Source organism: Pseudomonas sp. Tof1, assembly GCF_055390395.1.
The window spans coordinates 6,037,501-6,094,365 of sequence record NZ_AP024344.1 but is presented as its reverse complement, the minus strand read 5'-3'; the positions used below and the strand labels follow the sequence as shown (position 1 = coordinate 6,094,365).

47 protein-coding genes, 2 tRNA genes and 4 pseudogenes (1 of these 53 only partly in view) are annotated in these 56,865 nt (G+C 62.6%); 32 read left to right on the top strand and 21 right to left on the bottom strand.

Features of this window, described 5'->3' with window-relative positions; translation table 11 throughout:
- Positions 1–7, top strand: partial view of a hypothetical protein gene (locus ACZ5KU_RS27475; RefSeq protein ID WP_054058257.1) — the 3' end only. Its footprint begins 398 nt before the window's first position; 7 of the gene's 405 nt are visible here — the last part of the coding sequence; its start codon lies beyond the left edge, outside the window; it ends in the stop codon at positions 5–7.
- Between the two features lie 12 nt (positions 8–19).
- On the opposite strand, the gene ACZ5KU_RS27470 is transcribed toward ACZ5KU_RS27475, so the two are convergent.
- A complete protein-coding gene (locus tag ACZ5KU_RS27470; protein ID WP_464736510.1) occupies positions 20–328 on the bottom strand; it encodes a YhbY family RNA-binding protein in 309 nt (102 codons plus the stop codon).
- Positions 329–424: 96 nt separating this feature from the next.
- Here ACZ5KU_RS27470 and rlmE point away from each other — a divergent pair, with 96 nt between their 5' ends.
- From rlmE to ACZ5KU_RS27390, 16 genes and pseudogenes are all read left to right on the top strand, one after another.
- The gene (gene rlmE, locus ACZ5KU_RS27465) at positions 425–1,057 is read left to right on the top strand and encodes a 23S rRNA (uridine(2552)-2'-O)-methyltransferase RlmE (protein ID WP_017904126.1); all 633 of its coding nucleotides are present in this window, start codon (positions 425–427) and stop codon (positions 1,055–1,057) included.
- A gap of 199 nt (positions 1,058–1,256) precedes the next feature.
- Positions 1,257–3,167, top strand: coding sequence for an ATP-dependent zinc metalloprotease FtsH (gene ftsH / locus ACZ5KU_RS27460; RefSeq protein ID WP_054058255.1), 1,911 nt, complete (start codon positions 1,257–1,259; stop codon positions 3,165–3,167).
- An 8-nt stretch (positions 3,168–3,175) separates the two neighbouring features.
- Positions 3,176–4,026, top strand: a pseudogene (folP, locus tag ACZ5KU_RS27455) (dihydropteroate synthase).
- Between the two features lie 16 nt (positions 4,027–4,042).
- Positions 4,043–5,380 carry a phosphoglucosamine mutase gene (gene glmM, locus ACZ5KU_RS27450; protein ID WP_054058253.1) on the top strand — a complete coding sequence of 446 codons (1,338 nt, stop codon included), beginning with the start codon at positions 4,043–4,045 and terminating at the stop codon, positions 5,378–5,380.
- A 66-nt stretch (positions 5,381–5,446) separates the two neighbouring features.
- Positions 5,447–6,202, top strand: coding sequence for a triose-phosphate isomerase (gene tpiA / locus ACZ5KU_RS27445; protein ID WP_054058252.1), 756 nt, complete (start codon positions 5,447–5,449; stop codon positions 6,200–6,202).
- A gap of 3 nt (positions 6,203–6,205) precedes the next feature.
- Positions 6,206–6,589, top strand: coding sequence for a preprotein translocase subunit SecG (gene secG, locus ACZ5KU_RS27440; protein ID WP_081005950.1), 384 nt, complete (start codon positions 6,206–6,208; stop codon positions 6,587–6,589).
- Positions 6,590–6,618: 29 nt separating this feature from the next.
- A tRNA-Leu gene (locus ACZ5KU_RS27435) sits at positions 6,619–6,704 on the top strand.
- A gap of 96 nt (positions 6,705–6,800) precedes the next feature.
- Positions 6,801–6,877 (top strand) — tRNA-Met (locus ACZ5KU_RS27430).
- A gap of 141 nt (positions 6,878–7,018) precedes the next feature.
- The gene (gene rimP / locus ACZ5KU_RS27425; RefSeq protein WP_054058270.1) at positions 7,019–7,477 is read left to right on the top strand and encodes a ribosome maturation factor RimP; all 459 of its coding nucleotides are present in this window, start codon (positions 7,019–7,021) and stop codon (positions 7,475–7,477) included.
- A 47-nt stretch (positions 7,478–7,524) separates the two neighbouring features.
- Entirely contained in the window at positions 7,525–9,006 is a 1,482-nt protein-coding gene (nusA, locus tag ACZ5KU_RS27420; RefSeq protein WP_017904133.1) for a transcription termination factor NusA, read from the top strand.
- A gap of 27 nt (positions 9,007–9,033) precedes the next feature.
- Positions 9,034–11,550, top strand: coding sequence for a translation initiation factor IF-2 (gene infB, locus ACZ5KU_RS27415; protein WP_054058251.1), 2,517 nt, complete (start codon positions 9,034–9,036; stop codon positions 11,548–11,550).
- Between the two features lie 159 nt (positions 11,551–11,709).
- On the top strand, positions 11,710–12,126 hold the full coding sequence (rbfA, locus tag ACZ5KU_RS27410) for a 30S ribosome-binding factor RbfA (RefSeq protein ID WP_054058250.1): 417 nt from the start codon (positions 11,710–11,712) through the stop codon (positions 12,124–12,126).
- A gap of 3 nt (positions 12,127–12,129) precedes the next feature.
- A complete protein-coding gene (gene truB, locus ACZ5KU_RS27405) occupies positions 12,130–13,047 on the top strand; it encodes a tRNA pseudouridine(55) synthase TruB (protein WP_054058249.1) in 918 nt (305 codons plus the stop codon).
- Between the two features lie 114 nt (positions 13,048–13,161).
- Positions 13,162–13,431 (top strand): 30S ribosomal protein S15, encoded by a 270-nt coding sequence (gene rpsO, locus ACZ5KU_RS27400; RefSeq protein WP_017904137.1) that lies wholly within the window; start codon positions 13,162–13,164, stop codon positions 13,429–13,431.
- A 225-nt stretch (positions 13,432–13,656) separates the two neighbouring features.
- A complete protein-coding gene (gene pnp / locus ACZ5KU_RS27395) occupies positions 13,657–15,762 on the top strand; it encodes a polyribonucleotide nucleotidyltransferase (protein WP_054058248.1) in 2,106 nt (701 codons plus the stop codon).
- 290 nt (positions 15,763–16,052) lie between these two features.
- Entirely contained in the window at positions 16,053–16,409 is a 357-nt protein-coding gene (locus ACZ5KU_RS27390) for a BON domain-containing protein (protein WP_054058247.1), read from the top strand.
- A gap of 260 nt (positions 16,410–16,669) precedes the next feature.
- On the opposite strand, the gene ACZ5KU_RS27385 is transcribed toward ACZ5KU_RS27390, so the two are convergent.
- The 14 genes and pseudogenes from ACZ5KU_RS27385 to dksA all read right to left on the bottom strand — a co-directional run bounded on the left by ACZ5KU_RS27385 (position 16,670) and on the right by dksA (position 36,011).
- The gene (locus ACZ5KU_RS27385; protein ID WP_054058269.1) at positions 16,670–16,972 is read right to left on the bottom strand and encodes a DUF2845 domain-containing protein; all 303 of its coding nucleotides are present in this window, start codon (positions 16,970–16,972) and stop codon (positions 16,670–16,672) included.
- Positions 16,973–16,974: 2 nt separating this feature from the next.
- Positions 16,975–19,898, bottom strand: a pseudogene (locus tag ACZ5KU_RS27380) (DUF748 domain-containing protein).
- A gap of 109 nt (positions 19,899–20,007) precedes the next feature.
- The gene (locus tag ACZ5KU_RS27375; RefSeq protein ID WP_054058245.1) at positions 20,008–21,024 is read right to left on the bottom strand and encodes a class I SAM-dependent rRNA methyltransferase; all 1,017 of its coding nucleotides are present in this window, start codon (positions 21,022–21,024) and stop codon (positions 20,008–20,010) included.
- A 110-nt stretch (positions 21,025–21,134) separates the two neighbouring features.
- Positions 21,135–23,063: an acetate--CoA ligase gene (acs, locus tag ACZ5KU_RS27370; RefSeq protein ID WP_464736509.1), complete on the bottom strand. Its 1,929-nt coding sequence runs from the start codon at positions 23,061–23,063 to the stop codon at positions 21,135–21,137.
- A 193-nt stretch (positions 23,064–23,256) separates the two neighbouring features.
- Positions 23,257–24,921, bottom strand: a complete 1,665-nt coding sequence (gene pgi, locus ACZ5KU_RS27365; RefSeq protein ID WP_054058243.1) for a glucose-6-phosphate isomerase — start codon at positions 24,919–24,921, stop codon at positions 23,257–23,259.
- Between the two features lie 306 nt (positions 24,922–25,227).
- Positions 25,228–26,088 (bottom strand): pantoate--beta-alanine ligase, encoded by an 861-nt coding sequence (gene panC, locus ACZ5KU_RS27360; RefSeq protein ID WP_054058242.1) that lies wholly within the window; start codon positions 26,086–26,088, stop codon positions 25,228–25,230.
- On the bottom strand, positions 26,085–26,885 hold the full coding sequence (gene panB, locus ACZ5KU_RS27355; RefSeq protein ID WP_054058241.1) for a 3-methyl-2-oxobutanoate hydroxymethyltransferase: 801 nt from the start codon (positions 26,883–26,885) through the stop codon (positions 26,085–26,087). Before panB ends, panC begins: the two co-directional genes overlap by 4 nt.
- Before the next feature lie 427 nt (positions 26,886–27,312).
- The gene (gene folK, locus ACZ5KU_RS27350) at positions 27,313–27,795 is read right to left on the bottom strand and encodes a 2-amino-4-hydroxy-6-hydroxymethyldihydropteridine diphosphokinase (RefSeq protein WP_054062486.1); all 483 of its coding nucleotides are present in this window, start codon (positions 27,793–27,795) and stop codon (positions 27,313–27,315) included.
- Positions 27,796–27,799: 4 nt separating this feature from the next.
- A complete protein-coding gene (locus ACZ5KU_RS27345) occupies positions 27,800–29,188 on the bottom strand; it encodes a polynucleotide adenylyltransferase PcnB (RefSeq protein WP_054062485.1) in 1,389 nt (462 codons plus the stop codon).
- 733 nt (positions 29,189–29,921) lie between these two features.
- Complete coding sequence (locus ACZ5KU_RS27340) at positions 29,922–31,358, bottom strand: sigma-54-dependent transcriptional regulator (protein ID WP_054058239.1); 1,437 nt, start codon at positions 31,356–31,358, stop codon at positions 29,922–29,924.
- Between the two features lie 22 nt (positions 31,359–31,380).
- Positions 31,381–34,335, bottom strand: coding sequence for a sensor histidine kinase (locus ACZ5KU_RS27335; protein ID WP_162491334.1), 2,955 nt, complete (start codon positions 34,333–34,335; stop codon positions 31,381–31,383).
- Positions 34,319–34,495, bottom strand: coding sequence for a hypothetical protein (locus ACZ5KU_RS27330; RefSeq protein ID WP_003176118.1), 177 nt, complete (start codon positions 34,493–34,495; stop codon positions 34,319–34,321). The genes ACZ5KU_RS27335 and ACZ5KU_RS27330 overlap by 17 nt, the downstream gene beginning before the upstream one ends.
- Before the next feature lie 76 nt (positions 34,496–34,571).
- Positions 34,572–35,471 carry a tRNA glutamyl-Q(34) synthetase GluQRS gene (gluQRS, locus tag ACZ5KU_RS27325; protein WP_054058237.1) on the bottom strand — a complete coding sequence of 300 codons (900 nt, stop codon included), beginning with the start codon at positions 35,469–35,471 and terminating at the stop codon, positions 34,572–34,574.
- Between the two features lie 96 nt (positions 35,472–35,567).
- Positions 35,568–36,011 (bottom strand): RNA polymerase-binding protein DksA, encoded by a 444-nt coding sequence (gene dksA, locus ACZ5KU_RS27320; RefSeq protein ID WP_017904154.1) that lies wholly within the window; start codon positions 36,009–36,011, stop codon positions 35,568–35,570.
- Positions 36,012–36,320: 309 nt separating this feature from the next.
- On the opposite strand from dksA, the gene ACZ5KU_RS27315 reads away from it, so the two are divergent.
- Positions 36,321–37,493: a pyridoxal phosphate-dependent aminotransferase gene (locus ACZ5KU_RS27315; RefSeq protein ID WP_054058236.1), complete on the top strand. Its 1,173-nt coding sequence runs from the start codon at positions 36,321–36,323 to the stop codon at positions 37,491–37,493.
- Positions 37,493–38,200, top strand: a complete 708-nt coding sequence (gene sfsA / locus ACZ5KU_RS27310) for a DNA/RNA nuclease SfsA (RefSeq protein WP_054058235.1) — start codon at positions 37,493–37,495, stop codon at positions 38,198–38,200. The genes ACZ5KU_RS27315 and sfsA overlap by 1 nt, the downstream gene beginning before the upstream one ends.
- Here sfsA and ACZ5KU_RS27305 read toward each other — a convergent pair.
- Positions 38,197–38,514: a Rieske (2Fe-2S) protein gene (locus tag ACZ5KU_RS27305; protein ID WP_054058234.1), complete on the bottom strand. Its 318-nt coding sequence runs from the start codon at positions 38,512–38,514 to the stop codon at positions 38,197–38,199. The two genes, sfsA and ACZ5KU_RS27305, sit on opposite strands and share 4 nt — an antisense overlap.
- Before the next feature lie 213 nt (positions 38,515–38,727).
- On the opposite strand from ACZ5KU_RS27305, the gene ACZ5KU_RS27300 reads away from it, so the two are divergent.
- The 4 genes from ACZ5KU_RS27300 (at position 38,728) to deoC (ending at position 42,391) form a co-directional block, all read left to right on the top strand.
- Entirely contained in the window at positions 38,728–39,603 is an 876-nt protein-coding gene (locus tag ACZ5KU_RS27300) for a heme/hemin ABC transporter substrate-binding protein (RefSeq protein WP_054058233.1), read from the top strand.
- A 50-nt stretch (positions 39,604–39,653) separates the two neighbouring features.
- Positions 39,654–40,637: a FecCD family ABC transporter permease gene (locus ACZ5KU_RS27295; protein ID WP_416773566.1), complete on the top strand. Its 984-nt coding sequence runs from the start codon at positions 39,654–39,656 to the stop codon at positions 40,635–40,637.
- On the top strand, positions 40,637–41,404 hold the full coding sequence (locus tag ACZ5KU_RS27290; protein WP_464736508.1) for a heme ABC transporter ATP-binding protein: 768 nt from the start codon (positions 40,637–40,639) through the stop codon (positions 41,402–41,404). The genes ACZ5KU_RS27295 and ACZ5KU_RS27290 overlap by 1 nt, the downstream gene beginning before the upstream one ends.
- Before the next feature lie 207 nt (positions 41,405–41,611).
- Positions 41,612–42,391, top strand: coding sequence for a deoxyribose-phosphate aldolase (deoC, locus tag ACZ5KU_RS27285; protein ID WP_054062478.1), 780 nt, complete (start codon positions 41,612–41,614; stop codon positions 42,389–42,391).
- Between the two features lie 210 nt (positions 42,392–42,601).
- Here the strand turns inward: deoC and ACZ5KU_RS27280 are convergent, their stop codons facing one another.
- The 4 genes from ACZ5KU_RS27280 to ACZ5KU_RS27265 all read right to left on the bottom strand — a co-directional run bounded on the left by ACZ5KU_RS27280 (position 42,602) and on the right by ACZ5KU_RS27265 (position 45,916).
- A complete protein-coding gene (locus ACZ5KU_RS27280) occupies positions 42,602–43,402 on the bottom strand; it encodes a Crp/Fnr family transcriptional regulator (RefSeq protein ID WP_054058230.1) in 801 nt (266 codons plus the stop codon).
- A gap of 15 nt (positions 43,403–43,417) precedes the next feature.
- Positions 43,418–43,690, bottom strand: coding sequence for a TfoX/Sxy family protein (locus tag ACZ5KU_RS27275; protein ID WP_010444127.1), 273 nt, complete (start codon positions 43,688–43,690; stop codon positions 43,418–43,420).
- A 234-nt stretch (positions 43,691–43,924) separates the two neighbouring features.
- Positions 43,925–44,269, bottom strand: a complete 345-nt coding sequence (locus tag ACZ5KU_RS27270; RefSeq protein WP_017904163.1) for a pentapeptide repeat-containing protein — start codon at positions 44,267–44,269, stop codon at positions 43,925–43,927.
- A 90-nt stretch (positions 44,270–44,359) separates the two neighbouring features.
- Positions 44,360–45,916, bottom strand: a complete 1,557-nt coding sequence (locus ACZ5KU_RS27265; protein ID WP_464736507.1) for a bifunctional aminoglycoside phosphotransferase/ATP-binding protein — start codon at positions 45,914–45,916, stop codon at positions 44,360–44,362.
- A 115-nt stretch (positions 45,917–46,031) separates the two neighbouring features.
- Between ACZ5KU_RS27265 and mrcB the strand changes: the two are divergent.
- From mrcB to ACZ5KU_RS27250, 3 genes and pseudogenes are all read left to right on the top strand, one after another.
- A pseudogene (gene mrcB / locus ACZ5KU_RS27260) lies at positions 46,032–48,355 on the top strand (penicillin-binding protein 1B).
- Positions 48,356–48,371: 16 nt separating this feature from the next.
- Positions 48,372–49,120: pseudogene (locus ACZ5KU_RS27255) on the top strand (tetratricopeptide repeat protein).
- Positions 49,120–49,449, top strand: coding sequence for a YqcC family protein (locus ACZ5KU_RS27250; RefSeq protein WP_054058226.1), 330 nt, complete (start codon positions 49,120–49,122; stop codon positions 49,447–49,449). Before ACZ5KU_RS27255 ends, ACZ5KU_RS27250 begins: the two are co-directional and overlap by 1 nt.
- A 126-nt stretch (positions 49,450–49,575) precedes the next feature.
- On the opposite strand, the gene ACZ5KU_RS27245 is transcribed toward ACZ5KU_RS27250, so the two are convergent.
- On the bottom strand, positions 49,576–50,007 hold the full coding sequence (locus ACZ5KU_RS27245; RefSeq protein ID WP_416770592.1) for a DUF4124 domain-containing protein: 432 nt from the start codon (positions 50,005–50,007) through the stop codon (positions 49,576–49,578).
- 402 nt (positions 50,008–50,409) lie between these two features.
- Here ACZ5KU_RS27245 and ACZ5KU_RS27240 point away from each other — a divergent pair, with 402 nt between their 5' ends.
- The 6 genes from ACZ5KU_RS27240 (at position 50,410) to msrQ (ending at position 56,387) form a co-directional block, all read left to right on the top strand.
- A complete protein-coding gene (locus tag ACZ5KU_RS27240) occupies positions 50,410–52,134 on the top strand; it encodes an acetolactate synthase 3 large subunit (RefSeq protein WP_464736506.1) in 1,725 nt (574 codons plus the stop codon).
- A gap of 1 nt (position 52,135) precedes the next feature.
- On the top strand, positions 52,136–52,627 hold the full coding sequence (ilvN, locus tag ACZ5KU_RS27235; RefSeq protein ID WP_010444113.1) for an acetolactate synthase small subunit: 492 nt from the start codon (positions 52,136–52,138) through the stop codon (positions 52,625–52,627).
- A 52-nt stretch (positions 52,628–52,679) separates the two neighbouring features.
- Positions 52,680–53,696, top strand: coding sequence for a ketol-acid reductoisomerase (ilvC, locus tag ACZ5KU_RS27230; RefSeq protein WP_017903922.1), 1,017 nt, complete (start codon positions 52,680–52,682; stop codon positions 53,694–53,696).
- 145 nt (positions 53,697–53,841) lie between these two features.
- Entirely contained in the window at positions 53,842–54,699 is an 858-nt protein-coding gene (pssA, locus tag ACZ5KU_RS27225; protein WP_054058223.1) for a CDP-diacylglycerol--serine O-phosphatidyltransferase, read from the top strand.
- 63 nt (positions 54,700–54,762) lie between these two features.
- Positions 54,763–55,776, top strand: coding sequence for a protein-methionine-sulfoxide reductase catalytic subunit MsrP (gene msrP, locus ACZ5KU_RS27220; RefSeq protein ID WP_054058222.1), 1,014 nt, complete (start codon positions 54,763–54,765; stop codon positions 55,774–55,776).
- On the top strand, positions 55,776–56,387 hold the full coding sequence (gene msrQ, locus ACZ5KU_RS27215; protein WP_464736505.1) for a protein-methionine-sulfoxide reductase heme-binding subunit MsrQ: 612 nt from the start codon (positions 55,776–55,778) through the stop codon (positions 56,385–56,387). Before msrP ends, msrQ begins: the two co-directional genes overlap by 1 nt.
- Positions 56,388–56,865 lie beyond the last annotated feature (478 nt).

Below are 56,865 nucleotides of genomic sequence, written 5' to 3'. Positions count from 1 at the left end.
CCCTTGACCCTGCCGGGTATCACTTGTAGTGGTGAACGTTCGACAGTTGCTTGTTGACGTCGAAGTTGCGGCGATAAATCAGTGCCATCTTGCCGATGACCTGAACCAGGTCCGCCTTGCCGACCTTGCACAGTTCCGCGATGTGCGCCTGGCGTTGCTCGCGATCGAGGATGTTGAGCTTGACCTTGATCAGCTCGTGGTCGTTCAGGGCGCGCTCGAGTTCGGCTAGCACACCTTCAGTCAAACCGTTGTCAGCCACAGTCAATACTGGTTTCAGATGGTGGCCAATGGATTTGTACTGTTTCTTCTGCTCTTGAGTGAGCGGCATAATCTGACCCCTGCGTCTGATCTGGTAAAAAAATGGCGGCTAGTTTACCCGAGCGAGTCCGGGACCGCCCAGTTAATCTATTTTTCGAGGTGGCCCGTGGCCCGTTCCAAGACCAGCCATAACTGGCTGAAAGAGCATTTCAACGACCCATTCGTCAAAATGGCGCAAAAGGACGGCTATCGTTCCCGTGCCAGCTACAAGCTGCTGGAGATCCAGGAGAAGGACCGGCTGATCCGTCCGGGCATGAGCGTGATCGACCTCGGCGCGGCGCCGGGTGGCTGGTCGCAGGTGACCAGTCGTCTGATTGGTGGCCAGGGTCGCCTGATCGCCTCCGATATCCTGGATATGGACGCCATTCCCGACGTGACCTTCATCAAGGGCGACTTCACCGAGGACGCCGTGCTGGCGCAAATCCTCGAGGCGGTCGGAAATTCCGAGGTGGACCTTGTGATTTCCGATATGGCCCCCAATATGAGTGGTACGCCCGCTGTGGATATGCCGCGCTCGATGTTCCTTTGCGAGCTGGCGCTGGACCTGGCGGGGCGTGTGTTGCGCCCTGGTGGTGATTTTCTGATCAAGATCTTCCAGGGCGAAGGCTTCGACGAGTACCACAAGAACGTGCGCAAGATGTTCGAGAAGGTGCAGATGCGCAAGCCGAGTTCGTCCCGCGATCGTTCCCGCGAGCAGTACCTGCTGGGGCGTGGTTTCCGCGGACGCGATACCGAGTAATAGGTTTTTTGGGCTGGGCAATAGGAAATTCGCATTTCGCCTCGTGAACATAAGCGAATATTGTGTAGTCAATGTTTCACAAAGGGTTACAGACGGCTCCTGCGCAGCTGTAGGTAATGTAGTAAGTTACGCCGGTGAATTTCATGCGAAGCGCGCGCCACAAGCGGAGCTGGCTTCAGAGGGCACTTAATTGAACGATATGGCAAAGAATCTGATCCTGTGGTTGATCATCGCAGCCGTCCTGGTGACGGTGATGAACAACTTCTCCAGCCCTAACGAGCCACAGACCCTCAACTATTCCGACTTCATCCAGCAGGTCAAGGACGGCAAGGTCGAGCGTGTCGCCGTGGATGGCTATGTGATCACCGGCAAGCGCAACGATGGCGACAGCTTCAAGACCATTCGTCCGGCGATCCAGGACAACGGCCTGATCGGCGACCTGGTCGACAACCACGTCGTGATCGAAGGCAAGCAGCCTGAGCAGCAGAGCATCTGGACCCAGTTGCTGGTGGCCAGTTTCCCGATCCTGGTGATCATCGCGGTGTTCATGTTCTTCATGCGCCAGATGCAGGGCGGTGCGGGCGGCAAGGGCGGGCCGATGAGTTTCGGCAAGAGCAAGGCGCGCCTGCTGTCCGAAGACCAGGTGAAAACCACCCTGGCCGACGTCGCCGGTTGCGACGAGGCCAAGGAAGAGGTTGGCGAGCTGGTCGAGTTCCTGCGTGATCCGGGCAAGTTCCAGCGTCTGGGCGGTCGTATTCCCCGCGGCGTGCTGATGGTCGGCCCTCCGGGTACCGGTAAGACCCTGCTGGCCAAGGCCATCGCCGGTGAGGCGAAAGTACCGTTCTTCACCATTTCCGGTTCTGACTTCGTCGAAATGTTCGTCGGTGTGGGTGCCAGCCGCGTGCGCGACATGTTCGAGCAGGCAAAGAAACACGCACCGTGCATCATTTTCATCGACGAGATCGACGCCGTGGGTCGCCATCGTGGCGCCGGCATGGGTGGCGGTCACGACGAGCGCGAGCAGACCCTCAACCAGTTGCTGGTGGAGATGGATGGTTTCGAAATGAATGACGGCATCATCGTCATCGCCGCGACCAACCGTCCCGACGTGCTCGACCCGGCGCTGCTGCGTCCCGGCCGTTTCGACCGCCAGGTGGTGGTCGGCCTGCCGGATATCCGCGGTCGCGAGCAGATTCTCAAGGTGCATATCCGCAAGGTGCCGGTCGGTGACGACGTCGCGCCTGCCGTGATTGCCCGTGGTACCCCGGGTTTCTCCGGTGCCGACCTGGCCAACCTGGTCAACGAGGCCTCCCTGTTCGCCGCCCGCGCCAGCAAGCGCATCGTCGAAATGAAGGAGTTCGAGCTGGCCAAGGACAAGATCATGATGGGCGCCGAGCGCAAGACCATGGTCATGTCCGAGAAGGAAAAGCAGAACACCGCGTATCACGAAGCCGGTCACGCCATCGTCGGCCGTCTGGTTCCCGAGCATGACCCGGTGTACAAGGTCTCGATCATTCCGCGCGGTCGCGCGCTGGGTGTGACCATGTTCCTGCCGGAAGAGGATCGCTACAGCCTGTCCAAGCGCGCGCTGATCAGCCAGATCTGCTCGCTGTACGGCGGTCGTATCGCCGAGGAGATGACCCTGGGCTTCGACGGTGTGACCACCGGTGCCTCCAACGACATCATGCGCGCCAGCCAGATTGCCCGGAACATGGTCACCAAGTGGGGCCTGTCCGAGAAGCTTGGCCCGCTGATGTATGCCGAGGAAGATCAGGAAGTGTTCCTGGGTCGTGGCGGTGGTGGTCAGAACGCCAGCTTCTCCGGCGAGACGGCCAAGCTGATCGACTCCGAGGTGCGCAGCATCATTGACCAGTGCTATGGCACGGCCAAGCAGATCCTCACCGACAACCGCGACAAGCTCGACGCCATGGCCGATGCGCTGATGAAGTACGAGACCATCGATGCCGACCAGATCGACGACATCATGGCCGGTCGTACTCCACGCGAGCCGCGTGACTGGGGTGGTTCGGGCTCTTCGGGCACCACGCCTCCGGTGGTGAAGAACGAGCGTCCTGAAGCTCCGATTGGCGGCCCTGCGGCTGATCACTAAGGTTTGAAATGACTTCTGTTCAGTCCTCGACCCGGTTGCCTTGCGGCAACCGGGTTCTTGATTTGGCCCGGACGCATGTCATGGGCATTCTCAACGTTACCCCGATTCCTTTTCCGATGGCGGGCGCTTCAGTCAGCTGGACGCGGCGTTACGGCATGCCGAAGGCATGGTCCAGGCCGGAGCTACGCTGATCGATGTCGGTGGTGAATCGACCCGGCCGGGTGCGCGGGTCGTTTCGCCGCTGGAAGAACTGGAGCGGGTGGCGCCGATCGTCGAGCGCATCCACCGTGAGCTGGATGTGATCATCTCGGTCGACACCTCGACGCCGGCGGTGATGCGTGAAACCGCGCGTCTCGGTGCCGGCCTGATCAACGACGTACGCTCGCTGCAGCGCGACGGTGCCCTGGACGCGGCGGCGGCTACCGGTTTGCCGGTGTGCCTAATGCACATGCTCGGCGAACCTGGCGACATGCAGGACAACCCGCACTACGACAACGTCACGCAGCAAGTGCAGGCGTTTCTCGTCGAGCGTATGCGTGATTGTGAAGCCGCGGGAATTCCTGCCGAGCGGATTGTCCTGGACCCGGGATTCGGCTTTGCGAAAACCCTGGAGCACAACCTGAGCCTGTTCAAGCATATGGAGCAGTTGCACGTGCTGGGTCGGCCGCTGTTGGTGGGTGTTTCGCGAAAGAGCATGATAGGCCTGACACTGGGGCGACCGGTGGGTGAGCGCCTGTATGGCAGCCTGGCCCTGGCGGCGTTGGCGATGAGCAAGGGCGCGCGGATCCTGCGCGTCCACGATGTGGCCGAAACGGCCGACGTGGTCAAGATGCTCGCTGCGGTCGAAGCTGCCGAATAAGAACGATGGAGCACGTATGAAGAAGAAATATTTCGGCACCGACGGTATTCGGGGCCGCGTCGGACAGTATCCGATCACCCCTGATTTCATGCTCAAGCTGGGCTGGGCCGCCGGTATGGCGTTCCGCAAGCAGGGCACCTGTCGCGTCCTGGTTGGCAAGGACACCCGGATCTCCGGCTACATGTTCGAATCCGCCCTGGAGGCCGGTCTCTCTGCGGCAGGCGCCGACGTGATGCTGCTGGGGCCGATGCCGACCCCGGCCATCGCCTACCTGACCCGTACGTTCCACGCCGAGGCGGGGATCGTCATCAGTGCTTCGCACAACCCCCATGACGACAACGGCATCAAGTTCTTCTCCGGCGAAGGCACCAAGCTGCCGGATGAAGTCGAGCTGATGATCGAGGAGCTGCTCGATGCGCCGATGACCGTGGTCGAATCGGAAAAGCTCGGCAAGGTTTCGCGGATCAACGACGCGGCCGGTCGCTACATCGAATTCTGCAAGGGCAGCGTGCCGACCGGCACCAAGCTGTCCAATCTGAAGATTGTGCTCGATTGCGCCCACGGTGCGACCTACAAGGTGGCGCCCAGCGTTTTCCGCGAGCTGGGCGCGCAGGTCACCGCGCTGTCGGTGCAGCCCAACGGGCTGAACATCAACGACAACTGCGGCTCGACCCACATCAAGCCGTTGCAGGCCGCGGTGCTGGCCGAGCAGGCTGACCTCGGCATCGCCTTCGACGGTGATGGCGACCGGGTGCTGATGGTCGATCACACCGGTACGGTGGTCGATGGCGATGAACTGGTGTTCATCATTGCCCGTGACCTGGCCGAGCGCGGCAAGCTCAACGGTGGCGTGGTTGGCACTCTGATGAGCAACCTCGGAATGGAACTGGCGCTGAAGGAGCTGGATATTCCGTTCGTGCGCGCCAATGTCGGCGACCGTTATGTGATCGCCGAACTGCTCGAGCGCGACTGGCTGGTCGGTGGCGAGAACTCGGGGCATATCCTGTGCCTGAATCACAACACCACGGGTGACGCGATCATTGCGGCGCTGCAGGTGCTGCTGGCGTTGCGTCGTCGTGGCGAGACCCTGGCCGAGGCGCGCCAGGTCGTGCGCAAATGCCCACAGGTGCTGGTCAACGTGCGTTTCGGCGGCGGTGTCGATCCGGTCAAGCACCCGCAGGTGGTTGCCGAATGCGAGCGTGTCACCGAGGCCATGAACGGTCGTGGTCGGGTACTGCTGCGCAAGTCGGGGACCGAGCCGCTGGTGCGTGTGATGGTCGAAGGCGAGGACGAAGCGTCCGTTCGTGGGCATGCCGAAGGGCTGGCAAAACTGGTTGCTGAAGTTTGTGCCTGAATTTGGCTTGCCAGTGATGATCTGGTTGGGTAATATCTGCGCCCACTTTAACCCGCGAGGTAGAGCATGCGTCGCCCCCTGGTAGCTGGTAACTGGAAAATGCACGGTACCCGCGCCAGCGTCGCTGAGCTGATCAAGGGGCTGCGGAATCTGGCCCTGCCGAGTGGTGTTGATGTTGCGGTATTCCCGCCTTGCTTGCATATCACCCAAGTGGTCGATGGTTTGAAGGGCAAGTCGATTTCGGTCGGCGCGCAGAACTCTGCAGTGGAATCCATGCAAGGCGCCTTGACAGGTGAGATCGCACCGAGCCAGTTGGTCGATGCAGGTTGTTCCCTGGTGCTGGTTGGGCACTCTGAGCGTCGCCAGATAATGGGCGAGACCGATCGGATGCTCAATCGCAAGTTTGCGGCAGCGCAGGCTTGCGGGCTGATTCCGGTGCTGTGTGTAGGGGAAACCCAGGCGCAGCGTGAAGCCGGCAAGACGCTGGAAGTGGTTTCGCGTCAGTTGGGCAGCATCATCGAAGAGTTGGGTGTCGGTGCTTTTGCCAAGGCTGTCATCGCTTACGAGCCGGTCTGGGCCATTGGTACCGGGCTGACAGCTTCGCCGCAACAGGCGCAGGATGTGCATGCAGCCATTCGCGCGCAGTTGGCGGCAGAGAATTCCGAAGTCGCTCAAGGTGTGCGGCTTCTGTACGGCGGCAGCGTGAAGGCGGCCAATGCGGTCGAACTGTTCGGCATGCCGGATATCGATGGGGGGCTCATTGGTGGGGCTTCCCTGAATGCAGATGAATTCGGTGCGATTTGTCGCGCTGCGGGAAACTGAGAAATGCTGGAAACGATCGTAGTCGTTCTTCATCTGTTGGCTGCACTGGGGGTTGTTGCTCTCGTACTGCTGCAACAGGGTAAAGGTGCGGAAGCTGGTGCATCTTTCGGCGCAGGTGCTTCAAATACTGTGTTCGGAAGCCAAGGTTCCTCTACCTTTCTTAGTAAGTTTACTGCTATACTTGCCGCAGGTTTCTTCATAACCAGCTTAGGGTTAGGATACTTTGCTAAAGAGAAAGCTCACCAGCTGACTCAAGCAGGTCTGCCAAGCCCGGCAGTGTTGGAAGCACCAAAGCAAAAGCCGGCATCTGATGATGTACCGGTGCTCCAGGAGCAGAAGTCGGCCACTCCGGCAGGCGATGTACCTCAGGCTCCAGAGCAGAAGTAAAACGGGTTTCATGCTGTAAACGTTGTATTGCCGAGGTGGTGGAATTGGTAGACACGCAACCTTGAGGTGGTTGTGCCCATAGGGTGTAGGGGTTCGAGTCCCCTTCTCGGTACCAATTATCAGGAGAGCCCGCTGTTGCGGGCTTTCTTGTAGGTGGAAGGTTACATTGACCCAAAAAGGGATCAGTCGTATACTTTTGCCCCAGCTTTGTCGCGGGGTGGAGCAGCCTGGTAGCTCGTCGGGCTCATAACCCGAAGGTCGTCGGTTCAAATCCGGCCCCCGCAACCAGTTTTAGCGGAGCCCCTTTTCAGGGGCTTTTTGTTAGCTGGACACAATTGATGCCGCATTTCGACGGCATTTCAGGGATGGGCGATTCGCCCATTTTTTGTTTTCTTAAATCGCATGCACATCATGCACGAGGGGGTTCAGGTGTCGAGCAAGCTAGAACAGTTGCAGGCCTTGTTGGCCCCGGTGGTCGTGGCCCTGGGCTATGAATGCTGGGGTATCGAGTTTTCCGCTCAAGGCCGCCATTCCGTGTTGCGCGTTTATATCGATAAAGAGGGTGGTGTTCTGGTGGATGACTGCGCCATCGTCAGTCGCCAGATCAGTGGCGTGCTGGATGTCGAAGATCCGATTTCCACTGAATACACCCTTGAAGTTTCCTCTCCTGGCATGGAACGCCCGCTGTTCACCCTTGAACAGTTTGCCTCGCATGCCGGCGAACAAGTGAAAATAAGGCTGCGCTCGCCTTTCGAGGGACGACGCAACTTTCAGGGCCTTCTGCGTGGAGTGGAAGAGCAGGACGTCGTGGTGCAGGTAGATGACCACGAGTTCCTGTTGCCGATCGATTTGATCGACAAGGCCAACATTATTCCCAGTTTTGACTGAGACGCGGATCCCGCGGATCCAATGGCTTGCGAAAGGCGAGGCGTACGATGAGCAAAGAAGTATTGCTGGTTGTTGAGTCGGTATCCAATGAAAAGGGTGTACCGGCAGGCGTGATTTTTGAGGCGCTGGAGATTGCTCTGGCGACTGCTACCAAGAAACGCTTTGAAGACGAAGTTGACCTGCGTGTGGAAATCAACCGCCACACCGGTTCCTATGAGACTTTCCGTCGTTGGACTGTGGTCGAGGAAGCCGATCTTGACGATCCGGCGATCGAGACCTGGCCAAGCAAGGTGGCCCTGACCCATCCGGGTGCCAAGGTTGGCGATGTCGTCGAGGAGAAAATCGAGTCCATCGAGTTCGGTCGCATCGCTGCCCAGACCGCCAAGCAAGTCATTGTGCAGAAGGTTCGCGAAGCCGAGCGTGCGCAGGTGGTCGATGCCTACCGCGAGCGCCTGGGCGAAATCATCTCCGGTACCGTGAAGAAGGTCACCCGCGACAACGTCATCGTTGACCTGGGCAACAACGCCGAGGCGCTGCTGGCGCGTGAAGACATCATTTCCCGCGAGACTTTCCGCGTCGGTGTACGGGTTCGTGCACTGCTCAAGGAAATCCGCACCGAGAACCGCGGTCCTCAGCTGATCCTGTCGCGTACCGCGCCGGAAATGCTGATCGAGCTGTTCCGTATCGAAGTGCCCGAGATCGCCGAAGGGCTGATCGAGGTGATGGCGGCGTCCCGTGACCCGGGTTCGCGTGCCAAGATCGCTGTCCGCTCCAAGGACAAGCGTATCGACCCGCAGGGCGCGTGCATCGGCATGCGTGGTTCGCGCGTCCAGGCCGTCTCCGGCGAGCTGGGTGGCGAGCGTGTGGATATCGTGCTGTGGGACGACAACCCGGCGCAGTTCGTCATCAACGCCATGTCGCCGGCTGAAGTCGCGGCGATCATCGTTGACGAAGACGCCCATGCGATGGACATCGCCGTGGGTGCCGACAACCTGGCCCAGGCCATCGGCCGCGGCGGTCAGAACGTGCGTCTGGCCAGCCAGCTGACCGGCTGGACCCTGAACGTGATGACCGAGTCGGACATCCAGGCTAAGCAACAGGCAGAAACCGGTGACATCCTGCGCAACTTCATCGACGAGCTGGAAGTCGACGAAGAGCTGGCACAGGTGCTGGTCGATGAAGGTTTCACCAGCCTGGAAGAAATTGCCTACGTACCGTTGGAAGAGATGCTCAACATCGACGGCTTTGACGAGGAAATCGTCAACGAGCTTCGCGCTCGTGCCAAGGATCGCCTGTTGACCAAAGCCATCGCTACAGAGGAAAAGCTGGCAGACGCCCATCCGGCCGAAGACCTGCTCTCGCTTGAGGGTATGGACAAGGATTTGGCGATGGAACTGGCGGTGCGCGGCGTCATTACCCGCGAAGACCTGGCCGAGCAGTCGATTGACGACCTGCTCGACATCGACGGCATCGACGATGATCGTGCCGGCAAGTTGATCATGGCCGCCCGAGCCCACTGGTTCGAGTAATTAGGCGCGGCCTGAGGAGAGAAGTGCATGACGCAAGTCACGGTGAAACAACTGGCCGATGAGGTCAAAACACCGGTAGAGCGCCTGTTGCAGCAGATGCGTGAGGCAGGTCTGCCGCACACCGCCGCCGAGGAACATGTGAGCGACAGCGAGAAGCAGTCGCTGCTGACTCACCTGAAGAGCAGCCACAAGGCGAAAGTGGAAGAACCGCGCAAGATCACCTTGCAGCGCAAAACCACCAGTACCCTGCGTGTTGCCGGCAGCAAGAGCATCAGTGTTGAAGTACGCAAGAAGAAAGTCTTCGTACAGCGCAGCCCGGAAGAAATCGAAGCCGAGCGCAAGCGCGAGCAGGAAGAACGTCGCGCCGTAGAAAATGCGGCCCGTCAGAAGGCGGAAGAAGAAGCCAAGCGTCGCGCCGAAGAAGAAGCGCGTCGCCAGCCTGCGCCTGCCCCTGTGGTCGAGCCTGTGGTCGAAGCGGTTGCCGCTCCGGTCGAGCTCGACGAGCCTGTGCGTGAAGCGCCGGTTGCCGCGCCTGCGCCGGCTGCCGAGCGCAAGCGCGAAGAGCCGCGTCGCTCCGACAAGTCCCGTGGCGACGAGAATCGTCGTGGCGACGGCGAGCGCAAGAACGCTCCGCACCGCGCTTCGGTCAAGGAAAAGGCTCCGGCCGTTCGTGTTGCCCCACGTACCACCGACGAGGAAAGCGATGGCTTCCGTCGTGGCGGTCGCGGCGGTGGCAAGGCCAAGCCGAAGAAACGCAACGTTCACGGTTTCCAGAACCCTACCGGTCCTGTGGTCCGTGACGTGAAGATCGGCGAGACCATCACTGTGGCCGACCTGGCCCAGCAGATGTCGGTCAAGGCTGCCGAAATCATCAAGTTCATGTTCAAGCTGGGTACTCCGGCGACGATCAACCAGGTTCTGGACCAGGAAACTGCCCAGCTGGTTGCCGAGGAACTGGGCCACAAGGTGACCCTGGTCAGCGACACCGCCCTGGAAGATTCCCTGGCCGAATCGCTGAAGTTCGAAGGTGAGGAATTCTCCCGCGCGCCAGTCGTGACCGTCATGGGTCACGTTGACCACGGCAAGACCTCGCTGCTCGACTACATCCGTCGTGCCAAGGTGGCCGCTGGCGAAGCCGGTGGTATTACCCAGCACATCGGTGCGTACCACGTGGAAACCGACCGCGGCATGGTCACCTTCCTCGACACCCCGGGCCACGCCGCGTTTACCGCGATGCGTGCCCGTGGTGCCAAGGCGACCGACATCGTGATCCTGGTGGTCGCGGCCGACGACGGCGTGATGCCACAGACCATCGAAGCGGTCCAGCATGCCCAGGCCGCCGGCGTACCGCTGGTGGTGGCGGTGAACAAGATCGACAAGCCGGGTGCCGACCTCGATCGCATCCGCAGCGAGCTGGCGACCCACGGCGTGACCCCGGAAGACTGGGGTGGCGATACGCCGTTCGTTCCGGTGTCGGCGAAAGTCGGTACTGGCGTCGACGAACTGCTCGAAGCGGTGCTGCTGCAGGCCGAGGTTCTGGAACTCAAGGCGACCCCTTCGGCTCCTGGCCGTGGCGTGGTGGTCGAGTCGCGCCTGGACAAGGGTCGTGGTCCGGTGGCGACCGTTCTGGTTCAGGACGGTACCCTGCGTCAGGGCGACATGGTCCTGGTCGGTTCGAACTATGGCCGCGTGCGTGCCATGCTCGACGAGAACGGCAAGCCGATCAAGGAAGCCGGCCCGGCGATTCCGGTCGAGATCCTCGGCCTGGACGGTACCCCGGATGCGGGCGACGAGATGAGCGTGGTGGCTGACGAGAAGAAAGCCCGTGAAGTCGCGCTGTTCCGCCAAGGCAAGTTCCGTGAAGTCAAACTGGCTCGCGCTCATGCCGGCAAGCTGGAAAACATCTTCGAAAGCATGGGCCAGGAAGAGAAGAAGACGCTCAACATCGTCCTCAAGTCCGACGTCCGTGGTTCGCTGGAGGCGCTGCAAGGCGCGCTCAACGGTTTGGGTAACGATGAAGTGCAAGTGCGCGTCGTCGGTGGCGGTGTCGGTGGTATCACCGAGTCCGACGCCAACCTGGCACTGGCCTCCAACGCCGTGCTGTTCGGCTTCAACGTGCGTGCCGATGCCGGCGCACGGAAGATCGTCGAGCAGGAAGGTCTGGATATGCGTTACTACAACGTGATCTACGACATCATCGAAGACGTGAAGAAAGCCCTGACCGGTATGCTGGGCAGCGACGTACGGGAGAACATCCTGGGCGTGGCCGAAGTCCGCGACGTGTTCCGTTCGCCCAAGTTCGGCGCCATCGCCGGCTGCATGGTGATCGAGGGTAGCGTGCACCGTAACCGTCCGATCCGCGTACTGCGTGAAGACATCGTGATCTTCGAAGGCGAGCTGGAATCCCTGCGCCGCTTCAAGGATGACGCGTCCGAAGTGCGTGCCGGCATGGAATGCGGTATCGGCGTGAAGAGCTACAACGACGTCAAGGTCGGCGACAAGATCGAAGTCTTCGAGAAGGTCCAGGTTGCTCGCAGCCTCTGACTCGCATGCTTCAAGAGCCGCGATGGCCTGCCGCAGCCGTGCTGCGCAGGCCGCGAGCGGACTCTAAACGCAACGCCCGGTCCGGCTTCTGCCAGGCCGGGCGTTTGCCGCTTTCAGACCTCGAGGGTTTCGCCCCGGGGCAGTAACAGGTAACAAGACATGGCAAAAGAATACAGCCGTACCCAACGTATCGGCGATCAGATGCAGCGCGAGCTGGCACAGTTGATCCGTCGTGAAGTCAAGGATCCGCGCGTCGGCCTGGTCACCATCACCGCGGTCGACGTCAGCCGTGACGTCGGCCACGCGAAGGTCTATATCACCGTGATGGGCCAGGACAACCTGGAAGAGATCGCCCAGAGCATCAAGGTGCTCAACTCGGCGGCCGGTTTCCTGCGTATGCAACTGGCCCGTGAAATGAAGCTGCGCAGCGTGCCGCAGTTGCACTTCCACTACGATGAGAGCGTCGCCCGCGGTGCCCATCTGTCGGCCCTGATCGAGCGCGCCGTGGCCGAAGACAGCCTGCATGGCGAGGGCAGCGACCCTCAGGCCGCCCAACCAGAAGACGGTCGGGAGTAAGCGGTGGCTCAGGTCAAACGTATCCGCCGCAACGTCAGCGGTATCATCCTGCTGGACAAGCCGCTGGGGTTCACCTCCAATGCGGCGCTGCAGAAGGTTCGCTGGCTGCTCAACGCCGAGAAGGCCGGCCACACCGGCAGCCTCGATCCGCTGGCGACCGGCGTGCTGCCGCTGTGCTTCGGCGAGGCCACCAAGTTCTCGCAATACCTGCTCGATTCCGACAAGGGTTATGAGACCCTGATGCAACTGGGCAAGACCACCAGCACCGCGGACGCCGAAGGCGAGGTTCTGCAGACCCGCCCGGTGACCGTTGGTCGTGCCGATATCGAAGCGGTCCTGCCGGATTTTCGGGGCGAAATCAGTCAGATACCGCCCATGTACTCGGCGCTCAAGCGTGATGGACAGCCTTTGTACAAGTTGGCTCGTGCAGGGGAAGTAGTGGAGCGCGAACCGCGTTCTGTTACTATTGCGCGCTTGGAATTGCTCGCCTGCGAAGGCGATACTGCCCGACTGGCAGTGGAGTGCAGCAAGGGCACCTATATTCGTACCCTGGTGGAGGATATCGGTGAGCGGCTCGGTTGCGGTGCTTATGTCGCCGAACTGCGCCGGACCCAGGCCGGACCGTTCAGCCTGGCCCAGACGGTGACGCTCGAAGAGCTGGAAGCCGTTCATGCCGAAGGTGGCAACGAGGCGGTCGACCGCTTCCTGATGCCCTCGGACAGTGGCCTGCAGGATTGGCCTTTGCTCAAGTTCTCCGAGCACAGTGCGTTCTACTGGCTCAACGGCCAGCCAGTACGTGCCCCGGACGCGCCGAAGTACGGCATGGTTCGGGTACAGGATCATAACGGCCGCTTCATCGGTATCGGTGAAGTGAGCGAAGACGGGCGCATCGCGCCGCGTCGACTGATTCGGTCAGAATGACCGGACGAGGGTGGCTGTCAACAGGCACGGTCACTACTCTTTTATAAATGCGGGGATTTGTCTCCGGCCTGTTGAAACCGTCCCTGGATGGTTTCCTGATAGAAGGATTGCCACATGGCACTCAGCGTTGAAGAAAAAGCTCAAATCGTTGCCGACTACCAGCAAGCCGTTGGTGACACTGGTTCGCCAGAAGTGCAAGTTGCACTGCTGACCGCCAACATCAACAAGCTGCAAGGTCACTTCAAGGCCAACGGCAAGGACCACCACTCCCGTCGTGGTCTGATCCGCATGGTAAACCAGCGTCGCAAGCTGCTGGACTACCTGAAAGGCAAGGACGTGACTCGCTACAGCACCCTGATCGGTCGTCTGGGCCTGCGTCGCTGATCCAGCGATCGTGCTAGAGGTTGGTTGTCTGTCCTGTGTCAGTGGGTTTCCCACTGGCATGGGGCAGGCTCCCAGCCTCAAGTTTTATCTGGAGTGCCGGATCATTACGAAAGCTGCCCCGCAGGCGGTTTTCGTAATGATCCAGAACCGGGCCGATGCCCGGTGCTGACCAAGGATTTCGCAAGAAGCCAGTTCCCCCAAGAGCCACAAAGAAGGTAGGACACCGTGAACCCGGTAATCAAAAAATTCCAGTTCGGTCAGTCGACCGTTACCCTCGAGACTGGTCGCATCGCTCGCCAGGCCTCCGGCGCAGTGCTGGTCACCGTTGACGACGACGTCAGCGTGCTGGTGACCGTTGTTGGCGCCAAGCAAGCCGATCCGGGCAAGGGCTTCTTCCCTCTGTCCGTGCACTACCAGGAAAAGACCTACGCTGCCGGCAAGATCCCTGGCGGCTTCTTCAAGCGTGAAGGCCGTCCTTCCGAGAAAGAGACCCTGACCTCGCGCCTGATCGACCGTCCGATCCGCCCGCTGTTCCCTGAAGGTTTCATGAACGAAGTGCAGGTCGTCTGCACCGTCGTCTCCACCAGCAAGAAGACCGATCCGGACATCGCGGCGATGATCGGTACCTCGGCTGCCCTGGCCATCTCCGGTATTCCTTTCGACGGCCCGATCGGCGCCGCTCGCGTGGCTTTCCACGAAAGCACCGGCTACCTGCTGAACCCGACCTACGAACAACTGAAAGCCTCGAGCCTGGACATGGTCGTGGCCGGTACCGCCGAAGCGGTACTGATGGTTGAGTCGGAAGCCAAGGAACTGACCGAAGACCAGATGCTGGGCGCGGTTCTGTTCGCCCACGACGAATTCCAGGCCGTGATCCAGGCCGTCAAGGAGCTGGCTGCCGAAGCCGCCAAGCCGGCCTGGAGCTGGGCTCCGCAAGCCGAAGCCAGCGACCTGCTGGGCGCTATCCGCGCCGAGTTCGGCGAAGCGATCTCCCAGGCCTACACCATCACCGTCAAGGCCGAGCGTTATGCGCGCCTGGACGAGCTGCGCGAGCAGGTCGTGGCCAAGCTGTCGGGCGAGGAAGGCCAGCCTTCGGCCGGTGAAGTCAAGGCCGCTTTCGGCGAGATCGAATACCGCACCGTTCGCGAAAACATCGTCAACGGCAAGCCACGTATCGACGGTCGCGACAACCGCACCGTACGTCCGCTGAACATCGAAGTCGGCGTTCTGTCCAAGACCCACGGTTCGGCCCTGTTCACCCGTGGCGAAACCCAGGCCCTGGTCGTGGCCACGCTGGGTACCGCCCGTGACGCGCAACTGCTGGACACCCTGGAAGGCGAAAAGAAAGACGCCTTCATGCTGCACTACAACTTCCCACCGTTCTCGGTCGGTGAATGTGGTCGCATGGGCGGCGCTGGCCGTCGTGAAATCGGCCACGGCCGTCTGGCCCGTCGTTCGGTACAGGCCATGCTGCCAAGCGACAGCGAATTCCCGTATACCATCCGCGTGGTATCGGAAATCACCGAGTCCAACGGTTCCAGCTCGATGGCTTCGGTCTGCGGTGCTTCCCTGGCCCTGATGGACGCCGGTGTACCGATGAAGGCACCCGTGGCCGGTATCGCCATGGGCCTGGTGAAGGAAGGTGACAAGTTCGCCGTCCTGACCGACATCCTGGGTGACGAAGACCACCTGGGCGACATGGACTTCAAGGTAGCCGGTACCGCCAAGGGCGTCACCGCGCTGCAGATGGACATCAAGATCAAGGGCATCACCGAAGAAATCATGGAAATCGCCCTGGGCCAGGCCCTGGAAGCGCGCCTGAACATCCTCGGCCAGATGAACCAGGTGATCGGCCAGTCCCGTAGCGAACTGTCCGCCAACGCTCCGACCATGATCTCGATGAAGATCGACACCGACAAGATCCGTGACGTGATCGGTAAAGGTGGTGCGACCATCCGTGCGATCTGTGAAGAAACCAAGGCTTCGATCGATATCGAAGACGATGGCTCGATCAAGATCTTCGGTGAAACCAAGGAAGCGGCCGAGGCTGCTCGCCAGCGCGTCCTGAGCATCACCGCGGAAGCCGAGATCGGCAAGATCTACCTGGGCAAGGTAGAGCGTATCGTCGACTTTGGCGCGTTCGTCAACATCCTGCCGGGCAAGGACGGTCTGGTGCACATCTCGATGCTGAGCGACGCTCGCGTGGAGAAGGTCACCGACATCCTGAAGGAAGGCCAGGAAGTTGAAGTGCTGGTACTGGACGTGGACAACCGCGGCCGTATCAAGCTGTCCATCAAGGACGTCGCCGCAGCCAAGGCATCGGGCGTCTGATCGACCCCGCCATCTTGTGCTGAAAAAAGGACCCCTCGGGGTCCTTTTTTCATGGGCGAGGAAAAAGTTGGCCGGGTGACGGGCTGCTGGCAGAAAGAAGCTGCAACTTGCATGCATTCACGCGGGTCGGTCATGCAATCTGCACGATCGATGTTTTAAGCCTTTGTTTTAACTAATTGATTTTAAAGGATTTTATTTTTATTCGCGGTTGGCACAGCGCCTGCAATATCCCTGGTAACCCTGCTGCCAGGACACGGCGCAGATTTTCCAGAAGAACAGGAGTGACTCATATGAAAAAGTTCGCTATCGCTACCGCAGCTGCCACCGCTCTGACTCTGACCCTGGCCAACGCTGCCTTCGCGGCTGAACAGACTCAGGCCTCCAAGCCGATGATGCTCGCTGCCGGTGAAGTCACCAAGGCCAAGGAAGAGACCTCCGACACCTGGATCACCACCAAGGTCAAAGCCGACCTGCTGACCGAAAAAGGTATTCCAGGCAGCGACATCAAGGTTGAAACCGAGAAGGGCGTCGTTTCGCTGTCCTCGGAAACCAAGGTGACCGCCGCCCAGAAGGAAACCGCGGTGCACATCGCCAAGAACATCAAGGGCGTTAAAGGCGTTACCGCTGAAGCCCTGAAAACCGAGTAAGTACCCAGGGTTTCGCCAGAACCGGCAGTAGGGCGAAACGGATGAGTCTGTGGTCCATCCGTTGAGCCTTGAGGTTCATGCGACAGGCAACAGGGACGTAGCCATTACAGGCCCCGGCGTATTGCGTCGGGGCCTGTTCTATCTGGATTTTCAAAAGCTTCGCGGGCAAGCTCCACAGGCGTCGCACAGCATTGCGGGCATACCCCAAACCTGTAGGAGCGGGGCTCGCCCGCGAATAGGCCCTGAAGCTCAGCCCCGGCTCAAGGGCTGCGGCTGCTGCGGATATCCACCAATTGGCCACCCTCGAAGCGCAACGACTGTTTCATGCCACCACTGGGCGTGTAGATCCATTCCTCGACCTTGACCCCGTCCCGGCGGTTGCCATGGCGTATTTCGATGTAGCCCTTGTCGATCACCGCCACTGGCGTGCCGCACTTGGTGGTGACGTCGTAGGTGCTGTCGCCGTAGCTGATCAGGCCCTTCTCGCAGCGCAGGGTGGTGGCCTGGGCCTGGCCGGCCATCGACAGGATGAGCGCCAGGCTGAAGAGGAGGGGTTTTCCCATGGTCATTCGCTATCCAGGTGCATGGGGGTGACGACGCGCCCATCGCTCTCGGCCTGGCCGATGGCGGCGTCGATGAAGTACACACGATCGTCTGCCAGCTGCCCCTTGTCCACTAGGAAGTCCTTGATGCTGCTGGCACGATCCTGGCCGAGCTTGCGCAACAGCACGGTGTTGCCGCTCCAGTTCTTGAGCACGCCGTCGCGCAGCTTGGCGGTACGCTCGTCGCGGCTCAGTTGCGCCCATTCGGCCGGTGGCTGCTGCTTGATCAGGTTGCGGTAGATGCCCTCCAGCATCGGTGCCTTCTCGTCTTCGGGCACCTGCAGTTGCGCCGCCTGGGCCGGCACCTTGTCACCGCGGCGCTGGAGCATCTTGTAGTAGGTCGCCTGGTATTCGCGCTCCAGGCGCTGTTGGGCGATCAGCATGCCGTCGCTGCTCTGGGCGCTGGTGCCTTCGATTTCCAGGCGCAGGTTGGGGCGTTCTTTCAGTGCCTCGGCCAGTTTGGTCAGCGACGACTCGGCGTCCTTGCTCAGGTCGCTGGAGCCCGGTTCGAACGATACGTTGCTCAGGTCCTGGGCATCGCCACCGGCAATCAGCCCACCGATGAATTTGAAGGGCGCTGTCGCCGCGCGCAGGATCAGGTTGCGCAGGGTCTGCCAGACGATCGGCATCACGCTGAACTGCGGGTTGTTCAAGTCGCCGGAAACCGGCAGCTCGATGGAGATCTTGCCGTCGGTGTCCTTGAGCAGGGCGATGGCCAGCTTGATCGGCAGGTCGACGGCATCCGGGCTGTCGACTTTCTCACCCAATTGCAACTGTTCGACCACCAGCTTGTTCTCGGCCTTGAGCTGACCCTTGGTGATCAGGTAGTGCAGGTCGAGGTTGAGCCGCCCCTTGCGGATGCGATAGCCGGCGAATTTGCCGGAGTAGGGGGTCAGCGTGGTCAGCTCGACACGCTTGAAGCTGGTGGCGATATCCAGGCTGGCCATCGGGTCGAAGGGGTTCAGCGCGCCCTTGATGGTCACCGGTGCGTAACGGTCGACCTTGCCCTTGACGTCGACATCCGCCGGTTTCGCCTGGCGGCTGTCGATGGTGCCGATCTGGCCGTTGAGCTGCTGGATGGCGGTGGCGAAGTTCGGCGTCAGGCTGAAGTCGGCGAAGTTGGCCGAGCCGTCATTGATGGTAATGCCGCCGATATGGATACCCAGCGGCTTGCTGTTCGACGGGGCGGCTTTGCTCGCCGATTTCTTGTCGCCGCCAGCGGGCTGAGGAATCAGCAGGTCATCGACGTTGGTGGTGCGGTCGTCGTTGATCATGAAGCGTGCGTAGGGCTGGTACAGGCTGACCTTGTCGATCGACAGGCTGTCACCGTGCTGGTAGTTCAGGCCATCGACCTGCAGTTTTTGCCATTTGACGAAGTCGCGGCTCTTGAGAGTATCGAGCGTATGCATCTGGTCGACCTGGGCCCGGCCGGTGACGCTGAAGGCCAGCGGTTCGACGCTTTTCAGGTTGACGTCGAGGTCGCTGCCGAGCATCCCGCTGCGCACCTCCAGGCGGATGAACGGCTCGACGTAGGCCTGTGCCACCCGCAGGTCGATGTCTTTGGTGTTGACCTTCAATTTTGCCCTGATGGGGCTCAGGTTGACCTCGCCGCTGGCCAGGACCTTGCCCTGCTTGCCCAGCCCGCTGTCGAGCTTGAGGGTGAAGGGCGACTGGTTGAGGCTGTCGAAGTTCTGCAGGTCAAGGTTCAGCGGGCCGACCTCGAGCGCGACCGGGGTCTTGTTCGCGCGGTCGGCCAGGTGCACGCGGTAGTCGCGCAGTTGCACGTCCTTGAGCAGCACCTGCCAAGGCTTGCTCGGCGCGGCCGGCGCCGGCGGTGGCGCATCGGCGGTGGCCGGCGGCGGTTTCTTCGCCTCGGGCTTGGCCGGCTGGCTGGCGAACAGTTTCTGCCAGTCCAGCTGGCCATCGGCTTCGCGGGCGGCCCAGGTTTCCAGTTTGTTGCTGTGGACCTTGCCGACCACCACCTGCTGCTTGGCCAGGTCGACGCTGGTTTCGCTCACGTCCAGGCGTTCCAGGCGTGCCAGCGGACGGCCGTCGGGGCCTTGATGGCGAAGGGGGCGACGCTGACCGAGGCGTTGCTCAGCAGCATCTCGGTTTCCTTGGCGAGGCTGAGCTTGTAGTCGGTGCTGAGATTCAGCAGGCCATCTTCCAGCACCAGCGGCAGGGCGTCGCGAACATAGGGCCACCAGAGTTTCATCTTGCCATCGGTGACTTTCAGCGAGCCTTCGGAGGTGATCGGCGTCAGGCTGAAGTTGCCTTTCCAGTCGATCCGCCCGCCCTCGGGGCCGGCGGCCACCAGCACCATGTCGGCGCTGTCTTCGGGCAGGGTGCTGAGGTTTTTCAGTTGCAGGTCGAGCTTGTCGTAGACGAACTCGATGGGCTCGCTGGGGCGCAGGTCCTGGAAGTGCAGGTAACCGTCATCCAGAGCGATCTTGTCGATGCGCACCGGGAACGGCTTGGCATTCGGGTCGGCCGGCGTCGGTTCGCTGGCCGGCAACTTGAACAGTTGGGCCAGGTTCAGCGTGCCGTCCTTGTTGAAGGCCACTTCGGTGTGGGGCTTGTCGAGCCGGACCTCCGCCAGGTGCAGGGCGTGGGTCCAGAGGCTGTCGATCTGCAGGTTGACGTACAGGCGCTCGAACGCCACCTGTTCCTTGCCCGGCTCACCGATGTTCAGCCCCCACAGCGTGACTTCCAGGCTGAACGGGTTGAGTTCCAGGCGTTGGAGCTTGGCAGGCACCGTGGCGTAGTTTGCCAGTTGCTGGTTGGCGATGCGCAGCACCACGCCCGGCAGGATGAAAAAGCCCAGCACGGTGTACAGCGCGAGGACGGTCAGCAAGGCGCCCAGGGCGCGTTTCAATCCTTTGGACATGTGATGCGTCGTCTTTCTCAGTCGGAGGTGCCTTGGAGTATGGCACGCGTTTATGGTTGCGAAGCAATCCCCTTTTTTCTTCGCAACCCCCGGTTTTCTGGCGTCATTTCTAGAGCTGCAGGACCAGTGTCTTCAGCGGTGGCTGACCGTCCATGGAAGGAAAGTCCTCGGCGGGCTTGAGCACCTGCCAGTCGCGGACCGGGCGGCCGGCCTTTTGCGCACAGCGCAGCACCTGTTCGCGCCAGTCGTCCAGGCCGACCTTCGCCAGATTGTTGCAGCAGATCAGCACGCCATCGTCGGCGGTGGCCAGCAGTGCGGGCTTGAGCAGGCTCTGGTAGTCGCGCAGCAGATCGACGGTGCCGAAGGCACTCTTGGCCCAGGCGGGTGGGTCGAGCAGCACCAGGTCGTACTGGCGTTGTTCCAGACGCGGATAGCTGGGCAACTTCTGACCCCGGCGCTGGGCAATCGGCAGCCCGGCCAGTTGGCGGATGGCCGGGAAATAGTCGGATTGCACGAACTGCATGGCCGGCAGTTCGGGATTGAGCTGGCCGTTCTCGCGGCCCACCGCCAGGTTGCCCTCGGCGAAATCGAGGTTGCAGATTTCCCGCGCCCCACCGGCCGCCGCACTCAGGCCGACGCCGCAGGTGTAGGCGAACAGGTTGAGCACGCTTTTGCCGCGGCTGTGCCGCTTGACCCAGCCCCGGGCATTGCGCAGGTCGAGGAACAGCAGCGGGTCTTGCCCGGCGTGGCGGCCACGGACCCGGTAGTTGAGGCCCCACTCGTGGCCGACCAGGTCGGCCAGGGCACTGTCCTCGGCGCGGTAGACCGGGTCTTCCCGGTCGATCCGCGAATGGCCACGGGAGCGGTCGTTGTAGACCAGCAGGGTCTCCAGTCCCAGGGCCCGGTTGACGGCCTCGTGCGCGGTCAGCAGCGACTCGCGGTCCAGCGTCTGGTGGAAACTCTGCACCATCAGTTGCGGGCCGTAACGGTCGATGGTCAGGCCGCCGGCGCCTTCCTGGCTGCCATGGAACAGCCGGTAGCAGTCGGTGCCCTGGGCATGCAGTTCGGCCAGCAGGTCCTGGCGTTGGTCGAGGGCGGCGCGCAGCGCCTGGTTCAAGGAAGACATGGAGCGCGCCTTGGGTCGGAATTGGCGGGCGATTCTACCAGCCTTTTGCTGGGCGATCCTTCCCGTCGCCCCCGTCATACGGGGGCTGGGAGTGGTTCTTGTTACGAGGCTCAGCGGTTCAGGCGTTGAGCGGTCAGGTTCTCGACCACACTCGGATCGGCCAGGGTCGAGGTATCGCCCAGGCTGTCCAGTTCGTTGCCGGCGATCTTGCGCAGAATGCGCCGCATGATCTTGCCCGAGCGGGTCTTCGGTAACGCTGGCGCCCACTGGATCAGGTCCGGCTTGGCAAAGCTGCCGATTTCCTGGCTGACATGGGCCAGCAGGGCCTTCTTCAGGGCGTCGTCCGCCTCGACACCCTTCATGGGCGTGACGAAGGCATAGATGCCCTGCCCCTTGAGGTCATGGGGATAACCGACCACGGCGGCCTCGGCGATGCTTTCATGCAGGACCAGGGCGCTCTCCACTTCGGCGGTGCCGATGCGGTGCCCGGAGACGTTGATCACGTCGTCGATCCGCCCGGTGATCCAGTAATGACCGTCCTCGTCGCGGCGCGCGCCGTCGCCGGTGAAGTAGTAGCCGGGGTAGGGCTTGAAGTAGGTGTCGACCATGCGCTGCGGATCGCCGTAGACGCTGCGGATCTGCCCGGGCCAACTGGACTTGATGGCCAGCACGCCGCTGCCGGCACCGCAGATCTCCTGACCCTGTTCATCCAGCAGCACCGGCTGCACGCCGAACATCGGCTGGGTGGCGCAGCCGGGCTTGAGCTGCCGGGAGCCGATCAGCGGGGTGAGCATGATGCCGCCGGTCTCGGTCTGCCACCAGGTATCGACGATGGGGCAGCGTTGCTCGCCCACCACATTGAAGTACCACTCCCAGGCCTCGGGGTTGATCGGTTCGCCGACGCTGCCGAGCAGCCGCAGGCTGGCCCGCGAGGTCCGTTTCAGCGGCTCGGCGCCCTCGCGTATCAGCGCCCGGATGGCGGTCGGGGCGGTATAGAAGATGTTCACCTGGTGCTTGTCGACCACCTGCCAGAAGCGTGAGCTGTCGGGGTAGTTCGGCACGCCTTCGTAGATCAGGCTGGTGGCGCCGTTCGCCAGCGGGCCGTAGACGATGTAGCTATGGCCGGTGACCCAGCCGACATCGGCGGTGCACCAGAAAACCTCGCCCTGGCGGTAGTCGAAGACATGCTTGAAGGTCATCGCCGCCTGCAGCAGGTAGCCGCCGGTGGTGTGCAGCACGCCCTTGGGTTTGCCGGTGCTGCCGGAGGTGTAGAGGATGAACAGCGGGTCTTCGGCGTCCATCGGCTCGGACGGGCAGTCGTCGCTGGCCCCGTGCACGGCCTCGTGGTACCAGAGGTCGCGGCCTTCGAGCCAGGGCACGGGGCTCTGGGTGCGCTGCACCACCAGCACGCTGCCGACTTCGGGACAACTGCGCAACGCCTTGTCGACGTTCTCCTTGAGCGGGATGTACTTGCCGCCGCGTACGCCTTCGTCGGCGGTGATCACGGTCTGGCAGCCGGCATCGAGGATGCGGTCACGCAGGGCGTCGGGCGAGAAGCCGCCGAACACCACCGAATGGATTGCGCCGATCCGCGTGCAGGCGAGCATCGCATAGACCGCCTCGGGAATCATCGGCATGTAGATGCACACCCGATCGCCTTTCTTCACGCCGCGCTGTTTCAGCACGTTGGCCAGCCGGCAGACGTGATGATGCAGCTTGCGATAGGTGATCTGTGCCGACTCGGCCGGATTGTCGAGCAGCGCGGTGCTGTCGCCGTGCGCGGCGAGGTGGCGATCGATGCAGTTGTAGCTGACGTTCAGTTGGGCGCCACCGAACCATTGCGCCTGGCCGGTGCGCAGGTCGTATTGGCGGACCGTGTCCCAGGGCCTGGACCAGTCGAGAAAGCGCCTGGCCTGCTCGGCCCAGAAGGTGTCGGGGTGGTCGATGGATTGCCGGTAGAGCCGCTGGTAGTCGTCCTGGCTCAGTTGTGCGGCCTGGCGGGTGGCTTCGGCCTGGGGGTATGTGCTGATATCGAACATGGCGATTCCTTGTTCTTGTCTGCGACAAGCCTAAGGGTGCGCCCAGTTGGCGAAAAAAGACAGGCCCGTGGTGGGCCTGTCTTCTGTAGGGGCCTCTCTCGGCCCCCTTTAGGAGCCGGGCTTGCCCGCGAATGGGCCGGCAAACCCTACCCCAGACCCCGGGACCTTTCCCGCCGGGAGAGAGCGCCCGGAATCAACCGCGATGACGACCGCGGAAGTAGTTGATCAACCCCTGGGTCGAGGCGTCTTCGGCAGCGGACTCTTCGGTGCCGGTCAGGCGGTTGTAGACGCCCTTGCCCAGCTCCTTGCCCAGCTCCACGCCCCACTGGTCGAAGGCGTTGATACCCCAGATCACGCTCTGCACGAAAACCTTGTGCTCGTACATTGCGACCAGGGCGCCCAGGCGGCGCGGGCTGATGCGTTCGACCACCAGGGTGTTGCTCGGACGGTTGCCCGGAATCACCTTGTGCGGCGCCAGTTTCTGCACGTCGGCCTCGCTCAGGCCTTTCTCACGCAGCTCGGCTTCGGCCTCGGCGCGGGTCTTGCCGAGCATCAGCGCCTGGCTCTGCGACAGGCAGTTGGCGTACAGCCACTGGTGGTGGTCGGCGACCGGGTTGAAGCTGACGATCGGCACGATGAAGTCGGCCGGGATCAGTTGGGTGCCCTGGTGCAGCAACTGGTGGTAGGCGTGCTGGCCGTTGCAGCCGACGCCGCCCCAGATCACCGGGCCGGTGTCGGTCGAAACCGGCGTACCGTCCTGGCGTACGCTCTTGCCGTTGGATTCCATGTCCAACTGCTGCAGGTGCTTGGTGATGTTTCGCAGGTAGTGGTCGTACGGCAGGATCGCATGGCTCTGCGCACCCCAGAAGTTGCCGTACCAGACGCCCAGCAGGGCCAGCAGCACCGGCATGTTCTGTTCGAACGGCGCGTTCTGGAAGTGCTGGTCCATGGTGTAGGCACCGGACAGCAGTTCCTTGAAGTTCGACATGCCGATGGCCAGGGCGATCGGCAGACCGATGGCCGACCACAGCGAGTAGCGGCCGCCGACCCAGTCCCACATCGGGAAGATGTTCTCTTCGCGGATACCGAAGGCCACGGCGGCGGCATTGTTGCTCGACACCGCGATGAAGTGCTTGTACAGCTCGGCCTCGGAACCGCCCTGGGCCAGGTACCAGGAACGGGCGGCCTGGGCGTTCTTCAGGGTTTCGAGGGTGTTGAAGGATTTCGACGAGACGATGAACAGGGTGGTCTCGGCGCGAATCTTCGCCGACAGTTCGTGGAACTCGCTGCCGTCGATGTTCGCCAGGTAGTGGCAGCGCACGCCCTTGTGGGTGTAGGACAGCAGGGCTTCGGAAACCAGCTCCGGGCCGAGGAACGAGCCACCGATACCGATGTTCACCACGTCGGTGATCGGCTTCTCGCTGTAGCCGCGCCACAGGCCGTCGTGAATGCGCCCGACCAGTTCGGTGATCTGGTTCAGCACCTTGTGCACGTCGGGCATCACGTTGACGCCGTTGACCAGCAGCTTGTCGCCGACCGGCCGGCGCAGGGCGGTGTGCAGTGCCGGGCGGGCCTCGGAGGAGTTGACCGGCTCGCCGGCGAACAGTGCCTTGATCGCGCCTTGCAGGTCGACTTCGTTGGCCAGGCCGACCAGCAGGTTGCGGGTCTCGCTGGTGATCAGGTTCTTGGAGTAGTCGAGAAACAACCCGCAGCTGCTGAGCGTGAATTGGTTGAAGCGCTGCGGATCGGCATTAAAGGCTTCGCGCATGCTGAAGTTGTGCATGTTTTCGCGGTGTTGATTCAGCGCCTGCCAGGCGGGCAGAGCGGTCACGTCGTGAGGAGTGCGGTAGTACGCCATCGCTGCGGATTTCCTTTTACGAGAACTGCCTTTTGGACATGTGGCTTTTTTGGACACCAGAAACGCCGGAACGTCCTGCTTTTATCGGTGGCAGTGTCCGGCAACCTGCGTCGGCACGGTTGGGGAGACGCAGCGCGATTACAGTAAACCTCGCGCTGGCGTCTGTCTTGGCTTTGTCTGACCTTTTCCCGGTACTTTTTCGCACTCCCCGGGTTTTCCGGTGGGTGGGCGAACAGTTCCGAGGTCGTATGGAAGTCCAGGTGCGGCGGCAGTTTGCCCGAAGCCTGGGGCTCGGGCAATCGCTGCTCAGGCCGGGGTGTCGAGGTTCAGGTGCAGGTTGTCGATCAGGCGGGTTGTACCGAGGAACGCCGCAACCAGAATCACCAGGTCGCGATCCTGTGCGGTGGCGGTGCGCAGGTTCAGGGCGTGGCGGATTTCCAGGTAGTCCACCCGAAAACCGGCGGCCTCGATCAGCCGGGTCTGCTCGGCGAGCAGCTTCGGATAATCGCGCTCGCCCTGCTCGATGGCCGTGGCGATCTGGCTCAGGCTGCGATACAGGGCCGGGGCGGTGGCACGCTCCGTTTCACTGAGGAAACCGTTGCGCGAGGACAGCGCCAGGCCATCGGCGGCACGCACCGTCGGCTCGCCGATGATCTGGATCGGCATGTTCAGGTCGTGGACCAGCGCGCGAATCACCGCCAGTTGCTGGAAGTCCTTCTGGCCGAACACGGCCAGGTCCGGCTGGACCATGTTGAACAGCTTGCTGACCACGGTCGCCACGCCTTCGAAGTGCCCGGGGCGGCTGGCGCCGCACAGGCCTTGGGACAATTGCGGGACGCTGACCCGGGTCTGGCCGGCCATGCCGTCGGGGTACATCTCTTCCACCGTTGGCGCGAACAGCAGGTGGCAGCCGGCTTCCAGCAGTTTTTCCTGGTCGGCGGCGAGGGTGCGCGGGTACTTGTCGAGGTCTTCGTTGGCGCCGAACTGCAGCGGGTTGACGAAGATGCTCGCCACCACGAAGTCCACCCGTTGTGCGGCCTTGGTCACCAGCGCGGCGTGGCCGGCGTGCAGGTTGCCCATGGTCGGCACGAAGCCGATGCGTTTGCCTTCGCTGCGGGCGCGCGCGACGGCGGCCCGCAGTTCACGGACGGTCTTTACTGTGTTCATGCCGAAAACCCGTGTTCGGTTCCAGGGAAGGTGACTGCCTTGACTTCGCTCACGTAGGCGCCGATGGCGGCCTGGATGCTGGTCTGGCCGGCCATGAAGTTCTTGACGAACTTGGGCACGCGGCCGCTGATGGAAAGGCCGAGCATATCGTGCAGCACCAGCACCTGGCCGTCGGTCGCACTGCCGGCACCGATGCCGATGACCGGTACCTTGACCGCCTGGGTGATTTCCGCGGCGAGGTCGCTCGGTACGCATTCGAGCAGGATCATCGCGGCGCCGGCCTGTTCCAGGGCAATGGCGTCGGCGCGCATCTGTCGCGCCTGGGCTTCGCCGCGGCCCTGGACCTTGTAGCCGCCGAAGATGTTCACCGACTGCGGGGTCAGCCCCATGTGCGCACACACCGGCACTCCGCGCTCGGCCAGCAGGCGAATGGACTCGGCCAGCCAGGCGGCGCCCTCGACCTTGACCATGTTGGCGCCGGCCTGCATCAGTTGGGCACTGTTGTGCAGGGTCTGTTCGACGGTGGCGTAGGCCATGAACGGCAGGTCGGCGACGATGAAGGCGCCCTGGTTGCCGCGCTTGACGCTGGCGGTGTGGTAGGCGACTTCGGCCACCGTCACTGGCAGTGTGCTGTCATGCCCTTGGGAAACCATGCCCAGCGAATCGCCAATCAGCAGCACCTCGACACCGGCTTCACAGCTGGCATGGGCGAAGGTGGCGTCATAGCAGGTCAGCATGGTGATTTTCTCACCTTTCTGCTTGAGGCCTTGCAAGGTGGTCAGGGTAATGTCTGGCATGAAAAAGTCCTCTTCAGGCGCCGTGCAAATTACTGCGAGTAACGCGCGTGATTCGTCATTTATACAGGCGCACGTTCTTCTGTCGTGCTTATAAAGCCTGGATTGCGCCCTTTAACGCCGCAGGGGCGGCAATGGGACGCCTATAGTCGTGAGGAGGACTGGGGAAGTCAATCGTGTGTGTTACCGCGATGTTACGGCACAAGTGTTACCGCTCTGACTGATGCGATTCAGCAGTGTTGCCGAAAAAAAAACGCAACCCTGTGTTGATGAAATTCGTGGTGCTGGTTGAAACGCGGCCTGTAGGAGCCGGGCTTGCCCGCGAAGGCCCCTCGCTGGCGCCGCCCATGCCTGGGCAGGCTGCGAACATCTCGGCGGATGGCCGCCCTTGGCGGTTCGCGGGCAAGCCCGGCTACTACAGGGAGGGGGATTACTGGGCCAGGCGCTCCAGGCCGACGAACGGGCATTCGGCGAGCAGGTTCTGCAGGCTGCGGCCATCGGCCAGTTGCAGGTCGGCCGGAGCCAGTTCCGCCAACGGATACAGCACGAACGGGCGCGCCTGCATGTGGTAGTGCGGGACTTTCAGCCGCGGTTCGTCGATCAGGCGGTCACCGAACAGCAGGATGTCCAGGTCCAGCGTGCGCGGGCCCCAGCGCTCGTGGCGCTCGCGGCCCTGGTCGAGTTCGATGCGCTGCAGGGCGTCGAGCAGGTCCAGGGGCGCCAGGCGGCTGTCGAGGGCCGCGACCGCGTTGGTGTAGCGCGGTTGGCCGGGAAGCAGCGAGTCGCTCTGGTAGAACGCGGAAACGCCGGCCAGTTCGCTGTCCGGCAGTTGGGCCAGGGCCTGTACCGCGTTGCGCAATTGCTCCGCCGGGTCCGCCAGGTTGCTGCCCAGGCCGATGTAGATGCGTTCCATCACGTCACTCTTCCGAACCGGCGGTGCGCTTGCGTTTGCCGGCGCTGCTGCGCCGCCGCTTGCGGGGCGCACCGCTGCTCTCTTCCTTGCCGCTGAGGTCGCGGATCATGTCGCGGCGGCCGGCATCGGTGGCGTCCTGATAGTCGGTCCACCAGTCGCCCAGGCCATCGGTCTGCTCGCCGGCGGTTTCGCGCAGGAGCAGGAAGTCGTAGCCGGCGCGGAAGCGCGGGTTGTCCAGCAACTGGTCGGCGCGCTTGCCGCTGCGACGTGGCAGGCGTTCCTGCATGTCCCAGATCTCGCGGATCGGCAGGGTGAACCGCTTGGGGATCGCAATGCGCTGGCACTGTTCGCTGATCAGTTCGTGGGCGGCTTCCTGCATCGCCGGAATCGGCGGCATGCCGCGTGATTGCAGGCGCAGCACCCGCGCCGGCAGGGCCGGCCACAGCAGCGCGGCGAACAGGAACGCCGGGGTCACCGGCTTGTTCTGCTTGATGCGCAGGTCGGTGTTGATCAGCGCCTGGCTGATCAGTGTGTGGGTGTAGGTCGGATTGTTTTCCAGCGCCTCGAAACTGGCCGGGAACAGGGGCTCGAACAGGTTCAGGTCGACCAGCATCTCGAAGGTGTCGGCGGCATGGCCGGAGAGGAACAGCTTGAGTACCTCCTCGAACAGCCGCGCCGACGGGATCTCGCGCAGCAGCGGCGCCAGGTCGCGGATCGGGGTGACGGTATGGCGTTCGATGCCGAAGTCGAGCTTGGCGGCGAAACGTACGGCCCGCAGCATCCGTACCGGGTCTTCCTGGTAGCGGCGGATCGGGTCGCCGATCAGGCGGATCAGTCGGTTGCGGATATCGTGCACGCCATTGGCGTAGTCGAGGATGCGCTCGCTGACCGGGTCGTAGTACAGGGCATTGATCGTGAAGTCACGGCGCTGGGCGTCGTCTTCGAGGGTGCCGTAGACGTTGTCGCGCAGGATGCGCCCGCTTTCGTTGCGGGAGGACTGGTTGCTGTCTTCCTCGTCTTCATCCTGCGGATGGTTGGCGCGGAAGGTCGCGACCTCGATGATTTCCCGGCCGAAATGAATGTGCACCAGCTTGAACCGGCGTCCGATGATACGGGCGTTGCGAAACTCGGCACGGATCTGTTCCGGCGTGGCGCTGGTGGCGACGTCGAAGTCCTTGGGCGTGATACCCAGCAGCATGTCGCGCACGCATCCGCCGACCAGGTAGGCCTGGTAGCCGGCGTTCTGCAGGCGTTCGACGATATTCACCGCATACCGGCTGAATTGGGCCTTTTGCAGCGAATGCTGGCTGCTGTTGAGCACTTCAGGGGTACTGCGCTTGTGTTGCGTTCGACGCAAGGGAGAACGGAATGACTGGAACAGCTTCTTCAGCATGGGATGCACTGTTTGAAGGAATATTCGGCGAGCACGGATAATGGCCGCATGATGGGCGGGGATTCTAGCATTTAGTCGAGGGATGGTGTAGGACGCTGCGGGACGAGAGCCCAAGGTGGCTTGAGGCCTTGTGGCGCGGGGCTGAAACAGGGGCGGGAAGGATGTTGCGGAAACTACAAGGGGAGCTCGAGGCTCCCCAGAAGTAGTTGTGTGCTCTTTTTATTATGGTCGCGGGCTTCTTGTTTTTGTGATTGCCCTGTGTCGCAGGTCTTCTTGCCTGTGACATCTCCCAATCGGGAGATAAGAGCAAACGGATTGTTTTGGTCGCTGTGTTGTGGTGATCCGTGGATCCAACCAGTTCAGGCTCTGCGTCAAGTGCAGTTTTTGTTGTTCTCGGCCTGGTCGTGGGGCAAGCCCCAAATACAACGCCTCTCCAAAAGAATCAGTTAGCTGCGCCTCCGCCGTGTTGTTTTTGTTATGCGTGAGTCGATTCGTCTTATTTTTATTGTCTTGTACGTTGCTTGTTATTGTTCTTGTGCCAGATATATAGCAGGTGCCGTGCCAACTTTTGTAAACCCCAGCAAAACCGGGGGTTTCGAGGGTTTTCCAGTTTTTCATGGCCGAAAAAAAGCCGGGCTTTCGTTACCGATAGACCCGGCTTTTGTTACGTGAAAAATCTGAGGTAACAGTTTTTTCACAGAGGAGGGTGTTACCTGTGGGGCTGGCTCCCCACTCAGCTTTCGCTGGTCGCTCCGGTTTTACGCCGTGGAATGCCCAGGCGCTGGCGGCGCTCCCACAGGCACTTGCGGCTGACCCCGAGCTTGCGCGCCAACTCGGTCTCGGTCATGTGGTCCTGGTGCTCGAGGACGAAGTGCTGGAAGTAGTCTTCCAGCGACAGGTCCTCGGTCGGCTCATGACTGGTATTGGCCGGGTTGCTCGGCGCCGGCGTGAGACCGATGAATTCCTCTTCCTCCAGGTCGCCCAGCTCGATGTCGATGCCCAGCAGGTCGGCGGAGATTTCCGGGTTCTCGCAGAGGATCACCGCGCGCTCGACCGCGTTCTCCAGTTCCCGGACGTTACCCGGCCAGGAATAGTGGCGGATGGCCTGTTCGGCGTCCGCGGCGAACTTGAGGTCGTTGCGGCCGATCCGCGCGCTCTGGCGGGCGAGGAAGGCGTTGGCGATCTCGTTGACGTCTGCACCGCGTTCGCGCAGGGCCGGCAACTTCAGTGCAATCACGTGCAGGCGGTAATACAGGTCTTCGCGGAACTGGCCGATCTTGGCCAGGCTCTTGAGGTCGCGGTGGGTCGCGGCGATCAGGCGCACATCGACCTTCTGCGACTGCACCGAGCCGACCCGGCGGATCTCGCCTTCCTGCAGTACGCGCAACAGGCGGGCCTGGGCCTCCAGTGGCAATTCGCCGATCTCGTCGAGGAACAGCGTGCCGCCGTCGGCAGCCTCCACCAGGCCGGCGCGACCGGCGCTGGCACCGGTGAATGCGCCTTTCTCGTGGCCGAACAGCTCGGACTCGATCAGGGTTTCCGGAATGGCCGCGCAGTTGACCGAGATCATCGGCGCCTTGGCCCGCTTGGACAGGTTGTGCAGGGCGCGGGCCACCAGCTCCTTGCCGGTGCCCGACTCGCCCTGGATCAGCACGTTGGAGTCGGTGGGCGCGACCTTGCGGATCTTGCCGTAGAGGTCCTGCATCGGCGGGCAGGAGCCGATGATGCCGATCTCGCCGTTGCTGTTGCCGCCCAGGGATTTCTCCGCCGCGCCGCCACTCTTGGGCGCACTGCGCTCGGCGGGGGCGGCCTGGCCGTTCTGGCGATCACGCAGGATGCGCGCGACGGCCTGCAGCATTTCGTCGTGGTCGAACGGCTTGGCGATGTAGTCCACCGCGCCCATCTTCATCGAATCGACGGCCGAGCGCAGGCTTGCGTAGCTGGTCATGATCAGTACCGGGGTGCCCTGGCCGAGCTTGATCAGTTCGGTGCCCGGTGCGCCGGGCAGGCGCAGGTCGCTGACGATCAGGTCGAACGAGGGGATGCTGAAGCGTTCCTGGGCTTCCTGTACCGAGCCGGCCTCGCTGACCTGGTACTGATTGCGCTCCAGCAGGCGGCGCAGCGCGGAGCGGATGATGGTTTCGTCTTCGACGATCAAAATGTGCGGCATTGATTCGGTTCTCTCGACGGTCTCAGTTCACAGCGGACGTCGCTTCGACATGACGGGGCAGGGTTATCCGGATACGGGTGCCACGTTGGCTTTCGGTGTCAGCCGGGCTGTCGATGGTGATTTGTCCATAATGCTCTTCAACGATGGAATAGACCAGTGCAAGGCCCAGTCCGGTACCTTCGCCAGGATCCTTGGTGGTGAAGAAGGGTTCGAACAATCGGTCCATGATGTTCTTCGGAATACCACTGCCTTCATCTTCGACGATCAGATCGACGGTATGTTCGAAGGCCTCGCTCTTGACCCGTACCGCGCTGCCGGCGGGCGACGCGTCACGGGCGTTGGACAGCAGGTTGATCAGCACTTGCGCCAGGCGCTGCGGGTCGCCCTCGACGTAATGGTCCGGGTCGCAGAGGTTGAAGAACTGTACTTCGAAATTGCGCCGGTTCAGGGCCAGCAGACCAATGGCATCCTGCGCGACCTCGGCCAGGCACACCGCTTCGTCGTTGTGCTGGTGGCTGCCGGCATGGGCGAAGCTCATCAGCGACTGGACGATGCGCGATACGCGCTTGGTCTGTTCGAGGATCTGCCCGCTGATTTCGGTGATCTCGCCATCTTCCTCGCGCTCCTCGCGCAGGTTCTGCGCCAGGCAGGCGATACCGGTGATCGGGTTGCCGATTTCATGGGCGACCCCGGCCGCCAGGCGGCCGATGCTCGCCAGGCGCTCGGAGTGCACCAGCTTGTCCTCGAGCATCTGCGTTTCGGTCAGGTCCTCGACCAGCAGCACCAGCCCGCTGTTGCCGGGGGCCAGCGGTTCGTCGATCGCCGCCTTGTGCAGGTTCAGCCAGCGGGTCTGGCCGTCGAGGGCCAGGCGCTGCTTGTGCAGGTGTTCGTCCGGCAGGTCGATAAAACCTTGTAATAATTCTCGCCACGGTTCACCCAGGGTCGGCAGACGCGAGCCGACCACCCGTTGCGCGGCGACGCCGGTCAGTTCTTCCATGGCCCTGTTCCACATGAGGATTTCCTGGTCCTTGGCCAGCGAGCAGACGCCCATCGGCAGTTCCTGCAGGGTCTGGCGGTGGTAGCGGCGCAGGGCATCGAGTTCGGCGGCGAGGCCGGTCAGGCGCGAGTGGTAATCCTCGAGGCGGCTCTCGATGAAGTGGATATCCTCGGTCACGTAGCTTTCGCCGCCGGCCTTGTAGGGCAGGAAGGTCTCGACCATGTCCTGGGCCACGCTCGGCCCCATCAGGCCGGAGAGGTTGGCCTCGATGCGGTCGCGCAGGCGGCGCAGGGCGTAGGGGCGGCGTTCGTCGAAGGGCAGGTAGAGATCACGCAGGGCCTGCTCGACTTCCTTCTGCGCAGCCTTGGCCCCCAGCGGCTTGGCCAGTTGCGTGGCGAACTCCTGGGGCGAGGCGGCATGCAGTTCGCGGCGTTGCGGGCGGCGGACGTTGTCGACCGCGCAGGCCTCGGCGGCACTGGCTTCCTCGGCGCTGGCGTTGCTGAACAGGGAGACCAGGGTGAACATCAGCACGTTGGCCGCCAGCGAGGCAATGGCCGCCATATGCCAACTGGTGTCGTCCAGCACGTAGATCATGTTCAGCAATGGAATATAGAAACCCTGCAGATTGCCGATCAACGGCAACATCATGGTCACCACCCACACCAGCACCCCGGCCAGCAGGCCGGCGATGAAGCCGCGGCGATTGGCGGTCGGCCAGTACAGCACCGAGAGCACGCCGGGCAGGAACTGCAGGGTGGCGACGAAGGCGACGATGCCCAGGTTGGCCAGGTCCTGCTCGGCGCCCAGCAGCAGGTAGAAGCCGTAGCCGGCCATGATGATCGCGACGATCAGGGCACGGCGGGTCCACTTCAGCCAGCGGTAGATATTGCCTTCGGCCGGTGGCTGGTAGAGCGGCAGCACCAGGTGGTTGAGGGCCATGCCGGAGAGGGCCAGGGTGGTGACGATGATCAGCCCGGTGGCCGCCGAGAGTCCGCCGACATAGGCCAGCAGGGCCAGGGCCGGGTTGTTGGCGGCGATGCCGATGCCGAGGGTGAAGTATTCCGGGTTGGTGGTGGCGCCGAGCTTCAGGCCGGCCCAGAGAATCAGCGGCACCGCCAGGCTCATCAGCAGCAGGAACAGCGGCAGGCCCCAACTGGCGCTGACCAGCGAGCGCGGGTTGAGGTTCTCGGTGAAGGCCATGTGATACATGTGCGGCATGACGATGGCTGAGGCGAAGAACACCAGCAGCAGGGTGCGCCAGGGGCCTTCCTGCAGCGGCGTGTGCAGGGCGGCGAGGGCGGTCTGGTTCTGCAGCAGCCACAGCTCCAGTTGCTGCGGGCCGTCGAATACGCCATAGAGGGCGTAGAGGCCGACCCCGCCGATGGCCACCAGCTTGATCACCGACTCGAAGGCGATCGCGAACACCAGGCCCTGGTGTTTTTCCCGGGTGGCGATGTGCCGCGAGCCGAAGAAGATGGTGAACAGCGTGACCAGTGCGCAGAAGCTCAGGGCCACGCGGTGCTGCACCGGCTCGCGGGTGAGGATGCCGATGGAGTCGGCCACCGCCTGGATCTGCAGGGCCAGCAGCGGCAAGACGCCGACCAGCATGAACACTGTGGTCAGCGCCCCGGCCCAGGTGCTGCGAAAGCGAAAGGCAAACAGGTCGGCCAGCGAGGACAACTGGTAGGTGCGGGTAATCTTCAGGATCGGGTAGAGCAGCACCGGCGCCAGCAGGAACGCGCCGGAGACGCCGAGGTAGCTGGAGAGGAAGCCGTAGCCGTACTGGTAGGCCAGGCCCACCGTGCCATAGAACGCCCAGGCACTGGCGTAGACGCCCAGCGACAGGGTGTAGGTCAGCGGGTGGCGAATGATCGAGCGCGGGATCACGCCCCGTTCACTGATCCAGGCCACGCCGAACAGCGCCAGCAGGTACGCGGCGCTGACCAGCAACATCTGGGTCAGGCTAAAGCTCATCGGCATCTTTTTGGCTCTGCAGGATGAAGGTCACGACGATCAGGATCAGCCAGAGCAGGTAAGGCCGATACCAGGCGCCTGTCGCGTCGATCCACCAATCCATGATCGCTGGCGAGAACAGGTAGATCCCGACGACCAGGAGCAGGACCAAACGATAGATGTACATCCTGGCCTCTCTTTTTTGTGACGTGCCCGAAAACGTGCGGCGATGGTAACGGATGGGCGCCAACCTGCAAGGGGCGTCAGTGCAATTGCGCCTCGGCCAGGGTCGCGACCCTGGGAATCAGTGTGGCATCCCAATGGCCAATTCCCCAGTCGAGCACTTCCCGCGGGGTGGCCTGTTGCAGTTCGGCCGGTGGTTGCTGGCCCAGGGTGCGCAGGGCACGCAGCAGCAAGGGGGTGGCCTGGTCGCCGGTCAGCGGCGGTGAACGGTAGGACTTGCCGAGCTTGTTGCCATTGGGCTGGATGATCAGCGGCACATGCAGGTAGCGCGGTTGCGGCAACCCGAGCAGTTCCTGCAGGTAGAGCTGGCGCGGCGTCGAGTCGAGCAGGTCGGCACCGCGCACGATATCGGTGACACCCTGCCAGGCGTCGTCGAGGACCACCGCCAGTTGGTAGGCGTAGAGGCCGTCGCGGCGGCGGATCACGAAGTCGCCGGCCTCGCGGCCCAGGTGCTGGCGGAACTCGCCCTGGACCCGGTCCTGGAAGCTGTAGCCGAGTTCCGGGACCCGCAGGCGGATGGCGGCGTTCTCGCGGGCATGGCCGAGGTTGCGGCACAGGCCCGGGTAGATGCCGTGGTAGGCCTCCAGTTCCCTGCGCGAGCAGGTGCAGGCGTAGGCCAGGCCCTGGCTGAACAGGCGTTCGAGCACCTGGGCGTAGGCGTCATGGCGCTCGCTCTGGCGGATCAGTTCGCCGTCCCACTCGAAACCGTAGCGCTCCAGGGCTTCGAGAATCGCCGCCTGGGCACCGGGCTCTTCCCGCGGAGGGTCGAGGTCTTCCATGCGCAGCAGCCAGCGGCCGCCGACCGCGCGGGCGTCCAGGTAGGAGGCCAGCGCCGCGACCAGCGAGCCGAAGTGCAGGTGCCCACTGGGCGTCGGGGCGAAGCGCCCGATGTAGGCGGGAGAAGCGGTAAGGGCAGTCATGACGGGCAGGGTACTGGAGAGTCCGCGGGTGGTGCCAGTAGACGCAGAAACGAAAACGGAGCGTTCGCACGCTCCGTTCGTTCAGTCCGGCGACGTTTACTTGCCGACCTGTTTTTCCTTGATTTCTGCAAGGGTCTTGCAGTCGACGCACATGTCGGCGGTCGGACGGGCTTCCAGACGGCGGATACCGATCTCGACGCCACAGGATTCGCACCAGCCGTACTCTTCGTCCTCGATGAGCTGCAGGGTCTTGTCGATCTTCTTGATCAGTTTGCGTTCGCGGTCGCGGGCGCGCAGTTCGAGGCTGAATTCCTCTTCCTGGCTGGCTCGGTCGGCGGGATCAGGAAAGTTGGCTGCTTCATCTTTCATGTGATCAACGGTGCGGTCGACTTCCTGCATCAGGTCCTGCTTCCACTTCTGCAGGATCTTGGTGAAGTGCTTGCGCATGGGCTCACCCATGTACTCCTCGCCCTGGCTTTCAACGTAGGGTTCGAAGCCGCTGATCGACTGGATGTTTTGCTGCTTTGCTTGGGTGGGCATGTAATGGACCGCCTCTACTCTTCTAATCCATTGCGCAGGATTGAAACGTTACCGACACCTGCCGGCCCTGCGGCTGCAAGCGGGCGAACTTACCAGATCAAATCGGGGCGCGCTACTCCCGGTTGTCGAGCCTGGCGGGAAGGGATCACTGATCATTCATTTTAGTCAATCCTGGCCATGATGTCGGAATGCTTCGTTACCGGTATTCATGGACTTCGGCGATCTTTTAAAGGTTCCCGGCGGGCTGCGCTCGGGTAAGATCAGGCTTTGCCCAAAGCGATTTTGCCCACCCGAATGCAAGGAAGGCCAATGGCTCAGCTCTACAGTGCGCGCAGTCGCGCGATCGAACCGTTCCACGTGATGGCCCTGCTGGCGCGCGCCAACGAGCTGCAGGCCGCCGGGCACGACGTGATCCATCTGGAAATCGGTGAGCCGGATTTCACCACCGCCGAGCCGATCATCCGGGCCGGCCAGGCGGCCCTGGCGGCGGGCAAGACCAGCTACACCGCCGCCCGCGGCCTGCCGCAACTGCGCGAGGCGATCGCCGGGTTCTACCGGCAGCGCTACGGCCTGGACATCGATCCGCAGCGCATCCTGGTCACTCCCGGCGGCTCCGGGGCGCTGCTGCTGGCCAGCAGCCTGCTGGTCGACCCGGGCAAGCACTGGCTGCTGGCCGATCCGGGTTACCCGTGCAATCGCCACTTCCTGCGCCTGGTGGAAGGTGCCGCCCAGTTGGTGCCGGTGGGGCCGGATGTCCGCTACCAGCTGACCGCCGAACTGGTGGACCGGCACTGGAACCCTGACAGCGTCGGCGCCCTGGTCGCTTCCCCGGCGAACCCGACCGGAACCCTGCTGAGCCGTGACGAGTTGGCGGGGCTGTCGAAAGCGGTCACGGCCCATGGCGGTCACCTGGTGGTCGACGAGATCTACCATGGGCTGACCTATGGCTGCGACGCCGCCAGCGTGCTGGAAGTCGACGACGGTGCCTTTGTCCTGAATAGCTTTTCCAAATATTTCGGCATGACCGGTTGGCGCCTGGGTTGGCTGGTGGCGCCGCCGCAAGCCGTGGCCGAGTTGGAGAAACTGGCCCAGAACCTCTACATCAGCGCTCCGAGCATGGCCCAGCATGCTGCCCTGGCGTGTTTCGAACCGCAGACCCTGAGCATTCTCGAGGAGCGTCGGGCCGAGTTCGCCCGTCGCCGGGACTTCCTCCTGCCGGCGTTGCGCGAGTTGGGTTTCGGCATCGCGGTGGAGCCTGAAGGGGCGTTCTACCTCTACGCGGATGTCAGCGCGTTCGGCGGTGATGCCTTCGCGTTCTGCAAACATTTCCTGGAGACCGAGCACGTGGCGTTCACCCCGGGCCTGGATTTCGGTCATCACCTGGCCAGCCGGCATGTGCGGTTCGCCTACACCCAGAGCCTGCCGCGCCTGCAGGAAGCGGTGGAGCGGATTGCCCGTGGCCTGCGGAGCTGGCAAGGCTGATGCGTTTTTCTCCTGCACTCGAAGAGGGGCGGCTGATCAGGCGCTACAAGCGCTTCCTGGCGGACATCGAGACCGTCAGCGGTGAATTGCTGACCATCCACTGCCCGAACACCGGCTCAATGCTCAATTGCATGGTCGAAGGTGGGCTGGTCTGGTTCAGCCGCTCCAACGATCCGAGGCGCAAGCTGCCCGGCACCTGGGAAATCGGCGAGACGCCCCAGGGCCGGCTGGCGTGCATCAACACCGCGCGGGCCAATCCGTTGATCGAGGAGGCCCTGCGTGCCGGGCTGATCAGCGAGCTTGCCGGCTTCACCGGGTTGAAGCGCGAGGTCGCCTACGGCCAGGAAAACAGCCGGATCGATTTTCGCCTGGACTATCCGGCGGGGCCGGCGTTCGTCGAGGTGAAAAGCGTCACCCTCGGGTTTGACGACAGCGCGGTGGCGGCGTTTCCGGATGCGGTGACCCAGCGCGGGGCCAAGCACCTGCGTGAATTGGCCACCCTGGCGCGCGAGGGCGTGCGGGCGGTGCAACTGTACTGCGTGAACCTGACGGGGATCGAGGCGGTGCGTCCGGCCCGGGAAATCGACCCGGCCTACGCCCAGGCACTGCGGGAGGCGGTGGCGGCGGGCGTCGAGGTGCTTGCCTATGGGGTCAGCCTCAGTGCCGAGGAAATCCGCGTGGATCGGCGCCTGCCGGTGCTGTTCTAGGCGCGGACCCAGACGCCCTCGGCGTCTTCCCGGCAGTCCAGCGCCGTCAGCGATTGCCCGGTGCAGGGCCCGGCCACGCATTCGCCGCTTTCGATCAGGAACAGGGCGCCGTGGGTGGCGCACTGGATCAGGCTGGCGCTGGCATCCAGAAACTGGTCGGGCTGCCACTCCAGGGCAATGCCGCGATGCGGGCAGCGATTGCGATAGACATACACCCGACCGTCACGACGCACGGCCAGCAATGCGCTGCCGTCCAGCTCGAAGCCGCGGCTGCTATTGTTGGCGAGGGTGTCTGAAGCGCAGAGAAATTTCATCCCGATCCTTTCATCGATCTTTTGCAAGCCGGTCTTGCCTTCATGGGAGAAGGATAAGGCAATCGGTGGTATGGGGAGAAACCTGTGACAAGAGATGTTCCGGGTTGACGGTCAAATGCAAATAATTATCAAATAGATGTTTGCCTGAGGGGCGTCTGCTGCCTTTCTTCCTTTGGGCCTGTCGCTCGATCACCTTTCCAAGGATGTCTGTCCATGCGCCTGAGTTCACGTCTGATTGCACTGGGAGCCGCGCTATCGCTCAGCCATGCGGCGCTGGCGGATGAGGTGCCGCAACGCTGGGTCAGCGCCGGCGGCGCGTTGTCGGAGTGGGTCAGTGCGCTGGGCGGGCAGGCGCGGCTGGTTGGCGTCGACACCACCAGCCAGCACCCCGAAACCCTCAAGGCGTTGCCGAGCATCGGTTATCAGCGGCAGTTGTCGGCCGAAGGCATCCTGAGCCTGCGCCCGCAGATTCTGATCGGCACCGAGGAGATGGGGCCGCCACCCGTGCTGGCGCAGGTCCGCGGAGCCGGGGTACAGGTGGAACTGTTCTCTGCCGAGCCGGACTTGCCGACCCTGCAAGGCAATCTGCAACACCTGGGCCGGTTGCTGGGCGATGAGGATCGGGCCGCAGAGCTGTTTCAGGGCTTCCGACAACAGCTCGACCGGCAGCAGGCCCGGCTCAGGGAGGTCCAGGCCCGGCAGCCGGCGCCAGGAGTGTTGCTGCTGATCGGCAACGCCGGTGGCAAGCCGCTGGTCGCCGGCAAGGGCACCGCCGCCGAGTGGCTGTTGACCCAGGCGGGTGGGCATAACCTGGCGAGCCACACTGGCTACAAGCCGTTTTCGGTCGAAGCCCTGGCCGGATTGAATCCCGAGGTGCTGGTATTCGCCGATCGCAGCCTGACCGGTGAGGCTGCCCGCCAGGCGCTGCTGAAGGAAAACCCGATTCTGGCCTCGACCCGGGCGGCCAGGTCCGGCCGGCTCTTTGAGCTCGACCCGACCCTGCTGGTGGGTGGTCTCGGTCCGCGGTTGCCCGAGTCGCTGAAAAAACTGACCACTGAGCTCTACGCAAAGGCCCCGGCCACGCCATGACCGCGCCGGTCAAACCCCGCGCCCTGTTCATCGGCCTGGGCCTGCTGTGTCTGCTGGCAACCTGGTTGTCGCTGGCATTGGGGCCGGTCAGTCTGCCGCTGGCCGATATCCTGCGTGCGGCATTGCGCCTGCTGGGCCTGCCGTTGCCGGCCGAGGGGCTGGAGCAGGCGGAACTGATCCTCGGGCAGATCCGCCTGCCGCGGACCTTGCTGGGGCTGGCGGTGGGTGGGGTGCTGGCGCTGTCCGGTGTCGCCATGCAGGGCTTGTTCCGCAACCCGTTGGCTGACCCGGGGCTGGTGGGCGTTTCCAGCGGTGCGGCGCTCGGTGCGGCGATTGCGATTGTCGGCGGGGCGGCATTCGGTGGAGTGCCGGAGGTGATGGGGCCCTATCTGTTGTCGCTCTGCGCTTTCCTCGGCGGGCTCGCGGTGACGGCGCTGGTCTATCGGCTGGGACGGCGCAACGGCCAGACCAGCGTGGCGATCATGTTGCTGGCGGGGATTGCCCTGACCGCCCTGGCCAGCTCGGCGGTCGGGCTCTTTACCTACCTGGCCGACGATGCGACCTTGCGTACCCTGACCTTCTGGAACCTGGGCAGCCTCAATGGCGCCAGCTACGCACGCTTGTGGCCGCTGCTGCTGGTCACCGCAGGCGTGGCGCTGTGGTTGCCGCGTCGGGCCAGGGCGCTGAATGCGCTGCTGCTCGGCGAGTCGGAGGCCGGCCACCTGGGCATCGATGTCGAAGGGCTCAAGCGCGAATTGGTACTGTGCACGGCCCTGGGCGTTGGGGCGGCGGTGGCGGCTGCCGGCATGATCGGCTTCATCGGCCTGGTGGTGCCGCACCTGGTCCGGCTGCTGGCGGGCCCGGATCACCGGGTGCTGTTGCCGGCATCGATGCTGGCGGGAGGCTGCCTGCTGTTGTTCGCCGATCTGGTGGCACGTCTGGCGCTGGCGCCGGCGGAACTGCCGATCGGCATCGTCACGGCATTCCTGGGCGCGCCATTCTTTCTGTATCTGCTGTTGCGGGGGCGGGCCTGATGCTGCGCGCGCAGAAGCTGACGGTCTGTCGCGGCGTGAAGACCGTGCTGGCCGACATCGATCTTGAGCTCAAGCCCGGTGAGCTGCTGGGCGTGCTCGGCCCGAACGGCGCCGGCAAGAGCACCTTGCTCGGCGCCTTCTGCGGCGAACTGGCACCGAGCCAGGGGCGTGTCTGGCTCGGTGGGCAGCCCCTGGCCCACTGGCAGGGCACGCAGCGGGCACAGCGCCTGGCGGTGCTGCCGCAGACCTCGACCCTCGATTTCGCCTTTCGCGTCGAAGAGGTGGTCGGCATGGGGCGCCTGCCACACCAGACCGGGCAGGTGCGCGATCGGGAAATCGTCAGCGAGGCCCTGCAAGCCGCCGACGCCACTCACCTGGCCGGGCGCAGCTACCTGGCGTTGTCCGGTGGCGAACGTCAGCGGATACACCTGGCCCGTGTGCTGGCGCAACTCTGGCCGGGGCACAGCGGCCAGACGCTGCTGCTTGACGAGCCCACCTCGATGCTCGATCCACTGCACCAGCACACCACCCTGCAGGCGATTCGCGAGTTCGCCGACCGCGGTGCCGCAGTGCTGATCATCCTGCACGATCTCAACCTGGCGGCACGCTACTGCGATCGCCTGCTATTGCTGGAACAGGGCTGCCCCCGCGCCTTGGCAAGCCCGGCAGAGGTGCTGCAGGCCGACATGCTCAAGACGGTGTTCGGCCTGGAGGTGCTGGTGTTGCCTCATCCCGAGCGCGGGCACCCATTGATCGTCGCCCGTTGAGCGGCGCGCATCGCCGCGTCATGTAGGTCGCTTCGCAAATGCTGTCGACATGAGTCGACAGGCTTATTTTTGTGGGACCGACACCTGGGTGGGCAAAGATTTTTCCTGTTCTTGTGTAGTCAGGGTCCTTGTCTTTGGCTCTCCATGATTTCCGCCGAATGAGTCCTTTATTGTGTCCGGGAGGTGTGATCGGATGTGGGAGCAAACATGAAGCAGATTAATCAGACGGATCGGCAGTTGGCGCACCAGGCCCTGGGTCTGCTCGACCTGACCTCGTTGAGCAATGACGACGATGCCGAGCGAATCGTTTCGCTGTGTCAGCGGGCCATGACGCCGTTCGGGCCGGTGGCCGCGGTGTGTGTCTTTCCACGCTTCGTCGCCCTGGCGCGCAAGACGCTCGATGGCCTGGGCGCGCCGGGAATTCGGGTGGCCACGGTGGTCAATTTCCCCTATGGCGGGCCGAACGTGGCCTCGGCCGTCTCGGAGACGGAAGCGGTGCTCAGGGCCGGCGCGAACGAGGTGGACCTGGTTTATCCCTATCGTTCGCTGCTGATGGGCGACACGCAGACGGGGCTGACCATGGTGTCGGCCTGCCGTGACCTGTGCACTGGCCGGGCCAGGCTCAAGGTGATCCTGGAAACCGGTGAGTTGCGCGACCCGCAGATGATTCGTCAGGCCAGCCAGGATGCGATTGCCGCCGGTGCCGATTTTCTCAAGACCAGTACCGGCAAGGTGCTGGTCAACGCGACCGAACAGGCGGTGCGGATCATGCTCGAGGCGATTGCCGAGCGTGGTGGGCTGGTGGGCCTGAAAGCGGCGGGCGGTATTCGCACGCTGGCCGATGCCCGTACCTACATCGAACTGGCCAGGAGTCGCTTCGGCGCGGGCTGGGTCGACGCCGATCATCTGCGTCTGGGGGCTTCGGGGCTGCTGGACGAACTGCTGGCGCACCTGGAGTGGTCGGCGGAGCCTTCGGGCAGCGACTGAGCAGGGGCTTGTTCCAGACAAAAAAAGACCCGGCAAAAAGCCGGGTCAATAACCGTGATTAGCCTGATGAGGAGATAATCTGAAGAGTCCGAACCAAGGGCCTTTCAGAAAATCCAACCGATCTCGCGATCAGTTGTGATAATCATAACGATTCTCATTTCTAAGTCAACAGCTTTTTTTCGACCGTCCGTCGCCGTGCCCTGGGCGGGCTCAACCGGACAGCCTGGCCGTGTTCAGGCGGGTGACTTCCCGGTTCAGCAGGTCGATGCGGCGCGCCATGCTCTGGATCAGGCTGTGGGCAATGCGCGGGTTGCTCTGGGTCAGGCTGAGGAACTGGTCCTTGGGAATCAGCATGACCGAGCAGGCCTGGCTGGCGATCACCGTGGCGCTGCGTTTCTCGCCGGTGAACACCGCCATGGCGCCGAAAATCTCATCCTTGGGCACATCGCCGACCTTGTGGCCGTCGACAAAGGCCTCGGCGTGCCCCTCGATAATAATGAAGACGTGATCGGCATCGTCGCCCTGGCGGATCAGCACCTCGCCGGCCGCTACCTGCTGGAAGCCGTTGCTGCTGCGAAATTCCGGCTGCTTGAGGCGGGTGACGGCATCCGACAGCAGGGCGGTGTGCCCCACCAGGTAGCGCAGCAGCATTTCGCTGCGGGTTTCGTCGGCATGGATATGCTGGAACACCTCGCGCCGCCGGTAGGGCAGCAGGCGCAGCGGACCATCGCTGCTCAGCAGGCAGCGTGGCCAGTCGATGCCCTGGCGCAAGCCCACCAGGTCGCCTTCATGCAGGTAGAACAGAGGGCGTTCGTCGACCCTGGCATGCACCAGGCCGCTTTCGATCAGGTAGAGCCGGTCGTCGGCCAACTGCGCGGAGAGGTCGGCAGTCTCCTCCAGTTCGACGGCCTCGTCACAGGGAGACAAGCCCTCCAGTAGCCGAGCGGGAATGCTCTGCAGCCGATTGATCAATTCATCGGCGTACGCCGGTTGCTCCCCGAGTAGATACATGACAAACCTGCACAATCAATTTTTATGGCGTGACGATATCGCTTCCAGTTGTTTATTCAAGGCCTCTTTACGTTCCAGCGGGATGTCGTTCCAGTGAATGTCCATCAAGGCGCCCTCGATGGCGTACAACAGCACTTTCGAGGCTCTGAATCCCCGGGTTCTGACTGCGCGATAGGCGTCCACTGCCCCTAGCCGCCGCAAGTCCGATGCGCTGTGGATGCCCACCGCGTGCAGCCATTGCGCCGACGTCTTGCCCAGGTTTTTCAGATGTTGCAGTTCATCGTTCATCAAGCCTCCTTGCGATGGCCGAACGCTGCGTTGACGAGAGTAGGCAAGCCTGAAAAGAGTGTAGCGGTCAGTAGGAAAAGCGTGGTTCGTTGGTCGGTTTGGGCGCAAAAGCTTCTAAGGGCCAGTGCGAAACCGCCCTGGTCAGGCGGGGGCCGGGAAGGGATAAGCGATACCTGCCGCTGTCCGGGGCATCGACTGGCGCCGGACTCGACGAGTGTGATGTTGCCGGACGGATTATTCCGGTTCGTAGCGCATCCGCGTGCCGAACTGGACCGACATCAGGATTTCCGCAGCCTTCAGTTGGGGAGGGAAGTAGGCGCCGGAGATCTGTGCGTGGGCCACGCTGGCACCTTCGAGCCGGGAGTTCTGGAAGTCCACCCCGCGCAGGTCGGCAGAACGGAAGTAGGCGTTGGTGAAGTCGATCCCGTCGGCATTCAGTTCGCGCAGGTCGAGACCGCGGAAATCACCACCGCGCATGTCGATCGGGCCGTCCTTGGGACGGGCCTTGTTGAAGCCGGCAATATCATCTTTGTGCAGCAGGGCATACAAGGCAGAGTCGAGAAGCTTGGGCTGGCTCATGGGGCGTCTCCCGTTGGATTTATGACGCCAGTATAATGCCACTATGTTTCAGCCGTGAAGCGAATGCGGCTTCACGGCTGAATATAGTTTCTACAGATTAGGCAAACGCAGGCGAATTTGCGCGATCAGTGTGTCGAGACTGCCACTTTCATTGGTCTGGACACGCTTGGTGTGGAGAATTTCATCGGCACCCAGTGCTTCGCGGGAAGCCTGTTGCGCGGCGATGACTTCCAGGGTCGCATCGGATGGGTCGATGGCGTCGGCCTGGCGTTGTGCCAGCCAGCTTTCGATGACGGCCTGGGGGGCGTCGCAATCGATGATCAGGCACGGCGCCCCGGTGGCCTCGGCCACCTTGGCGGCGGCGTCGCGCTGGTTGCGCTTGAGGTAGGTGGCGTCGATCACCACCGGGAAGCCGGCACGCAGGATGATGTCGGCGATCTCGTGCAGGCGCTGGTAGGTCTGCGCGCTGGCGTCCTGGCTGTAAATGCCGGCGCCGACGTCCTGGCTGCCCTGCTGGAGGCCGAACAGGCGCTTGCGTTCGACGTCCGAGCGCAGGCGTACCGCGCCCAACGCCTCGACCAGGCGCATGGCGACGTGGCTCTTGCCGACTGCCGAGACGCCGTGGGTGATCGCCAGGAAGCGCGATGGAATGGTGCTGTAGCTTTCCGCCAGGTTGGCGTAGTTGCGGTACTGGCGCAGGGTGGTCGCGCGCTGCACGGCGGTGGCTTCGGGCGACAGGCTGAACAGCGCGACCTTGGCCCGCACCAGGGCCCGATAGGCCTTGTAGAAGTTCAGCACTTCCAGGCCCTGGTAATCGCCGGTCAGTTCCAGGTACTGGCTGATGAAGCGTCGGGCCAGACTCTTGAGGCCGCGGTCTTCCAGGTCCATGGCCAGGAACGCGGTGTCGGCATAGACGTCGGTGAAGCGGAACGGCTCGTTGAACTCGATGCAGTCGAAGATCACCACCTTGCCGTCGATCACGGTGGCGTTGCCCAGGTGGATATCGCCGTGGCACTCGCGGATGAAGCCTTCGGCCTTGCGCTGGGTGAACAGCGGCTTGAGGCGCTCGAAGCTGGATTCGGCCCAGGCTTGCAGCGCATCGAGCTGCTGCAGGTCGGCCTTGTCCTGGAGGAAGGGGCGAATCTGCTCGAAGTTCTGGCGGACAGGGTCCATGACCGCTTCCGGCGTGCCCTGGTAGTGCTCCTGGGGAACGTGCGGGGCGTTCAGGTGGAACTGCGCGATCTGCTGGGCCATCTCGTCGATATGCCGGGTGGTCAGCTCACCGTTGGCCTGCAGGGTGCTGAGCAACTGGCTCTGGGGGAACTGACGCATTTTCAGCACGTATTCGATAGCCGGGCCGTCGCCGCCCAGTTGTGGCGCCTCGGCGCTGCCGGTGATCGGCAGGACTTCCAGGTACAGATCGTCGGTTAGGCGCTGGTTCAGGCGCAGTTCTTCATTGCAGAAGTGGCCGCGGGCGGACAGTTCGGTGAAGTCGAGGAAGCCGAAGTTCATCGGCTTCTTGATCTTGTAGGCGTAGGAGCCGGTGAGCAGCACCCAGGAGATATGGGTTTCGATGAGCTGGAACCCTTCTACCGGATGCGGGTAGAGGGCCGGGTTTTGCAGGGCGGCGATCAGGGACTGGCTCACGAGCGATCCTTCAGAGGTCAGAAATTCAAGGGCGTCATTATGGCCGCTAAGGTGGGGAGTGCAAACCGCCGGGTGTACATGTTGATCATGAATAAAGTGCGTATAATCCGCGCCCATGACTCGTACCCGATCCCCTCGTTCCAAACCCAAACCTCCGTCCGGTGGCCTTCGTCCCTGGCTCGGCTGGGCGCTCAAGCTCAGCCTGGTCGGTCTCGTGGTGCTGGCCGGCTTTGCCGTCTACCTCGATGCCGTGGTGCAGGAGAAGTTCTCCGGCAAGCGCTGGACCATTCCGGCCAAGGTCTATGCCCGGCCGCTGGAGCTGTTCGTCGGCCAGAAGCTGAGCAAGGAAGACTTCCTGACCGAGCTCGATGCCCTGGGCTACCGCCGTGAGTCGGTGGTCAATGGCCCCGGCGCGGCGTCCGTCAATGGCAACACGGTCGACCTCAACACCCGTGGCTTCCAGTTCTACGAAGGAATGGAGGCTGCCCAGCCGGTACGGGTGCGCTTCTCCGGCGACTATGTGGCGGAGCTGGCCGGGCTCAACGGCGCGAAACTCTCGGTGGTGCGCCTGGAGCCGCTGCTGATCGGCGGCCTGTACCCGAAAAACCTCGAAGACCGGATTCTGATCAAGCTCGACCAGGTGCCGCCCTACCTGCTCGATACCCTGGTCACCGTGGAAGACCGCGATTTCTATCACCACTTCGGGGTTTCGCCGAAGTCGATCGCCCGGGCGGTCTGGGTCAACACTTCCTCCGGGCAGATGCGCCAGGGCGGCAGTACCCTGACCCAGCAGTTGGTGAAGAACTTCTTCCTGACCAACGAACGCAGCCTGAGCCGCAAGCTCACCGAGGCCATGATGTCCCTGCTGCTGGAGATGCACTACAGCAAGCAGGAAATTCTCGAGGCCTACCTCAACGAGGTCTTCATCGGCCAGGACGGCCAGCGCGCGGTGCACGGTTTCGGCCTGGCCAGCCAGTTCTTCTTCAGCCAGCCGCTGGCCGAGCTGAAACTGCACCAGGTGGCATTGCTGGTGGGGATGGTCAAGGGCCCTTCCTATTACAACCCGCGGCGTTATCCGGACCGGGCACTGGAGCGGCGTAACCTGGTGCTCGACCTGCTGGCCCAGCAGGGCGTGGTGACCACCGAGCAGGCCGAGGCGGCGAAGAAGATGCCGCTGGGTGTGACCAAGCGCGGCAGCCTGGCCGACAGCTCGTTCCCCGGCTTCCTTGACCTGGTCAAGCGCCAGTTGCGCGAAGACTACCGTGACGAAGACTTGACCGAGGAAGGGCTGCGGATCTTCACCAGCTTCGACCCGATCCTGCAGATGAAGGCCGAGGCGTCGGTCAATGACACCTTCAAGCGCCTGGGGGCCCGCAAGGGCGCCGAGGATGTGGAAGCGGCCATGGTGGTGACCAACCCGGAAACCGGTGAGGTCCAGGCCATGATCGGCAGCCGCCAGCCCGGTTTCGCCGGTTTCAACCGTGCCCTGGATGCCGTGCGCAACATCGGCTCGCTGATCAAGCCGGCGGTCTACCTGACGGCGCTGGAGAAACCGAGCCAGTACACCCTGACCAGTTGGCTGTCGGACGAGGCGTTCTCGGTGAAAGGCGCGGACGGGCAGGTCTGGAAACCGCAGAACTTCGATCGCCGCTCCCATGGCACGATTTTCCTGTACCAGGGGCTGGCGCACTCCTACAACCTGTCGACGGCGCGCCTCGGCCTGGAAGTCGGGGTGCCGAACGTGCTCAAGACGGTTGCCCGACTCGGCATTACCCGCGAATTCCCGGCCTATCCGTCGATTCTGCTGGGGGCCGGCGGCATGACGCCGATGGAAGTGGCGACCATGTACCAGACCCTCGCCAACGGCGGTTTCAATACGCCGATGCGCGGTATCCGCAGCGTCCTGACGGCTGAGGGCGAACCGCTCAAGCGTTATCCGTTCCAGGTCCAGCAGCGTTTCGACCCGGGCTCGATCTACCTGATCCAGGCGGCGATGCAGCGGGTGATGCGCGAGGGGACCGGGGCCAGTGCCTATAACGTCCTGCCCGGACCCTGACCCTGGCGGGCAAGTCCGGTACCAGTAACGACTCCCGGGACAGCTGGTTCGCCGGGTTCAGCCAGGACCTGCTGGCCGTGGTCTGGCTGGGGCGCGACGACAACGGCAAGACGCCGTTCACCGGTGCCACCGGCGCGCTGCAGGTGTGGACCAGTTTCATGAAGAAATCCGATCCGCTGCCGCTGGACATGCCGCAACCGGATAACATTGTTCAGGCCTGGATCGATCCACATACCGGGCAGGGCTCCGATGCCAATTGCCCCGGTGCGGTACAGATGCCGTATATTCGCGGCAGCGAGCCGGCACCCGGTGCGGCTTGCGGTGGCTCGGCGCCCGCGCCGGCCAGCGAAGTGATGGATTGGGTCAAGGGCTGGTTGAATTAAGCGAAGAGGGTTTGCAGTGAACAAATGGTGGTTTCCAGCTTTTACAGCTCTGGCTTTGCTTGGCGGTTGCTCGAGCGTGCCCCATGGTTCGATCCCGGTCGTCGACTCCGGGACAGCCGTCTCCAACAATGACCGGATTTCGGCCAACGGCGGCTTCCGCCAGACCACCATCCGCCGTGCCGCGCCGAACCAGGCCCAGGCCCAGGCCGTTCCGCAGGACTCCGGCGTGGTGGTGATGGTTCCCGGGGTGGGGCGACGACGTCCGCGCCGATCAGCAGTGAGCCGTGGACGCCCGGTCCTTCCACCACCGGTCCGATCACGCCGGGCCCGGTGGACAGCACGCCGATCCAGACGTCGTCGATCAACCAGGGCGGCTACGGCCTGTCGCAACCGACCGGCATTCCATCCGGCAACAGCGGTGGCCTGTCGGCGGACGAACAACTGGATGGTCCGGTGCTGGCACTGCTGACCACGGCCCAACAGCAGCAGTCCGGCGGCGACCTGAACGGTGCGTCGTCGAGCCTGGAGCGCGCCCAGCGTGTGGCGCCGCGTGAGCCGCAAGTGCTGTATCGCCTGGCCCAGGTGCGCATGGCCCAGGGCGATGCGCCGCAGGCCGAGCAACTGGCACGGCGTGGCCTGGGGTTTGCCAACGGTCGTCCGGACCTGCAGGCCAGCCTCTGGGAACTGATCGCCCAGGCCCGGGAAAAGCAGGGTGACGCCGCCGGTGCCGCCCAGGCTCGCCAGAAGGCCAGGGTCAATCTCTGATGGATAGCCGCTTTCCGTTGATCGCCGACCAGTTGCTGCTGATCGAGCGTGAGCTGCGTGCCCAGGGGTGGTGGGACGAGGAGGCGCCGAGCGAGGAGGCGTTGTCCAGTGTCGAGCCGTTCAGTGTCGATACGCTGGAGTTCGAGCAGTGGCTGCAATGGATCTTCCTGCCGAGGATGAAGATCATCCTCGAAGAGGATCTGCCGCTGCCCAGCGCTTCGGGCATCCTGGCCATGGCCGAGATGGTCTACGGCCAGCGTCCGGGAGAGGGCGTGGAGTTGCAGGCATTGCTGGCGCAGTTCGATCGATTGATCGGCGAGTCCAGCTAGTTCGACCAGCGAGCACCTTCACGGATGAGTCCGGCTACCACAGGTGCTCGCGCCATGCATGAATCCTGCGAACGGCGCTGACACTGCGGGAGCAGGATCTGTCCGCGAAGAGGGCGCCACGAACCTTCAGGAGCAGTGATCCTCGATCACCTTGCGCGTCTCGATCAGGCGTGTCTGCCGTTCCTCATCGGTCAGCCGATGCAATTCCCCGTTCACTTCCTCCCGAACCCGCGGGTCGTTCAGTAGTTGCGCCAGGTTGGTCCTGGCCTTTTCGCAGAACACCTTGCGCGCCGCTTCCTGCTCGGCCACCTGCTTCCTGACCTTGGCATCCACGGCATTCTGGTCGCCCACCGGCCTGCTGGCCGGGACGTCGCCTCTGGTCGGCGAGGTCGGGTTGGGGCTGATCGCCGGGGTCACCACGGTCGCGGACTGCCCGGGAGGAGGAGTTGCGTCGAAATGGGTCACGCCCTGGGCGTCCACCCATTTGTAGATCGGAGCGGCCAGGCACAGCGGGCTCAGGGCAAACAGCAGGCTGGCCGTGAGAATGCTCGTACGCATCGGGTTTCCTTGTCAGGCAGTTCAATCAGCAAGCTAGCATATACCTTGTGTCAGGGTTTTCTGCTGCATTCTCATGCACTTGGTTCGAAGAAAGCGCATAGATGACTTGACTTGAGCGAGGCGAATCAGAACAATCCAAAGTCCGCTGTAGAGGGACTGCCAGAAGCAGACCCACTCGGCAGATCATGAGGCGCACATCCGCGCCGACCTGTTACACCCGCAACGCGTTACCTCGCGCTGGGTGGGAAACCCCCGCAACACTTGGGGCACTCCCAATACTTGCTCAGTCAGTGCTGACGTAGTCGGCGACCACCGTCGCTCATGCTCTGTCGAGAAGTAAACCTATTAAGACCCGTCTCCAGTGTCTGTGGACGGTATTCTGGCGTTTTAGAGGTGAACAACGTGGAGCTTTTATCTGGCGGTGAGATGCTCGTCCGCTTCTTGCGTGACGAAGGCGTCAAATATATCTACGGGTACCCGGGTGGTGCTCTTCTTCATGTCTACGATGCCCTGTTCAAGGAACCGGAAGTAACCCACATCCTGGTTCGTCACGAGCAGGCCGCTACCCATATGGCTGACGGCTACGCCCGTGCCACCGGCAAGGCCGGCGTGGTACTGGTGACTTCCGGTCCTGGCGCGACCAACGCCATCACCGGTATCGCCACGGCCTACATGGACTCCATTCCGATGGTGATCATCTCCGGTCAGGTGCCGAGCACCCTGGTCGGTACCGACGCGTTCCAGGAAACCGACATGATCGGTATCTCCCGGCCGATCGTGAAGCACAGTTTCATGGTCAAGCACGCCTCGGAAATCCCGGAGGTCATGAAGAAGGCGTTCTACCTGGCGCAATCCGGCCGTCCTGGTCCTGTCGTTGTCGATGTCCCGAAAGACATGACCAACCCGGCCGAGAAGTTCGAATACGTTTTTCCGAAGAAAGCCAAGCTGCGTTCCTACAGCCCGGCGGTCCGTGGTCATTCCGGCCAGATCCGCAAGGCTGCCGAAATGCTCCTGGCCGCCAAGCGTCCGGTGCTCTACTCCGGCGGTGGCGTGATCCTCGGCGGCGGTTCCGCACCGCTGACCGAACTGGCAAAGATGCTCAATCTGCCGGTGACCAACACGCTGATGGGCCTGGGTGGCTACCCTGGCACCGACCGTCAGTTCGTCGGCATGCTCGGCATGCACGGCAGCTACACCGCCAACCTGACCATGCACCACGCCGACGTGATCCTGGCCGTCGGTGCGCGTTTCGATGACCGTGTCATCAACGGCGCGCCGAAGTTCTGCCCGAACGCCAAGATCATCCACGTCGATATCGACCCGGCATCGATCTCCAAGACCATCAAGGCAGACGTGCCTATCGTGGGTCCTGTGGAGAGCGTGCTGACCGAAATGGTTGCAGCCCTCAAGGAAATCGGCGAGACCCCGAACAAGGAGTCGGTTGCCAGCTGGTGGAAGCAGATCGACGAGTGGCGCGGCGATCGCGGCCTGTTCCCTTACGACAAGGGCGACGGCAGCATCATCAAGCCTCAGACCGTGATCGAGACCCTGTGCGAAGTGACCAAGGGCGATGCCTTCGTCACCTCCGACGTGGGCCAGCACCAGATGTTCGCGGCGCAGTACTACAAGTTCAACAAGCCCAACCGCTGGATCAACTCCGGTGGCCTGGGCACCATGGGCTTCGGCTTCCCGGCGGCCATGGGCATCAAGTTGAACTTCCCGGATTCTGACGTCGCCTGTGTCACCGGCGAGGGCAGTATCCAGATGAACATCCAGGAACTGTCCACCTGCATGCAGTACGGCCTGCCGGTGAAGATCGTCAACCTGAACAACGGTGTGCTCGGCATGGTCCGCCAGTGGCAGGACATGAGCTACGGCAGCCGCCACTCGCACTCGTACATGGAATCGCTGCCTGACTTCGTCAAGCTGGTCGAGGCCTACGGTCACGTCGGTATCCGTATCACGGATCTGAAAGACCTGAAGCCGAAGATGGAAGAAGCGTTCGCCATGAAGGATCGCCTGGTGTTCCTCGACATCCAGGTCGATACCAGCGAGCACGTCTACCCGATGCAGATCAAAGACGGCTCCATGCGCGATATGTGGCTGAGCAAGACGGAGCGTACCTAACATGCGGCACATCATTTCCCTGCTTCTGGAAAACGAACCGGGTGCTCTGTCCCGTGTAGTCGGCCTGTTCTCGCAGCGCAACTACAACATCGAAAGCCTGACCGTGGCACCGACCGAAGACCCGACCCTGTCGCGTCTGACGCTGACCACCGTCGGGCATGACGAGATCATCGAGCAGATCACCAAGAACCTGAACAAGCTGGTCGAAGTGGTCAAACTGGTCGATCTGTCGGAAAGTGCTCATATCGAGCGCGAGCTGATGCTGGTCAAGGTCAAGGCCACCGGCGCCCAGCGCGCCGAGATCAAGCGCACCACCGATATCTATCGTGGGCAGATCGTCGATGTCAGCGCCAGCGTCTATACCGTGCAACTGACCGGTACGAGCGACAAGCTGGACAGCTTCATCCAGGCGATCGGGACGGCCTCGATTCTGGAAACCGTACGCAGTGGCGTCACCGGGATTGCCCGTGGCGACAAAGTACTGAGCATCTGATTTCAATCAATTTAGCGAATGGCCTGATGGCCTGGATATATAGGGGTATTTCATGAAAGTTTTCTACGATAAAGACTGCGACCTGTCGATCATCCAGGGCAAGAAAGTCGCCATCATCGGTTACGGTTCCCAGGGCCACGCGCAAGCCTGCAACCTGAAAGACTCCGGCGTCGACGTGACCGTCGGCCTGCGTAAAGGCTCGGCCACCGTTGCCAAGGCCGAGGCCCATGGCCTGAAAGTGGCTGACGTTGCCACCGCCGTTGCCGCGGCCGATCTGGTCATGATCCTGACCCCGGACGAGTTCCAGGGCCAGCTGTACAAGAACGAGATCGAGCCGAACATCAAGAAGGGCGCTACCCTGGCCTTCTCCCACGGCTTCTCGATCCACTACAACCAGGTCGTTCCACGTGCCGACCTGGACGTGATCATGATCGCGCCGAAGGCTCCAGGCCACACCGTACGTTCCGAGTTCGTCAAGGGCGGCGGTATCCCTGACCTGATCGCTATCTACCAGGACGCCTCGGGCAACGCCAAGAACGTCGCGCTGTCCTACGCTGCTGGCGTCGGTGGCGGCCGTACCGGCATCATCGAAACCACCTTCAAGGACGAGACCGAAACCGACCTGTTCGGTGAGCAGGCCGTTCTGTGCGGCGGTACCGTCGAGCTGGTCAAGGCCGGTTTCGAAACCCTGGTTGAAGCGGGCTACGCGCCGGAAATGGCTTACTTCGAGTGCCTGCACGAACTGAAGCTGATCGTTGACCTCATGTACGAAGGCGGTATCGCCAACATGAACTACTCGATCTCCAACAACGCCGAGTACGGCGAGTACGTGACCGGTCCGGAAGTCATCAACGCCGAATCCCGTCAGGCCATGCGCAACGCTCTGAAGCGCATCCAGGACGGCGAATACGCGAAGATGTTCATTTCCGAAGGTGCCACCGGCTACCCATCGATGACCGCCAAGCGTCGTAACAACGCCGCTCACGGCATCGAGATCATCGGCGAGCAACTGCGTTCGATGATGCCTTGGATCAGCGCCAACAAGATCGTCGACAAGACCAAGAACTAAGTTCGAGTCTGTCTGGAAAAACGCGGCCTAGGCCGCGTTTTTTCGTTTAGGGGGCGGCTTCTGGTATAAAGCTGCATCGTTTTGCCGCCGAACGCCGGTTGCGAACCCCTGTCGAATCACTTTTCACCGTTGCAAGGTACTGTCCATGAGCGAACGTCCCGAAGAGCCGAACCAGGCTCCTGACGCCGAAAGCCTGCTGCCGATCGATGAACATGTCGAAGAAGGGCATGACGCCGAAGGCCGTAAGGTCCGGCATCGTGGTATCTATCTGCTGCCTAACCTCTTTACCACCGCGAACCTGTTCGCCGGTTTCTACGCCATCATCAGTGCGATGAGTGCGCAAAGCGCCGCCAGTGCCGGCGATCCGGCCGGAGCGAGCAAGTATTTCGCGTTTTCCGCCATCGCGATCTTCGTTGCCATGGTGCTCGATGGCCTGGACGGGCGTGTGGCCCGGATGACCAATACCCAGAGCGCCTTCGGTGCCGAATATGACTCGCTGTCCGACATGGTCGCCTTTGGCGTCGCCCCGGCCCTGCTGGCCTTCGGCTGGGCGCTGGGGGACATGGGCAAGGTCGGCTGGATGGTGGCCTTCATTTATGTGGCGGGCGCGGCGTTGCGTCTGGCGCGCTTCAACACCCAGGTCGGCACGGCCGACAAGCGTTACTTCATCGGCCTGGCCAGCCCGGCGGCAGCCGGTGTGGTGGCCGGCACGGTCTGGGCGTTCAGCGACTACGGTATCCAGGGGTCGAAGATGTCGTTCCTGGTGGCGTTGCTGGTGGCGGCGGCTGGAATGCTGATGGTCAGCAACATCAAGTACAACAGTTTCAAGGAGCTGGATCTCAAGGGCCGCGTACCGTTCGTGGCGATCCTGGCCGTGGTGCTGGTGTTTGCCGTGGTCTTCAGCGACCCGCCACGCATCCTGTTGCTGATTTTCCTCGCCTATGCGGCGTCGGGGCCTATCCAGTACCTGCTGCATTTACGTCGGAACAACAACGGCAAGTGATGTAATTTCCTCCAGACTCCGTAGTCTATTGATGCATCTGTCATCCAATACTGCGGAGTCGCCATGCTGATCAAGCTTTCCAGAACCTCCGACTCCAGGGAGTCGGAGGTCACGCCTGAAGCACTCTATCTTTCCCGTCGCAGCCTGTTGGGTGGCTCCGTGGCTGCCTTGGCGCTCGCTGGCATGCCGGGTTGGGCCGGCGCCGAACAGATGGCGCCCTATGCCGATGTCGAGGCAGGCCATGCGCCGTCCTGGTTTGCCGGCAAGCTGCCGGATACCCGCTGGGGTGCGGTAACGGTCAAGGACGAAGCTATCACGCCGTACAAGGACGCGACGCACTACAACAACTTCTACGAGTTCGGCACCGACAAGGGCGACCCCGCGCAGAATGCCGGTTCGCTGAAGACCGAGCCGTGGTCGGTGGTGATCGATGGCGAGGTTGGCAAGCCTGGCCGCTATGCCCTCGAAGACTTCATGAAGCCCTATCAGTTGGAGGAGCGGATCTATCGGCTGCGCTGTGTCGAGGCCTGGTCGATGGTCATCCCGTGGATCGGTTTCCCGATCTCGGCCTTGCTCAGGCAGGTCGAGCCGACTTCGAAGGCCAGATACATCCGTTTTGAGACTCTGCAGGATCCGAAGAGCATGCCGGGGCAGCGCTCCGGGTTTGCCCTGATCGACTGGCCCTATGTGGAGGGGCTGCGCCTGGATGAGGCGATGAATCCGCTGGCGATCCTCGCGGTGGGCATGTATGGACGGGAACTGCCGAATCAGAACGGTGCGCCGTTGCGTCTGGTGGTGCCATGGAAATATGGCTTCAAGAGCGTCAAGTCCATCGTGCGCATCAGTCTGGTGGAGGAACAGCCGAAGACCACCTGGCAGAGTATCGCGGCGAATGAGTACGGCTTCTATGCCAACGTCAATCCGACAGTTGACCATCCGCGCTGGACTCAGGCCCGGGAGCGGCGCCTGCCCAGCGGACTGTTCAGCCCGAATGTGCGGGAGACGCAGATGTTCAATGGTTACTCGGAGGAGGTCGCCTCCTTGTATGCCGGCATGGATCTGCGGAAGAACTACTGATGCGATATCCGTTCTGGCGTTTGAGTGTGTTTGTCGCGGCAATGGTCTGGCCGTTGCTCTGGTTGTATCAGGCCTGGATCTTTGCCCTGGGGCCGGACCCGGGCAAGGTGCTGGTGGACCGGTTGGGATTGGGGGCGTTGATTCTGCTGCTGGTGACCCTGGGGATGACGCCATTGCAGAAGTTGAGTGGCTGGACGGGTTGGATAGCGGTGCGGCGGCAGTTGGGGTTGTGGTGTTTTGCTTATGGGGTGTTGCACCTGGCGGCCTACCTGGTTTTTGTGCTGGGGCTGGACTGGTCGCAATTGGGTGTGGAGTTGAGCAAGCGGCCCTACATCATTGTCGGGGCCCTGGGTTTTCTGGGGCTGCTGGTGCTTGCCGTTACGTCGAACCGCTATAGCCAGCGTCGGCTGGGCAAGGCGTGGAAGAAGTTGCACCGCCTGGCCTATGTGATCCTCGGGCTGGGATTGTTGCACATGTTGTGGATCGTCAGGGCGGATTTGAAGGAGTGGACGGTGTATGCCGTCATAGGTGCCTTGCTCCTGCTTTTGCGTATCCCGATGGTTGCACGGCGGATGCCGCGCCTCACCCCAAAAAACGCCGCCTCCCTCTAGGGCGCATACCCTCCAATCTGTAGGAGCCGGGCTTGCCCGCGAATACGCCCTCAAGCCTTGCGTCGCCAGGACAACCCTATTCGCGGGCAAGCCCGGCTCCTACAGGGATGGTGGGTGGTGCGGGTTGGGTGTTTTGGCCTTTATGACCGAAATCTGAAAATAACGGTTGACGCTCATTCCCAGGGGCCTATAATGCGCCCCACTTCCGGCGCAGTTCGAGCGGAAAACTCCTTGAGATTCAACGAGTTATCTTGTTTCAGGCGGCGCAGCTTCAAATCATCGAAGCACGGAAGAAGCTGTAAAAGAGGTGTTGACAGCAGCGTGTAACGCTGTAGAATTCGCCTCCCGCTAACGAGAGATCGGAAGCGCAAGTGGTTGAAGTTGAAGAAGAAATTCTGAAAGCTTCTGAAAATAATCACTTGACAGCAAATGAGGCTGCTGTAGAATGCGCGCCTCGGTTGAGCGAACAGCTCGCCAA

Excerpts from the sequence above, each read along its gene's own strand:
- glmM (WP_054058253.1), top strand. The coding sequence starts at position 4,043 with ATGAAGAAGAAATATTTCGGCACCGACGGTATTCGGGGCCGCGTCGGA.
- ACZ5KU_RS27300 (WP_054058233.1), top strand. The coding sequence starts at position 38,728 with ATGCGCCTGAGTTCACGTCTGATTGCACTGGGAGCCGCGCTATCGCTC.
- ACZ5KU_RS27315 (WP_054058236.1), top strand. The coding sequence starts at position 36,321 with ATGGCTCAGCTCTACAGTGCGCGCAGTCGCGCGATCGAACCGTTCCAC.
- ACZ5KU_RS27340 (WP_054058239.1), bottom strand. The coding sequence starts at position 31,358 with ATGCCGCACATTTTGATCGTCGAAGACGAAACCATCATCCGCTCCGCG.
- ACZ5KU_RS27330 (WP_003176118.1), bottom strand. The coding sequence starts at position 34,495 with ATGTACATCTATCGTTTGGTCCTGCTCCTGGTCGTCGGGATCTACCTG.
- panC (WP_054058242.1), bottom strand. The coding sequence starts at position 26,088 with ATGAACACAGTAAAGACCGTCCGTGAACTGCGGGCCGCCGTCGCGCGC.
- sfsA (WP_054058235.1), top strand. The coding sequence starts at position 37,493 with ATGCGTTTTTCTCCTGCACTCGAAGAGGGGCGGCTGATCAGGCGCTAC.
- ACZ5KU_RS27470 (WP_464736510.1), bottom strand. The coding sequence starts at position 328 with ATGCCGCTCACTCAAGAGCAGAAGAAACAGTACAAATCCATTGGCCAC.
- ACZ5KU_RS27280 (WP_054058230.1), bottom strand. The coding sequence starts at position 43,402 with ATGTATCTACTCGGGGAGCAACCGGCGTACGCCGATGAATTGATCAAT.
- deoC (WP_054062478.1), top strand. The coding sequence starts at position 41,612 with ATGAAGCAGATTAATCAGACGGATCGGCAGTTGGCGCACCAGGCCCTG.
- ACZ5KU_RS27335 (WP_162491334.1), bottom strand. The coding sequence starts at position 34,335 with ATGCCGATGAGCTTTAGCCTGACCCAGATGTTGCTGGTCAGCGCCGCG.
- ACZ5KU_RS27385 (WP_054058269.1), bottom strand. The coding sequence starts at position 16,972 with ATGGGAAAACCCCTCCTCTTCAGCCTGGCGCTCATCCTGTCGATGGCC.
- pssA (WP_054058223.1), top strand. The coding sequence starts at position 53,842 with ATGAGCGAACGTCCCGAAGAGCCGAACCAGGCTCCTGACGCCGAAAGC.
- nusA (WP_017904133.1), top strand. The coding sequence starts at position 7,525 with ATGAGCAAAGAAGTATTGCTGGTTGTTGAGTCGGTATCCAATGAAAAG.
- gluQRS (WP_054058237.1), bottom strand. The coding sequence starts at position 35,471 with ATGACTGCCCTTACCGCTTCTCCCGCCTACATCGGGCGCTTCGCCCCG.
- msrP (WP_054058222.1), top strand. The coding sequence starts at position 54,763 with ATGCTGATCAAGCTTTCCAGAACCTCCGACTCCAGGGAGTCGGAGGTC.
- pgi (WP_054058243.1), bottom strand. The coding sequence starts at position 24,921 with ATGGCGTACTACCGCACTCCTCACGACGTGACCGCTCTGCCCGCCTGG.
- folK (WP_054062486.1), bottom strand. The coding sequence starts at position 27,795 with ATGGAACGCATCTACATCGGCCTGGGCAGCAACCTGGCGGACCCGGCG.
- msrQ (WP_464736505.1), top strand. The coding sequence starts at position 55,776 with ATGCGATATCCGTTCTGGCGTTTGAGTGTGTTTGTCGCGGCAATGGTC.
- rpsO (WP_017904137.1), top strand. The coding sequence starts at position 13,162 with ATGGCACTCAGCGTTGAAGAAAAAGCTCAAATCGTTGCCGACTACCAG.
- ACZ5KU_RS27305 (WP_054058234.1), bottom strand. The coding sequence starts at position 38,514 with ATGAAATTTCTCTGCGCTTCAGACACCCTCGCCAACAATAGCAGCCGC.
- ftsH (WP_054058255.1), top strand. The coding sequence starts at position 1,257 with ATGGCAAAGAATCTGATCCTGTGGTTGATCATCGCAGCCGTCCTGGTG.
- ACZ5KU_RS27375 (WP_054058245.1), bottom strand. The coding sequence starts at position 21,024 with ATGTCTTCCTTGAACCAGGCGCTGCGCGCCGCCCTCGACCAACGCCAG.
- secG (WP_081005950.1), top strand. The coding sequence starts at position 6,206 with ATGCTGGAAACGATCGTAGTCGTTCTTCATCTGTTGGCTGCACTGGGG.
- ACZ5KU_RS27290 (WP_464736508.1), top strand. The coding sequence starts at position 40,637 with ATGCTGCGCGCGCAGAAGCTGACGGTCTGTCGCGGCGTGAAGACCGTG.
- dksA (WP_017904154.1), bottom strand. The coding sequence starts at position 36,011 with ATGCCCACCCAAGCAAAGCAGCAAAACATCCAGTCGATCAGCGGCTTC.
- ACZ5KU_RS27270 (WP_017904163.1), bottom strand. The coding sequence starts at position 44,269 with ATGAGCCAGCCCAAGCTTCTCGACTCTGCCTTGTATGCCCTGCTGCAC.
- infB (WP_054058251.1), top strand. The coding sequence starts at position 9,034 with ATGACGCAAGTCACGGTGAAACAACTGGCCGATGAGGTCAAAACACCG.
- ACZ5KU_RS27390 (WP_054058247.1), top strand. The coding sequence starts at position 16,053 with ATGAAAAAGTTCGCTATCGCTACCGCAGCTGCCACCGCTCTGACTCTG.
- ACZ5KU_RS27275 (WP_010444127.1), bottom strand. The coding sequence starts at position 43,690 with ATGAACGATGAACTGCAACATCTGAAAAACCTGGGCAAGACGTCGGCG.
- tpiA (WP_054058252.1), top strand. The coding sequence starts at position 5,447 with ATGCGTCGCCCCCTGGTAGCTGGTAACTGGAAAATGCACGGTACCCGC.
- rbfA (WP_054058250.1), top strand. The coding sequence starts at position 11,710 with ATGGCAAAAGAATACAGCCGTACCCAACGTATCGGCGATCAGATGCAG.
- ACZ5KU_RS27245 (WP_416770592.1), bottom strand. The coding sequence starts at position 50,007 with ATGCGTACGAGCATTCTCACGGCCAGCCTGCTGTTTGCCCTGAGCCCG.
- ilvN (WP_010444113.1), top strand. The coding sequence starts at position 52,136 with ATGCGGCACATCATTTCCCTGCTTCTGGAAAACGAACCGGGTGCTCTG.
- acs (WP_464736509.1), bottom strand. The coding sequence starts at position 23,063 with ATGTTCGATATCAGCACATACCCCCAGGCCGAAGCCACCCGCCAGGCC.
- ACZ5KU_RS27250 (WP_054058226.1), top strand. The coding sequence starts at position 49,120 with ATGGATAGCCGCTTTCCGTTGATCGCCGACCAGTTGCTGCTGATCGAG.
- ACZ5KU_RS27345 (WP_054062485.1), bottom strand. The coding sequence starts at position 29,188 with ATGCTGAAGAAGCTGTTCCAGTCATTCCGTTCTCCCTTGCGTCGAACG.
- ilvC (WP_017903922.1), top strand. The coding sequence starts at position 52,680 with ATGAAAGTTTTCTACGATAAAGACTGCGACCTGTCGATCATCCAGGGC.
- panB (WP_054058241.1), bottom strand. The coding sequence starts at position 26,885 with ATGCCAGACATTACCCTGACCACCTTGCAAGGCCTCAAGCAGAAAGGT.